Below are 57671 nucleotides of genomic sequence, written 5' to 3'. Positions count from 1 at the left end.
CGACCAGTCCGGTGCTCGCGTACCACCGGACGGCGCGGCGGTCCGGCAGCTGCCGGACCCGCCCGTTCGCGGCCGAGGTGCCGGACAGGGCGCGGCCGGCCCGCTCGACGAGTTCGTCGAGCGTCCAGAGCGGTTCCGTCCGCCACGGCTGCGGTTCCATACCTGAACCATGACACTGACATCGTGACAGTGTCAACCACCACAGCAACACCCTTGCCAGAAGAGCGTTAGCGATATATCTTCGAAGACACGTGATAGAGCTGAGAAGGTAAAGGAGAAGGATCATGGATTACGCCATGGACCCACGAATGGCACACCTGCGCGGCGCCCTCGGACGCGGGTTCGCCCGCTACGCCGAGTCCGGCCACCACCACGACGGCGGGCGCAGCCGCGATCGCGGCGGCCGCGGGCACGGCGGCGCCGAGCGACGCGCGTACCACCGGGGCTGGCGCGGCGGAGGGCCGGGCTTCGGCCCCGGCTTCGGCGGCTTCGGACCGGGCTTCCCGTTCGGACCCGGCGGCCACCGCGGCGGCCGGCGCGGCTCGCGGGCGGCCCGCGGCGACATCCGGCTCGCCGCGCTGGGGCTGCTCGCCGAGCAGCCGATGCACGGCTACCAGCTGATGCGCGAGATCGCCACTCGCAGCGAGGGCGCCTGGCGGGCCAGCCCCGGCGCGGTCTACCCGGCCCTGCAGCAACTGGAGGACGAGGGCCTGATCGAGCCGCAGCCCGGCGCGGGCAAGCGGGTGTTCACCGTGACCGACCAGGGCCGGGAGTACGTCGAGGAGCACCGCGACGAGATCGACGGGGTGTGGCGGTCGGCAGCCGAGGGCGTCGACGAGAGCTGGCTCGCCCTGGCCGACACCGGCCGGCAGGTGATGCAGGCGTTCGGCCAGGTGGTCAGCGCCGGCAACCGGCAGCAGGTCGCCGCGGCCACCAAGCTGATGGCCGACACCCGCCGCCAGCTGTACCGGATCCTCGCGGAGGACGAGTCGGACGAGCCGACCGACGGCGCACCGGCCGACGACGCGTAGCGGTCCGCGCCGCACGGCGGTGGCTGCCTGCCGGAGCCGCTGCGCGAGTACACCGGGGGCCGGGGGCGCGGGTGCAGCTCCGGAACGACTGACGGATCACTTCCGCGGTCAAAAACGGGACGCTGGCCACTGCGTCGGGCGATCATGGCAGCAGCCGGGCCCGGCCGGGCCCGGCTGCTGTGGTGAGGAGAGCGCAAGATGACACAGATCCCGGACGGCCCGGTCGTGGTGGGCGTCGACGGGTCGCAGGCCGGCGGGGCGGCGATCGACTGGGCGGCACGGTTCGCGGCCGAACGCAACCTTCCACTGCGGCTGATCTACGTCTTCCCGTTCCCGTCGCTGGCCGCCTCGGTCGCGCCGGAGAGCCTGCCGAGCGAGTCCGAGCTGCGTCCCGGGTTCGAGCGCATGATCGGCGAGGCGGCGGACCGGGCCCGCAAGGCGGCCGGCGCCGAACTCGCGGTCAGCGGCACCGTGATCGAGGGCGTACCGGCCGAGGCGCTGGTCGACGAGTCCCAGCGGGCCCGGCTGGTGGTGCTCGGCAGTCGCGGTTACGGCGGTTTCCGGGGCTGCTGGTCGGGTCGGTGAGCGTGCAGGTCGCGGCGCACGCGGCGAGCCCCGTCGTGGTGGTTCCGCCGCGCGGCGAGGGCGACGGCCACGGGCCGGTCGTGGTCGGCGTGGACGGCTCGGAGCTGTCCGAGTCGGCGGTGGCGTTCGCCTTCGAAGCCGCGTCGTTCCGCGACGCGGAGCTGGTGGCGGTCAGCGCCTGGCAGGTGCCGGCCGGGCTGGACCTGGTGCCGATGCAGGTCAACGTGGACCAGTTCGGCGACGACCAGGACCGGGCACTGGCCGAGAGCCTCGCCGGCTACCAGGAGCGGTATCCGGACGTGCGGGTGCGCCGCCAGGTGTCGATGGGCAGCGCGGCGCAGGTGCTGCTGGAGGCGGCGGCGGACGCCCAGCTGGTCGTGGTCGGTTCCCGCGGCCGCGGCGGTTTCAAGGGGCTGCTGCTCGGCTCGGTCAGCCAGTCGGTGCTGCACAACGCGAGTTGCCCGGTCGCGATCATCAAGGACCGCGCGACGCAGGAGTGAGCCCGGCCGCCGGGCGGTGGCGGGCGCGTCGCTCCGGCGCGCCGCGCGCCGCCGTCAGCGACCGGCGAGCAGCTGGACGTACTGGACCTGCCGGTGGATCGCGTGCGCCTGCGCGGCGCCGGTCACCGGCAGGTCCACCACGTGCTGCCGGCCGCCGTCGGTGCCGCAGACCTGCACCACCCCGGTGGTCTGGTCCTGCCGGACCAGGAGGAACAGCAGCGAGACGAACGGCACCACGAAGAAGCCGAGCACCGCGGCCACGATCGCCGCGGTCGGGATCACCCGGCGGGTCTGCCAGTAGTCGTAGCTGCGCCACACCGAACCGGACAGCGGGAAGCTGCCGCCCGGGGTACGCACCGTGTCGGCGGTGATGGCCAGCGGCCCGAACCGCACCAGCACCGCACCGGCGTCGCCGGTCCAGCGCGGCGGCCGCGGCGGGGCCGGCACCAGGTCGGCGGTGAGTGCCGCGAACTGGGACCGGCTGGACGCGGCGTAGGCCGCGGCGGCCCGCCGGTCGAACTCGGCCAGATCCAACCGGCCGGCGCCGACCGCCTCGCGCAGCCGTCCCACCAGCGCGTCCCGCTCGTCGTCGGTCGGCTCGATGCCCCGCGCGCCCCGCCCGACGCGGGGTCGGCGTCGGCGGGCCGCGGCGCCGCCGGAGTCTGCAGTGCCATGCCCACCATGCTTCCGGGCGAGACGGGCCGCGGGCATCGGGTGCGGTACCGAGCTGTCCCCCATCCAGCCCTCAGGGATGACCCCGAGCCGCGGGAGCGGACGCAGAACCGGTCGCCGCCGGCCCCGACGGCGCCTCAGACCCCCTCGGAGGTGGCGAGCCGGCCGGTGACCACCGCCGGTCCGGCCGCGGACCGTTCGTGTACGCCCAGCGCGGTGACCGCCGCGACCACCAGCGCCACGCCGAGCCACTGGGTCGGCGCGAACCTGTCGCCGAGCGCGAACACCCCGACCAGCGCGGCCGTCGCCGGGAACGCCAGTTCGGCCAGGGTGGCACGCGACGCCGGGGTCCGGCGCAGCCCACGGTAGTACAGCAGGAGCGCGAGCAGGCCCGGGATCAGCGCCAGCGCCACCACCGCGGGCCAGTCCCCCGGCGCCACCCGCCACGAGGTACCGGTCGCCAGCGCGATCAACACCGCGGTGGGCAGCCCGATCGCGAACCGCAGCACGGTGAGCGTGGTCGGATCGAGTTCGGCGGACACCAGCCGGCCCAGCACCGTACCGCCGGCCCACAGCGCGGCGGCACCGACCGCGAGCAGCGCCGCCTCGGCGCTTGCCAGGCCGACGTGCAGCGGGTCCGGGAAGGTCAACAGCCAGGCGCCGGCCAGCGCCGGCACCACGAACAGCAGGTACCGCCGGTGCAGCCGCTCGCCCAGCAGCAGCCCGGCCAGCCCGATGGCGAACAGCGGCTGCAGCTTCTGCAGTACCAGCGGGGTGATCGCGTCGCCCTTGGTGAACGCCAGGGTGAACAGCGTGGTGGCCAGCGCCGAGGCGCCGGCACCGACGCCGATCATGGCGAGCCGCTGCCGACCGGTCAGCCGCCGCCAGCCGCGCCAGGCCCGCGGCAGCAGCGGGGACAGGATCGCCACGCACACGGCGTGCTCCAGCACCACGATCAGCGGGGTGGGTAGCTGGGTGGTGAGCGGCTTGCGCAGCAGCGCGTCGGTGCCCCACAGCGCCGACGACAGTGCCACCAGCCAGGTCAGGTCGCGGGTACGGGCAGGTCCGGTCATGGCTCGATCATGTCCTGCCGACCGTGCCCGGCGCGAGCCGCACCCCGCATCGTTCGCTGACCGGCCGGGGCGAGCCCGACCGCCTCGCCCCGGGCCCCCGTCGCGCCCGGGGTCAGACTCCTGCGGCGTGTACCACGTGCGAGAGCAGCGTGGCGGTGGTGACCGGGCCGACCCCGCCCGGTACCGGGGTGACGGCGGCGGCGACGTCGACCACCTCGTCGGTGCGGACGTCGCCGGTCAGCCCACCGTCCGGGGTCGGGTTGGTCCCGACGTCGACGACCACCGCGCCGGGCGCGACGTGCTCGGCACCGAGCAGCCCGGCCCGGCCGACCGCCGCGACCAGCACGTCGGCCCGGCGGGTGTGTTCGGCGAGATCCCGGGTGCGAGAGTGACACACGGTGACGGTGGCCTGCTCGGCGAGCAGCAGCGTCGCCGCCGGCTTCCCGACCACGGTGGACCGGCCGACCACGACGGCGTTCCGGCCGGCCAGCTCGACCCCCTCGGCGCGCAGCAGGTGCAGCACCGCGGCGGCGGTGGCCGGCGGGTAGGCGCTGGCCCCGGCGGCGAGCAGCCCGGCCGAGCGCGGGTTGGCGCCGTCGACGTCCTTCGCCACGTCGATCGCGCTGCCCGCCTGCACCGGCGTGACGCCGGCTGGCAGTGGTGTCTGGCACAGCACGCCGTGCACGGTGTCGTCGGCGGACAGCTCGGCCAGCCGGTCGACCAGCTCGTCGGCGCCGACCGGCGGCCCGACCACCCGGCACTCGATGCCGAGCCGCTCGGCGGTGCGGGACAGCTGCCGCACGTACCAGGCGGCGCCCTCGTCCGCTGTCGGCACCACGATCGCGAGGCACGGCCGGACCGGCGCGGCGGCGACCCGGTCGGCGAGTTCGGCGCGCAGCGCCGCGGCGATCGCCCGGCCGTCGATGAGCCGGCCGGTCACGACGACAGCTCCGCGCGCAGCCGGCCGGCCAGCTCGCGGGCCGGGGCAAGGCGGTCGGTGGCCGCGGCGAGCCGCGCCGCGAGCGGCGCCCGGTCCGGCTCGGGCAGCGCGGCCAGGTTGATCTCGACGTTGATCGCGGCGGACTCGATCGCCGCGGCGGCCGTGCTGGCCGCGACCGCGACGTCGGAGAGCACCGTCCGGTTGGAGCGGCCGGGCAGTTCGGCGGCCAGGTCGGCGATCTCGGCGGCCACGGCCGCGATCGCCAGCGGCGGCTCGGCGGCGGCCACCGTCGCGGCGCGGATCGCCGCGGCCCGGCCCGGATCGGAGCGGTCCGTCCGGTAGGTCGCCATCAGCTCGCGAAACGCCGCCGCGTCCCGGCCGACGAGTGCGACCGCCTCGGTCCGCAGCTGCCCGGCGCGGGCCAGGATCCGGGTGGTCGCCGGCTCGTATGCCGCGTACTTGGTGCGGCCGGTGGTCAGGTTGGCCACCATCTCGACCAGTCCGGCGGCGATCGCGGCGGTCATCGCCGCGGCGGCGCCGCCGCCCGGCGCGGGCGCCGCGGACCCCAGTTCGGCGAGCCAGTCGTCGACACTCTGCATGCGGCGAGCCTACGTGCGCCGGATTGCCGGGTGCTCCGGTACCCGGCAACTGCCGGCCGGGCTCGCAAGGTGTCGCGGCACTGCGGGGCCGGCCCTCACGGCACCGGCTGGCCGGCACGGATGCCGGAGGGTCCGCCGGCGGCTCAGCGGCGGCGGGGGCGAAGCGGGTCGCCCCCACCGCGATCAGTCCGGTCAGCACCGCCACCACCACGAACGACACGGACAGTGAGGAGGCGCCGGCGATACCGCCGATCACCGCCGGCGCGGCGAACCCGGCGCCGTACGAGATGGTCGCGACGCCGGCGATCGCGTGCCCCGGATGGCTGGTGGCCGAGCCGGCCGCGGTGAAGGTCAGCGGTACCACCACCGACACCCCGACGCCGAGCAGCGCGAACCCGAGAATGCCCGGTGCCGCCTGGCGGGACACCGCGACGAGCACCGCGCCGGCGGCGGCGAGGATGCCGCCCATCCGTACCGTGCCGACCACCCCGATCCGGTTGACCACGCCGTCACCGACCAGCCGGCCGGCAGCCATCGCGAACGCGAACCCGGTGTACGCGCCGGCCGCGACGCCCTGCGGCGCGTGGGCGACGTCGGTCAGGTACTTGGCCGCCCAGTCCGAGCCGGCGCCCTCACCGAACACCGCGCAGAACCCGAGCAGCCCGAGCAGCAGCACCGGGCGGGGCGGCAGTGCGAACGCGGGCGGCTCGACCGCGTCCGGCCGGGGCCGTACCGGCGGCAGCAGCCGGGCCGCGAACTGGCCGAGCACCAGCAGCACGGCCGCCAGTACCGCGAAGTGCAGCCGGCCGTCCACGTTCAGGGCCGCGGCCAGCACGCCGACCCCGGAGGCGGCGAGCCCGCCGACGCTCCACAGCCCGTGCAGTCCGGACATGATCGACCGGCCGACTGCCTGCTCGACGGCGACCGCCTCGGCGTTCATCGCCACGTCGGCCATCCCGGAGGCCGCACCGTAGATCAGCAGCGCCGCGCACAGTGCCGGCAGGTTCGGGGCCAGTGCGGGCAGCAGCAGCGCGGCGCACCAGCAGCCCAGCAGGACCCGGGTGACCCGCCGGCCGTCGTAGCGGTGCAGCAGCCGGCCGGTGAACGACATCGCACCGATCGCACCGATCGCCGGGAACAGCAGTGCCAGGCCGAGCTGGCCGGTACCGACGCCGACGTGGTCGGCGAGCCACGGCACCCGGGTGGCGAACGTGCCGGTGACCGCGCCGTGCACCACGAACACGCCGGACGCGCCCAGCCGATCCCGCCGCATACCTGCCCCACATTCCGTCGCCGGACCGTACGGCGTCCACGGCCGAACCGGTGCCTGCCGATCATCTCCGCCGCCCGGCCGGCTGCCGCACCACGGCACGCCCGGATCGTGACGGGAGCCACACCATCGTGCACTCCGCGACGGCGCTCGGGCACGCGGCTGGCGTCCCGCGCCCGAGTCGGTGAGAACGGCCATCGCCAGCAGCCCCGGCCGAGATACCGGAGTCGACGCCGCAACGGAATCGGGGGACGGGGCAGGCGTGCGGATCGACGCGGCGACGACCGTACCGGAGGGCGTTGGGCGCCGCAGGCGGCCCGTCGGGGACCCTGGTGCTGGAGTACGCGGCGCCGGACGAGGTGGATCGAAGCGGCCGGCTCGCCGCGGTGCTCGCGGCCGGCGGCCGGCCGGCCGGCGCCGTCGACGGCATCCGCATCCGGCGCGCCGGGACCTGACCCGGCCGCCCGGGAGGTACCGGCCGGCACCTCCCGGGCACCTCGGTCAGCCGCGGCGCAGCCGCAGGGTGCGGATCTGGAACGGCCGGAACGTCAGCCGCACCGTGCCGTCGGCGTCGAGCAGGTCCGCGGCGCCGTCGTCCAGCGGGCGTTCCAGCAGATCCACCTCGGTGACCGCAGTCGCGGCGAAGCCAGGACGCAGCGAGACGTCGGCCCGGCCGCCCCGCGACTCGTACGCCCGGACGACCACGTCGCCGGAGCCGTCGTCGGCCAGCTTGACCGCCTCCACCGCCACCGCCGGGTTGTCCAGCCGTACCAACGGATCCGGCGTGGCGCCGGCCGCCGCGACCCGCAGCGGCAGGTTCAGCGCGTACCCCTCGGCCACCGCGTCGCCGATCTCGGCACCCGGCACCAGCGCGTAGCTGAAGGTGTGGGTGTCGATGTCGGTGTGCGGATCGGGGCTGTGCGGCGCGCGCAGCAGCGACAGCCGTACCGTGGTGGTCGTGCCGCCGGCGTCCCGGGTGGCGCGGTGCACGTCGTGGCCGTAGGTCGAGTCGGTCACCAGCGCGACGCCGTAGCCGGGCTCGCCGACGTGGATCCAGCGGTGCGCGTACACCTCGAACCGGGCCGCGTCCCACGACGTGTTGGTGTGCGTGGGCCGGTGCACGTGACCGAACTGGATCTCGGCCGACTCCCGCTCCGCGTGCACGTCGATCGGGAACGCCGCCTTGAGTACCTTCTCCGACTCGCGCCAGTCGATCTCGGTCCGCACGTCCAGCCGGCGGCTGCCCGCGGCGAGCACCAGCGTCTGCGTCGCGGTGGACTCGCCGAACCGGCGCACCACCCGGATCGCGGACAGCAGCGGGCCCCGCTCGACCACCTCGACCGACTCCGCCTCGGTCAGGTCGGTGTGCCGGCGCAGGTAGTGCTTGTCCAGGTCCCAGGCGTCCCACTTGTTCGGGTGGTCGGGGTGCAGCTGCAGCAGGTTGCCGTAGCTGCCGGGGGCCAGCACCTCGCGGCCGTGCGCGTGGTCGTACACCGAGGTGATCAGGCCGCGCTCGTCGACGGTGACCCGCAGCAGCCCGTTGTCCAGCACCAGCCCGTCCACAGTGGACGGGGTCACGGCGCCGCCGGCCGGCAGGTCCGGCGCCACGGTGCCGACGCCCAGCGCCGGTACGGTGGCGAACGCGGCGACGCTGCCGTCGGACAGCTTCTGCGCCGCGTCGGCGGCCAGCCCCGCCGTCGCGGCCAGATCGGCCGGTACGGCGGTGACCTCGGCGCGGTCGGTCGGAGCGGCGTTGAACACCCGCAGCCCGCCGTCGCCGTCGCCCAGCGCCCGCGTCGACGCGTCGATCAACCCGGTCAGCTGCTCCCGGAGCCGGCCGTAGGTCTCCCGCGCCTCGCGGTGCACCCAGGCGATCGAGGAACCCGGCAGGATGTCGTGGAACTGGTGCAGCAGCACCGTCTGCCACAGCTCGTCCAGCGCCTCGTACGGGTAGTCCGCCCCGGCGTGCACGGCCGCGGTCGCCGCCCACAGCTCCGCGGTGCGCAGCAGGTGCTCGGAGAACCGGTTGCCCTGCTTGGTCTTCGCCTGCGAGGTGAACGTGCCGCGGTGCAGCTCCAGGTACATCTCGCCGGACCACACCGGCGCGTCCGGGTACTCCGCGCGGGCGGCGGCGAAGAACTCGTCCGGGTGCTCGATGGTGACCTTCGGCGAGCCCTCCAGGTCGCGCAGCCGGCGGGCCCGCTCCAGCATCTCGCGGGTGGGGCCGCCGCCGCCGTCGCCGTGCCCGAACGGCAGCAGCGAGATCGTGCCGGCGCCCTTCTCCGCGTAGTTGCGCACCGCGCGGGCCAGCTCGTCGCCGGCGAACGTCCCGTTGTACGTGTCGGCCGGCGGGAAGTGGGTGAAGATCCGGGTGCCGTCGATGCCCTCCCACCAGAACGTGTGGTGCGGCATCCGGTTGACCTGGTTCCAGGAGATCTTCTGGGTCAGGAACCAGTCCAGCCCGGCCAGCCGGGCGATCTGCGGGAACGCGGCGGTGTAGCCGAACGAGTCGGGCAGCCAGATGCCGCGGGTGTCCACGCCCAGCTCCTGTGCGAAGAACCGCTTGCCCTGGGTGATCTGGCGGACCAGCGCCTCACCGCCGGGCAGGTTCGCATCCGACTCGACCCACATCGATCCGACCGGCGCCCAGTTGCCGGCCGCGACCGCCTGCTTGATCCGCTCCCAGACCGCCGGCTGCGCCTTCTTCACCCAGGCGTACTGCTGCGCCTGGGAGGCGGCGAACACCAGCTCCGGGTACTCCGCGGCGAGCGCGGTGACGTTCGCGAACGTCCGGGACGACTTGCGTACCGTCTCGCGCAGCGGCCACAGCCACGCCGAGTCGATGTGCGCGTGACCGGCCGCGGAGATCCGGTGCGCCGACGCGTTCGCCGGGCGGGACAGCACCTCGGCCAGCTCGGCGCGGCCGGCGGCCGCGGTACCCGGCACGTCGTGCAGGTCGATCGTGTCGAGCATCCGCTCCAGCGCGCGCAGGATCTCGTGCCGGCGCGGGTCCTCGACGCTGAGCTCGTGCATCAGCTCGGACAGCACGTCCACGTCCGCGACCAGCGCGAACACCGTCTCGTCCAGCACCGCCACGTCGGCGGCCCGCAGCTGGTAGAGCGGCGCGTCGCCCGCGGTGTACTTGTCGCCCAGCTGGGTGGGTTCGATCCCCATCGAGATCTGCGGGTTCGCCGCCGCCTCCAGCAGCAGGTCGACCCGCTCGCCGCCGGCGGCCGGCCGGGCCACCGGCAGGTACCGGTTCAGCGGGTGCAGCGCCTTGATCGGCACCCCCGCCTGGTCGTAGGCCATCGCCTCGGCGGAGAAGCCCGGGCCGCCGCTGAAGCCCAGGTCGAACACCGCCTCCACCCGCTCGCCCGCGAACGACGCCGGCACCTCGCCGCGCACCCGCAGCCAGCTGGTCGACCACGGCCGGCCCCAGGCGGTACCGATCGGCATCGGCTGGTAGTCCGCGGCGAGCGCCTCGGCCACCTGCACCGGGTCCGCGGCGATCGGCGCGCCGCCCGGACCGGGCTCGTCCGGTACGTGCCAGACCTCGACGGTGAGCGGCGCGGTCGCGGTGTAGATCGCCGGCCGGATCCACTGGTTCATCGCCCGGTCGAGGCGCGCCTCGACCAGGACACGATCGTCATGCACTGCTCAGATCCCCCACGCTCTCAGAGGTTCCCGGTCATCGTTGTCATCGGGCATTGCGCGCCACGCTATGTCACCCACCGCCGGTGGCGCCAGGGTCAGATCTTCTCGTCACGCCGGAACCGCAACCTGCGTCGTTCATGCCAGAATGTGCCCGTGCCCAGCCCTCCCCCGCCGGCGCGACCACGGTCCGTGACGCTCGTCGCGGTACTCGTCGTTCTCGTCGCGCTGGGTGGTCTGGTGGCCGGATCGCTGAGCGCCTTCCTGGGCCAGCGCCACCAACCGGTGCGGGTACCGGCCGAGCACACCCACGCCGCGGCCGCGCGCCCGGACGTACCGGCGCCGCCGGTCTCGACGATCGCGGTGCCCGCGGACCGATCGGTGCGACTCGCGGCGACCTCGCTGGCCGACGCGTACGCGGGTCGTGGGCTGGCCCGGCCGGCGGTCGGGTCGCACCCGTCGGCGGCGGCCGCGGTCGTCGCCCGGATCGACGCCGGGTCCGGGCTCACGGGCGAGCAGTTCCGGCTCCGCCGGGCCGGCACCAGGATCGGCGTCACCGCGGGAACCGCGGCCGGCGCGCGGGCCGGGCTGTACACCCTGGCCGACCGGGTCCGGTCGGCCAGCACGCTGGTACCCGCCGCCGAGCAGGGCGCCGTGCAGCGTCCGCGGCTCGGGCTGCGGTTGACCGACGCGGGCGCGGTCGGTCTGGACGACGACCCGGCCCGGTTCGCCCGCGGCGACGACTACTCCCTCGGTACCGGGCGGGCCGCGGCGGCGATGCTGCCGGCCGCGCCGTGGGTGGACCGGAAGGCCGTGGCACGCATCGCCCGCGAGTTCCGGGCGTTCGTGGACCGGTCGCTCGCCCAGGGGTACAACGCCGTGGTCGTCGACGGCTTCCTGGAGTACGTGACGTTCGGCGAGCTGGGTGTCTACCCCGCCGGCGACCCGCACCCGGCGCGGGCCCGGGCGATGCGGCGCAGCTTCGGGCCGGTCTGGAAGTACGCGCACGACATGGGCATGAAGGTCTACCTGTCCACCGACATGCTCGCCACCGACCCACCGCTGGTGCGCTACCTGGACCGGCACGCCGGCGGGCTGGACGTCGACTCGCCGGCGCTGTGGTCGGTCTACCGGGCCGGCGTCGCCGAGCTGTTCCACGAGCTGCCCTACCTTGCCGGGATGATGATCCGGGTCGGCGAGGGCGGCGCCGACTACGACGTGCCCGGCTCGGACTACTCGTCGGCGCTGGCGGTCACCACGGCCGCCGCGGTGCGCCGGATGCTGCGCGCGGTCCTCGCGCCCGCCGCCGCGGCCGGCAAGGACGTCATCTTCCGGTCCTGGACGGTCGGCGTCGGGCCGGTCGGCGACCTGCACACCAACCCCGACTCGTACCGGCGGGTACTCGGGTCCATCCACGACCGGCACCTGATCGTGTCGACGAAGTACAGCGCCGGCGACTTCTACAGTCACCTGGCACTGAACCCGACGCTCGCGGTCGGCGACCAGCGGCGCATCGTGGAGATCCAGTCCCGGCGCGAGTTCGAGGGACTCGGCGCGCTGCCCGACGATCTCGGCGCCCTCGACCAGACCGCGCTGCGTCGGCTGCTCGCCGACAACCCGCACATCGAGGGGGTCTGGGACTGGGCGCAGGAGGGCGGCCCGCTCTACGCCGGCCCGCGGGCGATGTACCTGCGGCACGGGTTCTGGCAGCTGTGGGACCTCAACGTCTACCTCGCCGCCCGGCTGGCGTGGCACCCCGACCTCGACCTCGCCCGGGCCCGGGCGGACTGGGTGCGGCAGACGCTCGCCACCGACCCGGCCGCGGTACGGGCGATCTCCGCGGCGTTCGCGCTGTCGCGCACCGCGATCACCGACGGCCTGTACATCGGCCCGTACGCCGACCGTTCCGTCACCGCGCTCGGCCTGCACCCGCCGCCGATGATGTGGATCTTCGAGTGGGACATCGTGTCCGGCGACTCCGCGACCTTCGACACGATCTACCAGATCTGCCGCGGCCACCTCGACGAGGCGATCGAACAGGGCCGCACCGCGGTACGAGTGGTGCGGCGGATGCGTGCGCTGATCGCCGGTACCGATCCCGGCGACTGGACCGAACCCGCGCTGCGCGGGCGCTTCCTCGCCGCGCTGGACTACCAGCAGAGCCTGTTTCGCACCCTGGCCGCCTACCGCACCCTGGTGCTGCGGCACGCCGAGTGGCTGGACACCGGTTCGCACCGCGCGTACGACGCCTGGCACGCGGCGCAGCGTGAGTTCGTGGCCCGGCGCGCCCAGCACCGGGCCCGGTACGGTGACTCGCTCGCGCTGCCGGCCTACAACTTCACCGCCGCCGAGCTCGGCCTGGCCCGCGCCGACCGGGACGTCGCGATGGCGTGGCTGTCCCGGGCGCTGCTGGCGATCACGCTGCTCGCGCTCGCCGCCGGCGCCTGGGCGCACCGCGGACGCCCCGGTGCGGTGCGCTCGGCTCCCGGTGCTACCGCGGTGCGGGGGCTGTGGCTCGGGGCGACCCGGCCGTGGCGGCTCGCCGAGCTGGACCCGCCGCGGTCGCGGACCGATCGGCTCCTGGTCTGGGCGCTGCCGGCCGGCGTGCTGGTCCTCAGCCGCGCCGCGTACGGCTGGTTCGCCTCGCCGGTGCACCTGGTCGGCACCCTCGGCGCCTGGCTGCTGTACGCCGTCGTCTTGCGGGCACTGCTCGGCCGTCGCGCCGGCTTCCGGCTGTGGGCGGCGCTGGGCGGGGTGGCGCTGCTGCGCTCGGCCCTGCTGCTGGCGGTGCTGTCGGTGCGCGGCCCCGGCCGGTACTGGTTCGACTTCTGGAACCTGCCGGGCCGGCGCGCCGGCTACGTCGTCCTGGCGGTCGCCGCCTTCGGTTGGCTGTTCGTGGCGAGCTTCGGGGCGCTACGGGCCGGCTACCGGCTCCGCCGCCGGCGGGCGGCCGGTGCGGTGCTGGTCGCCGCCGGCACGCCTCTGGCGGTGCTCGGCGCGCTGGTCGCCGCCATCGGCCTGGAGACGGTGCTGACCTGGTGGAACGACCAGCTGAACCTGCTGCCGTGGGGACTGTCCAGGATCCTCGGCCTCACCGTCTACCTGGGCATCCCCACCGCGCTGCCGAGCGCGGTGGGCGCCGCCGGCGTGGCGCTGGGGCTCGCCGGCGGCCTGCTACTGGTGCGCCGCCGGCACCGCCCAGCCGCCTGACCCCGTGGCGCCCGACCCCGTGGCGCCCGACCCTGTAGCGCCCGACGCCGGGGCGCCGGTCACTGAGTGGGGCAGCCGGACGGACGGCCGTTGTACTCCTTGGTGTACACCCGCACCAGCATCCGGGTGTTCGCGTACTCGGTGAGCGTCCACAGGTGGGCGTTGCCGGCCGAGTCGTGCCAGTACGCCATCGACTCGGTGTCGTCGACGAACGTGCCCGGCGTCGGGCACACGCCGTCGCTGTCCTGCTCGTACCACAGCTCGCTGCCGTGGCTGCCGGGCAGCGTCCGGGCGATGAAGTACTCCTGGTGGCCGGTGCTGGTGTTGGGCCGCGACACGACCCCCTGGATGCCCTCGAAGTTCGTGGTGGCCAGCGACGCCGCGGTCACCGGGGTCGAGCTGCCGTGCTGGACCCGGTCGACCAGGTCGCTCATCCGCCAGTTGACGATGCGCACCGGGACGCCGGAGGCGGTCATGTCGGCGGTGCCCCGGTACTCGGTGCTGACCAGCTGGTTGCCCGACCACTGCAGCGCGATCGACGAGAAGCACAGGCCGGCGTCGAGGTCGTCGGGCGTGGTGCTGCAGCCCGACGGGCTGGTGCGGAAGGTGCCGATCTGGAACATCACGTACCGGTAGCCGGCGGCACACAGCTGCGCGCCGCCCGACGAATCGGTGACCTGCCCGACGTCGTTCGGCGTGGGCCTGGCGCCGTCCGGGCCGCAGGTCGTGTCGTTCGGGATCAGGTAGGTGCGCCGGGTGTCGAACACCATCACGCCCGCGCCGTGCCGGGCCACGAACAGGTACGGGCCGAACCAGGTCGCGCCGCCGCCGTGCACGTCGCAGACCGGGCTGAAGGTCAACCCGGCGGCGTTGGGTGCACCCGGCACCACCAGCAGCACGTGCCGGAACGCGGTGTGCGTCCCGTTGGTGTACGGCCGCTGGGCGAAGCTGGCCCGCAGCCCGGCCGAGCGCCCGGTGTCGTTCGGCAGCCCGGGGCAGCGGGCCCGGTCGTCGGACAGCGCCTCCTGCCGCCACACCGCGACCACCTCGTCGCCGCCGGCGTCGTACCCGCTGGAGCGTTCGGCGTCCTGCGAGGTGGTCACCGCCTGCGGCAGCCACCGGTTCGAGGTCTCCTCCGACCCGTCGAAGCACCAGGCGGCCAGCGTGTACTCGGCGTCCGCGGCGTCGATCGCCGAGCGGGCGCCGGCGCACTTGGCGTTGCTCTTGTAGTACAGCTGGTGGTTGGTGTGCGCGTACACCTGGGCGAGGCCCGGCGCGCCGTCGGCGGACAGCTGCCCGGCCGTGTAGGCGGGGTCGATGCCGCTGGTGTCGGTCGGGGTGAAGACGAGTTTCTGCAGGCCGGCGGTGGACTGACCGCCGTCGACGTACGGCTTGACGCCGTCCCAGCCGACCGCCTGCGCCGCCGTCGGGAGCCCGACGGCGGCCAGCAACGCGATGATTCCGACAATGCTCCCGATGCCTCGCCGAACGCCCACCGGTTGCCCCCTTCGGTGCAACGGACACGATCCAGGCGATCATGGCAGATTACCGGCGTCCGCGACAGCCCCGGCGCCGCGACCAGCCGGGGCGGGCGCCAGCCGCCGGCCGCGGGCGCCCTCGCGGACCGCACGATCGCCGGCCGCGGACCGAACGCTCGCCGGCCCCGGCCCGCCGCGGGGTCAGCCGCGGTCGCGTTCGTCGGCGAAGAACAGCCGACGCCGGTAGCTGGCCCGGCGCGGATCCCGGGCGAACAGCCGGATCTCCTCCCGGGCCAGGTCCGCGGCACCGATCAGGCCCGCCTCGTTGCCCAGGGTGGCCCGGACGATCCGCGCCTCCGGGCGGAAACCGCGCCCGGACAGGGTCCGCCGGTACGCCTCCCGGGCGGGGTTGAGCAGCAGGTCGCCGGCGTCCGAGACGCCACCGCCGATCACGAAGCAGCCCGGGTCCAGCGCGCAGGCGAGGCCCGCCATGCCCACACCGAGCCAGTGCCCGATCTCGTCGAACAGCTCGATCGCGGTCGGGTCGCCGGCCATCGCCGCCTCGGTGACGAGCGGGCCGGTGATCGCCGCGACGTCCCGGCCGGCCCGGTCCAGCAGCGCCTGCGCCACCGGCGACTCCGCGGTGGCCAGCTCGCGCGCCTCCCGGACCAGCGCGTTGCCCGACGCGTACTGCTCCCAGCAGCCCCGGTTGCCGCACTCGCAGCGGTGCCCACCGGGCACCACCTGCATGTGCCCGAACTCGCCGGCCACCCCGTACCGACCGCGCTGCACCAGCCCGTCGACCACGATGCCGCCGCCGATGCCGGTACCCAGGGTGATGCAGATCAGGTGGTCCTCGCCCTGGCCGGCGCCGAACCGCCACTCCGCCCAGGCGGCGGCGTTCGCGTCGTTCTCCACCACGACCGGCAGCCGCAGCCGGGACGACAGCGCCTCCCGCAGCGGCTCGTGCCGCCAGGACAGGTGCGGCGCGAACAGCACGGACGACCCGGTCGCGTCGACGAAACCGGCCGCGCCGATACCGACCGCGGCGACGTCGTGCCGGCCGGTCAGCTCGTCCACCACGTCGGCGATGGTCTCCTCGACCTCGCGCGGGCTCTTGGACAACCCCGGGGTGTCCCGGCGGGTACGGTCCAGCACCCGGCCGGCGGAGTCGACCACGCCGCCGGCCACCTTGGTACCGCCGATGTCGATGCCGACGGTGAGCCGGCGCAGGAACCTCGACGGCGGCCGGTTGCGGTACCGGCGGGCCGTCGGCTGACGCGATGCCATTCCTGCATTGAATCCCATGATCGGCCGCGCCCGGCCGCTGGGCCACGGATCGGCCCGCCCGGCCATGTCCGTCATGTCCCTCATCGAGTACCACCAGATGAAACAGATGACGAAGGAATCTTGCTTCTGTCCGTAGTCGGTTGAAAGATGAATCCGTCCTGCCCCGTGTCGCTGGGCCGCGCCCCGGTCGTGTCCCGGACCCGGTCGTGCCCTGGAGGAGTCGCCGTGCGCACACCGCCACTTCGCCGCCTGCTGTCCGTGCTCGCCGTCGCGCCGACGCTCGCCGCGCTCGCCCTCGCCGGACCGTCCGCCGCCGCCCCGGCACCGGTCGACCGCACACCACGGGCCGCCACCGCCGGCTCGCACGCGACCGCGACGGTCGGGTACGTCGACGTCGCCGCGGCCACGCTCTGGGTCGACCCGAACAAGGACCGCAAGGTCGACGCGGACGCCACCGGCAACCCGGTCGACCTGCGCGCCTGGACCGACGGGCTCACCATCGACCAGCGGCTGTGGCTCGTCGGCGAGCTGGAGACGCAGGCGCTGTACGGCACCAAGGTGACCATCCTCGACCACAAGAACGGCTGGTCGTACGTGGCGGTCGACGGCCAGCCGACGCCACGCAACCCGCTCGGGTACCCGGGCTGGGTCCCGGACGTGCAGATCAGCACCGACCCGGCGTTCGGGCAGTACACCGGGCAGCCGTTCGCCCTGGTCACCGCGACCACCACCGGGCTGTACGACGACGCCGCCCGGACCCACCGCAGCATGGACGTCGCGCTCGACACCCGGCTGCCCGTCCTGGGCCACGACGGCTCCTCGATCGAGGTCGCCACCCCCGACCGGGGCCCGGCGTACCTCGACGAGTCCGCCGCCGCGGTGTACGACACGGCGGCCGACATCCCGGCACCCACCGGCGCCGACCTGGTCGCCACCGCCAAGCGGTACGTCGGCCTGCCGTACGTGTGGGCCGGCACCTCGTCCTGGGGCTTCGACTGCTCCGGCTTCACCCACACCGTGTACGACGTGCACGGCGTCACGATCCCCCGGGACGCCGACGCCCAGTACGCGGCCGGTACCCCCGTCGCCGACTCCGACCTGCAGCCCGGCGACCTGCTGTTCTACGCGCACGACAACGGGTACGTGCACCACGTCGGGATGTACCTCGGCGACGGGTACGAGATCGACGCACCCAACAACACCAGTACCGAGATCAGCACCGTCGAGATCGTCAAGGTGGCCGAGCACCGGTACGCCGACGAGTACGTGGGAGCCCGCCGGTTCCTGTGACCTCCGCACCGCCGGACCGGATCCGACCGCGGCGCCGGGTCCGGCCGGCCCCGTCCAGCTGGCGTGGGCCGGGTGAGCCGACGTGCAGGCCTCGCTCCCCCGCGGCGAACCCGTGCGGGTCCTGCCGCGGTGCCGGCACACTGGGCGGATGAGCGATCCGCTGCTCCGGCTGCGCCAGGCGTGCCTGGACCTGCCGGAAGTCACCGAACGGGTCAGCCACGGTGAGCCGTGCTGGTTCGTTCGCGACCGCCGGCTGTTCGTCATGTACGCCGACCACCATCACGACGACCGGCTCGGGTTCTGGTGCGCGGCACCGCAGGGCGAGCAGCAGGCGCTGATCGGCGCCGAACCGGACCGGTTCTACCGGCCGCCCTACGTCGGCCACCGCGGCTGGCTCGGCGTGTACCTCGACGTCGACACCGACTGGGAGCAGGTTCGCGAACTCGTCACCGAGGCGTACCGGACGGTCGCACCGAAGACCCTCGCGGCACTCCTCGACCGCTGAGAACCGGGCAGCGCCATCGTCGGCCCCCGCCGCGGCCCCGAGGTCGCGGTGCCGCCGTGCGGCGGCCCGGCGGGTGCTCAGGGCGTGGCGACGGATCGGCGTCGCGCAGGAGCTCGCGGGCCGCCGCGCCGGCGGCGAAGGCGGTGACGGCGTCGACCGCGCCGTCCGCCGCACCGCCGATCACCCGGTACGGCACGGCCAGCCCGGCGAGCATCGGCCGCAGCGCATCGGCCGGTACCTGCCCGGCGGCGAGCACCACGGTGTCGGCGCCGACCAGCTCCGGCCCGTCGCCGCCGGCCAGTACGACGCCCTCCGGCGTGATCCGCTCGTAGCGCACACCGGTGCGCAGCAGCACGCCGCGGCGACGCAGCGCGGCCAGCAGCGTCCAGCGGGTCGTTCGCCCGATCCCGGCACCGATCCGGGGGCCGCGGCGAAGCAGCGTCACCTGGCGGCCGCCGGTCACCGGGACCGGCCGCTCGGCCAGGCCGTGCTCGGCGCGGAACCGATCCCGCTCGTCGCCGTCGGTCGCCCCGTGGCTGAGCAGGTGCGCCAGGTCGACCGCGATGCCGCCGCCGCCGACCACGACGACCCGGTCGCCGAGCCGGTCGGCGGCGGCGAACGCCTCCGGATAGGTCAGGACGTTCGGGCCGTCGGCGCCGGGCAGCTCGACCGGCCGGGGCACGACACCGGTCGCCAGCACGATGCCGGCGCAGCCGGCCAGCTCGGCTCGGTCGCCCGGGCCGACCGGGTGGCCGAGTCGCAGCTCGACGCCGAGCGCGGCGAGTTCGGCGGCGTAGTACTCGATCGTGGCGCCGTAGTCCGCCTTGCCGGGCACCAGCCTGGCCAGCCGGAACTGCCCGCCCGGCGCCGCCCCCGCCTCGTACAGCACGACGCGCGCACCGGCGCTCGCCAGGGCGCGTGCCGCGGCGAGCCCTGCCGGCCCGGCGCCGATCACCGCGTACCGGCGGCGGCCCGTGGCGCCGGGCCCTCCGGAGCCGGCAGCGCCGGAGGGCCCGGGGGCGCCAGGGGCGGAGCCGGGGGCGGCAGGGGCGGGGCCGCCGGCACTCGCGCCGGCGCTGCCGGGGGCGCCCGAGCCGGCGACGAACAGGTCTTGTTCGTGGCCGGCGGACGGGTTGACCATGCAGGAGACCGCCTCGTCGGTGAGCGAACGGTCGATGCAGGCCTGGTTGCAGCCGATGCAGACGTTGACCGGCCGGCCGGCGCGCGAGCGCGCGATCAGTTCCGGGTCGGCGAGGAACGGCCGGGCCAGGCTGACCAGGTCCGCGGCGCCGTCGGCGAGCAGCTGTTCGGCCTGGGCGAGCCGGTTGATCCGGTTCGAGGCGATCACCGGCACCACGCCGTCGACCGCGGCCCGGATCCGCGCCGCGTACGGCGCCCAGGTGCCGGGCGGCACGAGCGCCTGCACGGTCGGTACCCGGGACTCGTGCCAGCCGATGCCGACGTTGAGCGCCGCGGCGCCGGCCCCGGCGAGCGCCGTCGCCAGCGCCAGCACCTCGTCCTCGTCCGGTGCGCCGTCCATCAGGTCGGCGCCGGAGAGCCGGTAGATCACCGGAAAGTCGGTACCGGCGGCGGCCCGGACGGCGGCCAGTACGGCCAGCGGGAAGGCGCGGCGCCGCGCCGGGTCGCCGCCCCACTCGTCGTCGCGGTGGTTGGTCACCGGCGAGGTGAACTCGTTGAGCAGGTAGCCTTCCGAACCCATCAACTCCACCGCGTCGAATCCGAGCCGCCGCGCGGTCGCCGCCGCACGGCCGAAGTCGTCGATCGTCGCCGCCACCTCGGCGCCGGTCAGCGCCCGCGGCTCATCGGGCGAGAACCGGCTCGGTACCGCCGACGGCGCCACCGGCTGCAGCCCGAACGAGGCGGCGAAGGCGTAGCGGCCGGCGTGGAACAGCTGCAGCGCGATCAACCCACCGGCCGTGTGTACCGCCGCCGCGACCCGGGCCAGCCGGGGCGCGTCGGCGGGCTCGTTGACGAAGCTGTAGTGCACCCCGCCGGCGCCGACCCGGCTGACCGCCGACCCGCCGGTGACGATCAGCCCGGCACCGCCGGCCGCCCGCGCGGCGTAGAACGCGGCGAGCGCGGCACCACCGTCGTCGCGGTCCTCGATGCCCAGGTGCATCGAGCCCATCACCACCCGGTGCGGCAGCGCCAGGCCGCCGAGCGCCACCGGGCTGAGCACCCGGCGCAGCCCGGCCGGTCGGTCAACCATCGTGCTGCCGGCGGGACGGCGCGGCCGGCGGCACCTCCGGCAGCCGCAGCGGCGGCGTGGTGTCGGCGTGAAACGGCGGCGCGATGGTGGACAGCCCGCCGTCCACCACGATCGACTGGCCGGTGATGTAGCCGGACGCCTCCGACAGCAGGAACAGCACCACGTCGGAGACCTCCCGGACCGAACCCATCCGCCGCTTGGGCACCAGCCGCAGCACGTCGTCGAGCGGCGGCATCCCGGGTACGTCGTAGAAGTACGCCGAGGAGTCGGACTCGATGATGCCGCCGTTGACCGCGTTGACGTTGATCCCGTACGGCGCGAACTCGACCGCCATGTAGCGCACCCACGCCTCGATGGCGGCCTTCGCCGAACCGAGGTTGGCGTAGCTGGGGTAGGCCCGGATCGAGCCGTAGCTGGAGAGGGTGACGATCCGACCGCCGCCGGTCATCAGCGGCACCGCCCGCTGCGCGCCGAGCACCAGTGCCCGGACGTTCATCGCGTACGACCGGTCCAGGTGGTGCGCCTTCAGCTCCATGATCGGCTTGAACGAGCTGGCCGCCGCGTTCGACACGAAGTGGTGGATCGTGCCGTAGGTGCTCTGCACCACGTCGAACAGCCGGTCGATGTCGTCCGGCTCCTCCACGTCGGCGGCGACGGTGATCCCGCGGCCGCCCAACCCCTCCACCTCGGCGAGCGTCTTCTCCGCCGCCTCGGTGTTGCGCTTGTAGTTGATCACCACGGTACCGCCGGCCGCGGCCAGCGACAGCGCGAGCGACCGGCCGATGCCCCGCGAGGCTCCGGTGATGACGGTGACGGTGTCGGCGAACTCGCTGGGCCGCGAGTACGCCCCCGGACGCTGGTTCATCGGCGCTCCTCTCGCACCACGAGGCCGGCGAGACACCACCCGTGGCCTTCCCGGTTCACTCGCGCAGACGCGCTCATTCCGCGCTCCCCTCCGCGAACTCGCGCAGCACCTCGCGCGCGATGACGGTCTTCTGGATCTCGTTGGTGCCCTCCTCGAACCGCTGCGCCCGGGCATCCCGGTACACGCGTTCGATCGGGCTGGTCGACCAGTAACCGATGCCGCCGTGGATCTGCAACGCCCGGTCGGTGACCCGGGTGAGCATGTCGACCGCGGTCAGCTTCGACGCCGAGGACAGTACGGCCGACTGCGGGCTGCCGGCCTCCCACTCCCGCGCGGCGTGCAGGGTCAGCGCGCGGGCCGCCTCGATGTCGGCGGCGTTCTCGGCGATCGCGAAGCTGATCGCCTGCCGTTGCGCGAGCTTCTTGCCGAAGGTCTCCCGCCGCAGCGCGTGCGCCATGGCCAGCTCGTGCGCCCGCCGGGCCAGCCCCACGCAGCTCATCGCCACCGAGATCCGGCTCGGCTGCAGGAACCCGCCGAGCGCGACCTCCAGCCCGCGACCCTCCTCGCCGAGCCGGTTGCCCACCGGCACCGGGGTACGGTCGAACGTCAGGTGCGCGTGGTCGGTGCCCCGCACCCCCATCGTCTCGGCCATCTCCTCGACCGTGACACCCGCGGCGTCGCGGTCGACCATCAGCGCGACCGTGCCGTCCTTGCCGGTGGTCCCGGCCAGTCGGGCGAACAGCAGCCACCAGTCGCAGTTCACCCCGAACGTGATCAGGTGCTTCTCCCCGGACAGGAAGTACGTGTCGCCCTCCCGCGTCACGCTGCACCGCAGGTCGGCGCCGGTACCGGCGGTCGGCTCGGTCAGCGTGAACGCGGCCCGCTTCTCCCCGGCGATCACCGGCAACACGAACCGCTTGCGCTGCTCGTCGGTGGCGAACTGGTCGATCGCCCGCCAGATGCCGTTCACCACGTGCACGATCATCCGGATCGAGGCGTGCGACATGGAGAACAGCTCCATCAGCTCCAGGTACCGGGAGAACGGCACCCCGCGCCCGCCGTACTCGACCGGCGCCGCAAGCGACAGGTAGCCGCGGTCCCGCAGTTCGGCGAACACCGCGTCCGGCACCTCGGCGTCGCGTTCGATGCGCTGCGCCCACCGCTCGGCCGGCCCGGCCACGTAGTCGGCCACCTCGGCCTTGAGCGCGGCGAACTCGGTCTCGTCCACGACACCGGTGGTGGTCGGGAGTTCGTTCTGGGTCACGGTCGTACTCCTCGTCGCAGGGGGCTGGCTGGTGGGCGGCGTCACCGGGCACCGTCCCGGTCCGGGCGCAGCGCGCGGGCCCGCTCGCGCAGCAGGAACTTCTGGATCTTGCCGGTCGGGTTGCGGGGCAGCTCGTCGACCAGCTCCAGCCGCTCCGGCCAGTACGTCTTCGCCACCTGGTGGGTGTTGAGGTACTTCTGCATCGCGCCGAAGTCGAGGTCGGCGTGCGGCGCCAGGACGACGAACGCGCAGGCCCGCTCGCCCAGCCGGGGGTCGGGCATCGCGACGATGGCGGCCTCCGCCACGGACGGATGCTGGTAGAGCAACTGCTCGATCTCCGACACCGGCACCTTCTCCCCGCCCCGGTTGATCACGTCCTTGACCCGGCCGGTGATGCGGATGTACCCGGACTCGTCGATGATGCCCAGATCCCCGGTGCGGAAGAAACCGTCGCCGGTGAACGCGTCCGCGGTCCACTCCGGATGGTCCAGGTATCCCTCGAAGAACGTCGGGCTCTTCAGCTCGAAGTTGCCCTCGACACCGGCCGGCAGCTGCCGCCCCTCGTCGTCGACGATGCGGATGGTGATGCCGTCGAGCGCCCGACCGTCGGTACCCCAGGTCTTCGCCGGCTCGTCGCCTGGCGCGGCGAGCGTACCCAGGCACGTCTCGGTGGTGCCCCAGGCGCCGCACACCGTGGTACCGAGGATCCGGGTGGCGCGCTCGGCCAGGCCGCGCGGTACCGCGGCGCCGGTGGCCACGAAGACGCGCAGCGACTCCGGTGCCCGGTCGCCGTCCTCGACGCCCTTCACCAGATCGGCGAGGAACGGTGTGGCCGCCTGGACGAAGCTGACCCGGTGGTCACGCATCGCCCGCAGCGCCCGGGACGAGGACCACTGGCCCTGGATCACCTGCGGGGCGCCGAGCACGAACGCCAGCCACATCCCGTACAGGAAGCCGGTCTGGTGCGCGAGCGGCGACGGGATGTAGACGCAGTCGTCCGGGCCCAGCCCCAGGTGCCGCACCTCCATCAGCGCGGCGGTGGTCAGCGAACGGCCCCGCATCAGCGCCGCCTTCGGCTCCCCGGAGGTACCGGAGGTGAACAGCAGCTGCGCCGTCGCGTCCGCGCCGGGCCGCTGTGCACCGAGCCGGGTCACGTCGATCGTCACGTCCCGCAACAGCTCGGGGTAGCTGTGCCAGGCGGCGCTGCCGCCCTCGGGCAGCCGCAGCCGGTCCGCATTCGCGTCGCTGGCCGGTACCACGATCACGTCGGTCAGCGCGTCGAGACCGGTACCGGCGCCCGGCGCGGCGTCGTCCACGCTGCCGGACATCCCGGCGCCGAGCAGCGCCGCCACCTCCTGGCGGTGGTCCCGGCCGCGGAAGGTGTCCGGCACGAACAGCACCTTGGCCCGCGACCGGCGCAGCGCGAAGGCCATCTCACGTTCCCGGAAGATCGGCATCAGCGGGCAGCAGACCGCACCGATGCGCAGCGTCGCGAGCGCGATCACCACGAACTCGAACCAGTTCGGCAGTTGGAAGGCGACCCGGTCACCGCGCTCGACGCCGAGATCGAGCAGCAGCGTGGCAACGCGGTCGGCCTGCTCCATCAGCTCCTGCCAGCTGTGCGTGTGCATCGCACCGGGCCGCACGTCGACCACCGCCGTGGCGTGCGGCCGTTCGGTGGCCCACCGCTGCACCCATTCGCTGATCGGTACCTCCGCGGAGGCGGGCGCCTTGCGGCTGCGGGAGCGGCGGGGCCGGCCGGTACCGCTGCCGTCGGCGACCGACATCTCGATCCCGATGCCGTTCATCGCGGTGAGGAACTGCGGGTAGGAGATCCGGTACGCGTTGGGGTAGGTGAGGCTGGACCGGCCCGCCGCGCGGGAGGCGGCGACCGCGAGCGACATCAGTACCCGATGGTCGTTGAACGACGACATGCTCGCGCCGGTCAGCCCCGGTACCCCGTGCACCCGCAGGGTCGCCTCGGCCAGTTCCAGCCGGCCGCCCATCCGGTTGAGCTGCAGCATCGCCGACGCCCGGTCGGACTCCTTGAGCCGCGCGTGCCCGACGTTGCGCAGCACGGTGGTCCCGCGGGCGAAGGTGGCCATCGTGGACAGCACCGGCAGCATGTCGGGCAGGTCCCGGCAGTCGACCTCGGTGGCGTTCAGCGGTGCGCCGTCGTGCCGGACCCGGACCGCACCGGCGGCGGCGTCGTAGTCCAGCGTCAGGCCCATCCGGTCCACGATGGACAGCAGGTCGGCCTCGGGGTGGTCGGTGTCCGCCGCGGCGGTGCTGGTCATCCCGTGGAACAGCACGTCGGAGGGGTGGATCGCGGCGGCGGCCAGGCCGAACGCGGCCGAGCCGATGTCCGGCGGCAACGTCACGGTGGCCGGTACCGCCTGCTGGTTCGGCTCGATCGTGAAGGTGCGCCAGTCGTCGGCGACGTCGACGGCCAGCCCGAACCGGCGCATCATGTCGACGGTGAGCCTCAGGTAGGTGCGTTCGTTGAGTTCGCCCTCCACCTCGATGACGGTCCGGCCGGTGGCGAACGGCGCGAGCAGCACCAGCCCGGAGATCCACTGGGACAGCGTGCCGGGGATCCGCACCCGGCCACCGGTCGGCCGCTTCGGCTGTACCTGGATCGGCGGGCAGCCGTCGGCGGACGACAGGCTCACTCCCATCTGGGTCAGCGCCCGCAGCAGCGGCGCGACGGGGCGGCGCTGGAAGTACTTCTGGCCGGTGACGGTGACCGGCGCGTCGGCGAGCGAGGCGAGCCCGATCATGAAGTACAGCGTGGTACCGGAGCTGCCGGCGGTCACCGTCTCGCGCACCGGGTGGTATCCGCCGCCGTGCACCACGAAGGTGTCCCCGCCGATCTCGACGCGGACCCCGAGCGCGCGCAGCAGCTCCACGGTGTAGTGCACGTGGTGCGCGTCGGACAGACCGCGCACGGTGCTGGTACCGGGTGCGAGCGAGGCCAGGATCAGCGCCCGGTGCGCGTGGTACTTGGAGTTCGGAACGACGACCTCACCGGTCAGTGGCTCGCTCGTCCCGGCGACTGACAGATGCACGTGACCTCCCAACGAACCGCCTGCAAGCGGAAGTCGCAGGTTGGCGCGGTGTCTGCGGTCGTATCGACTTGTGCCGCACTCGAACACAGCCGAGCGGTCGGGAACCCTCGCGCCACCCGAATCGGTGCTGCGGACATCCCCTACGGGCCCGTAACCTACGGCCCCGTAGATCCGGTTCGGAACTTACACCCGCCCGGGTCGGTTACCAGGCAGTACGGGCATGTGTCTGCTCAGTAACAAGAGTCACACCAATTGTAGTGATAATCCACGCTCGGCCGAATCGTTGAACTTCGTCCTTTTCCCCGTACGGCGGGCCGTCTACTCCGCGTGCCGGTCCAGGAAGGTGTACACGTCGGTCTCGTCGACGCCGGGGAACGTGCCGGGCGGCAGCGCGGCGAGGATGTGCGAGTGCGCCCGGGCCGACGGCCAGGCGAGCTGGTCCCAGCGCCGGGACAGCTCCGCCGGTGGCCGCCGGCAGCACTCCCCGTCCGGGCAGGCCGACCTCGCCGTGTTCGTCGTCTCCCGCCCGCGGAACCAGCGCGAGTCGGCGTACCGGACGCCGAGCGTGATGGCGAAGTTGCGGTCCCGGCTCGGATCGACGTACGCCGCGCACCAGTGCGTGCCGTTCGGTTTGTCGGTGTACTGGTAGTGGATCGAGAACCGGTCCGGCGCCGCGAACACCTGCCGGCCCGACCAGTACCGGCACATCCGCTGGCCCTCGATCGCGCCGGTGGCGTCGGTCGGGAACACCAGCCCGTCGTTGGCGTACGCCTTGTAGATGATCCCGGACTCGTCGTTCTTGGTGAAGTGGCAGCGCAGGTCCAGGTGCCGGGTGGCGAGGTTGGTGAAGCGGTGCGCGGCCATCTCGTACGAGGTGGCGAACACGTCCCGCAGGTCCTCCACCGACAGGTCGCGCGCCTTCTTCGCCTGCCGCAGGTAGGGCACCGCGGCCGACTCCGGGACCAGCACCGCGGCGGCGAAGTAGTTCGCCTCCACCCGCTGTCGCAGGAAGTCGGCGAAGTCGCGCGGCTGGTCGTGACCGAGCAGGAAGTGACCGAGGGTCTGCAGCAGCACGGTGCGCGGGGTGTGCATCCCGAAGCTCGCCCTGGCCAGGTAGATGCGCCGATGCCGCAGATCGGTCACCGACCGCACCGAGTGCGGCAGGTCCGCGACGTAACGCAGGGTGAAACCGGCGTGCGACACCAGCGCCAGCAGCAGGCCCTCGGAGACCGCGCCGCCGCCGTACCCGGCAGCCTCCAGGGACTGGGCGGCGAGCCGCTCGATGCCGGCGAAGTAGTTGTCCCGCTCGCGCATCTCGGTGCGCAGCGCGGCGTTCGCGATCCGCGCCTCCTCCGGGGTACCGGTCGGGCGGGCGTCCCGCCGCTTCAACTCCCCGTACAGCCCGACGAGGTGCTCCAGGACATCGGTGGGCACCCGGCGGGAGACCTGCAGCCGGGGCAGCCCGAGCGCCGCGTACAGCGGGTCGCGCTGGGCGGCGTCGAGGGCGAGTTCGAGTTGGGCGCGCCGGGTGGGCGGCTCGCTGGACAGCAGGTCGTCCAGGGCGCAGCCGAGTTCCCCGGCGAGCGCGGTGAGCAGTGACAGCTTCGGCTCGACCCGACCGTTCTCCAGCATCGACAGCGCGGACGGGGACCGGCCGACCCGCTGGCCGAGCTCGGCGAGGGTCAGCCCGGCCCGGCCGCGCAGGTGCCTCAAGCGCTGCCCGAAGGTCGCCAGATCGAGCTCCGCGGTGAAACTCTGATCTTCTTTCGACTGCAACTTCGGCATCACTTCACTCTAGCTGAAATTCTGCAGATCTTCAGCTCACATTCGGCTGGGGTCGCCACCCCCGCGGCCACAGACTCGTCGGTATCGCGAGGCACCGTCCTCGGTTCGCCCGCGACCGGCAGCCACGCGGCGGGCCCAGCGATGTGCAACAACGCGTCGGCGATCACCAGCGCACCTGTGGCAGGAGGCAGCGACATGTCGACCACGAACACGCACACCCCGGAGTCCGGACAGACCCGTACCGCCGCGACGGCGCAGAGCAAGGCGGCCCAACTGGAGCGGCTCTGGCGGACCGACCCGCGGTGGTACGGGGTGACCCGTGACTACACCGCCACCGACGTGGTGCGGCTGTGCGGATCGGTGCAGGAGGAGCACACCCTGGCCCGCCTCGGCGCCCGCCGGCTGTGGCGGCTGCTGCGCTCGGAACGGTTCGTGCCCGCCCTGGGCGCGCTGACCGGCGGCCAGGCGGTGCAGATGGTCCGAGCCGGGCTGCAGGCGATCTACCTGTCCGGCTGGCAGGTCGCCGCGGACGCCAACCAGGCCGGCCAGACCTACCCGGACCAGAGCCTGTACCCGGTCAACTCGGTGCCGACCGCGGTGCGCCGGATCAACAACGCGCTGCTGCGCGCCGACCAGATCGCCTGGGCCGAGCAGCAGACCGAGGGCACCGAGGACGCCGACACGCAGGTGCACTGGCTCGCGCCGATCGTCGCCGACGCCGAGGCCGGCTTCGGCGGGCCGCTCAACGCCTACGAGCTGATGAAGGCGATGATCGCGGCCGGTGCCGCCGGGGTGCACTTCGAGGACCAGTTGGCCAGCGAGAAGAAGTGCGGGCACCTGGGCGGCAAGGTGCTGGTGCCGACCGGGCAGCACATCCGTACCCTCAACGCGGCGCGGCTGGCCGCCGACGTGGCCGGGGTGCCGAGCGTGGTGATCGCCCGGACCGACGCGCAGGCGGCGACGCTGCTCACCTCCGACGTGGACGAGCGCGACCAGCGCTTCGTCACCGGCGAACGGACCGCGGAGGGGTTCTTCAAGGTCGACAACGGACTGGACGCCTGCGTGGCTCGGGGTCTCGCGTACGCGCCGTACGCGGACCTGCTGTGGATGGAGACCGGGACGCCGGATCTCGGCGTGGCGCGCAAGTTCGCCGAGGCGATCAAGCGGCAGTACCCGGACCAGATGCTCGCCTACAACTGCTCGCCGTCGTTCAACTGGAAGCGGCACCTCGACGACGAGACGATCGCGAAGTTTCAGCGTGAACTCGCCGCGATGGGGTACTCGTTCCAGTTCATCACGCTGGCCGGGTTCCACGCACTCAACCACTCGATGTTCGACCTGGCCCGCGGGTACGCGCAGACCGGGATGAGCGCGTACGTGACGCTGCAGGAGGCGGAGTTCGCGGCCGAGGCGGAGGGCTACACCGCCACCCGGCACCAGCGCGAGGTCGGCACCGGCTACTTCGACCTGGTGTCGACGGCGATCACGCCGAACTCGTCCACCACCGCGCTGTCCGGATCGACCGAGGCCGAGCAGTTCGGTAGCACCGAGAAGGCGCCGGCCGCCTGAACCACCGAGCCCGTCTGAACCGAACCTGCCCGGCCCGCCGGATCCGTTGGGGCCGCGGATCCGCTGGGGCCACGGACCCGCTGGGCCGCCGGCGCCACGCCGGCGGCCCGACGGCGCGGACACCCGGCGCCCGCCCGGCCACGGGACGACCCCGTTGCCGCCGGACACGCCGACGCGAGCGCCGCCGGGATGCTGTACTGGGCGCACCGACCCCGGGAGGCGAGCGTGCACGTACTGGGCATCGACATCGGCGGCAGTGGCATCAAGGGGGCGCCGGTCGACGTCGGCAGCGGCGAACTGGTCGGTGAGCGGTTCCGGATCGAGACACCGCACCCGCCGACCCCGGACAACGTCGCCGACGTGGTCGCGCAGTTGGTCCGGCACTTCGACTGGAACGGTCGGGTGGGCGTCACGTTCCCCGGCGTGGTCAGCCACGGCGTCATCGGTACCGCGGCCAACCTCGCGCCCTCCTTCGTCGGGGTCGACGCGCACGCGCTGTTCACCAAGGCGACGGGCCGGCCGGCGACGGTACTCAACGACGCGGACGCGGCGGGCGTGGCCGAGATGCGGTTCGGCGCCGGGCGCGGCCGGCCCGGCACGGTGCTGCTGCTCACCTTCGGTACCGGTATCGGCAGCGCCCTGTTCGTCGACGGCCTGCTCGTGCCCAACACCGAGTTCGGCCACCTGGAGATCGACGGCCACGACGCGGAGAAGCACGCGTCGGCGGCCGCCCGGGAACGCGCCGACCAGAGCTGGTCGCACTGGGCGCACCACCACGTCCGCCGGTACCTGACTCATGTCGTGGCGCTGCTGTCGCCGGAGCTGGTGATCATCGGCGGCGGGGTGAGCAAGAAGGCCGACAAGTTCCTCCCCGAGCTGGCCGAGGTACCCACCGAGTTGCGGCCGGCCGAACTGCTCAACGAGGCCGGCATCGTCGGCGCGGCGGTCGACGCCACCACCCGCTGACCCGTCCGGGGTACCCGGGACGCGTCGGACATACGACACCCGAACGGGTCGTTCATGACACTTCGTATCCGACGATCACCCCGCCGCCAGCGTGGTGTGGCGCGGCGCCGGATCCACCACGACGCTGAGTGATCGAGACGACGGTCAAGGTGTCCTGCGCAGGACACCGGAGCGCGGCACGAGCAAGCACGATTGCGCCAGGCGGCACGGTTGCCGCCGACGACATCCCAGCGGGTCACCGGGGACCTGCGGAAGGAGCGCACGCGCCATGCCGACCGTCGAGACCGCAGCCGTTGCGGCTGCCACGTACGTGGCGCTGTTCGCCGGCCACCATCTCGGTGACCACCCCTTGCAGAGCCCCGCCGCCGCGGCCGGCAAGGGCGCGCCGAGCCTGCCCGAGCTGGCCCGCGGCGCGCCGCCGTGGCGGGGTTGGAGCTGGTGCCTGCGGCACGTGCTGGTCTACACCGCGGTCCAGGCCGCCTGCCTCGCGTTGGTCGCGATGGTCGCGCCGGTCGGCCTGCTCGGGGTGCTGGCCGCGCTGGCCGTCTCGGCGAGCAGCCACGCGGTGATCGATCGGCGCTGGGTGGTGCAGTGGTTCCTCGCCGCGAAACGCGCCGACGACTGGTCGGAGGGGCCCTACCTGGTCGACCAGTCGCTGCACCTGGGCCTGCTGCTGGTCGCGGCGGTGGCCGCGGCGGGTGTGCGGACCCTGGCGGGTCTGGTCGCGGTGGCCGGCGCCGGCGCCGTCCTGGTGGCCGCCGGGCTGGTGGTCGAGCGGCGCCGGGCCGCCCACGCCATCGCGCCCGCCGCGGTGTCGGCACCGCGATGACACGTCCGGCGCCGGCCCCGCGACGAGCCGCGGGTCGGCGCCGGACGCTCCGTACTCAGTGCCGGGTGACCGCGCCGGTCCTCGGGTCGAGGATCAGCGGCCGGGTGTCCGGCCGGCGCCGGAAGTCCAGCATCCCGGCCAGGCTGCCGGCCCGGCTGTCGAACGAGTGGTCACCGATCCGCCCGGTGTGCCAGTTGTCCTCGATGAACCGCAGTACCGAGGTCTGGTCGGTGCGGGTGTGGTCGACGTGGTTGCGCTTCGCGTACGGCGAGAGCACCAGCAGCGGCAGCCGCGGCCCGTACCCGCACCGGTCGGCGTACCCGCCGGCCGACGACCTCGCCGTGCAGGCCGCCTGGTCCTGCGCCGAGTCGCTCGACCCGTTGATCACGGTCGGCGCGACGTGGTCGTACCAGCCGTCCGAGTCGTCGTAGGCCAGCACCACCGCGGTGGACTTCCAGTCCTTGGAACGCTGCAGTTCGTTCAGCGTCTTCACCACGAACTGCTGCTCGTCCAGCGGGTCGGAGTAGCCGGCGTGCCCGTCCTGGTAGGCCGGCGCCTTCAGGAAGCTGACCGCGGGAACGTTGTTCGCGGCCACGGCGGCGTCGAAGTCGCTCATGTCGTACTGGTGGTTGGCCTGGTCGGTGTGGCCGATGGCCCGCACCGACGACGGCGGCAGGTGCTTCGGGTTCGAGGTCGACTCGTAGTACTGGAACGGCTCGTGGTGTGGGCTGTAGTCCACCACCTGGTTGCCGCCCACGTTGGCGTGCGTGGCGCCGCAGACCGCGTACCCGTTGGCGGTGCCGGTCGGCCGGAAGCCGCCCTGGAACCAGCCCCAGGTGACTCCCTTGGCGTTCAGCTTGTCGCCGATGTTGTCCCCGGTCATCACCGCGAGGTTCTCGTCGGCGGTGTGGTTCTTGTCCGAGCAGTCGTCGAACGCCGGGTCCGGGTCGTTGATGACCGTCCCGACTCCGTCGGCGTCCGGCGAGGCCACCACGTACGAGTCGGAGGTCTTCTCGTGCGTCACCGGGTCGACCGCGTAGCCGCCGTGCGTCTGGCCGGAGACCAGGTTCAGCGCGCCCGGCGTGGACGGCCCGTACGTGGTGTTGAACGAGTTGTCGCTCATCGAGTACCGCTGGGCGTAGTTCCACATCGCGGTGACCGTGTTGCCGTCGTAGTAGTCCATCACCAGGCCCGGCTCACCGAACAGGATCGGCTGCCCGGTGCAGGTGTCGGTCTCGGTGTACTCGACGAACTTGTCGGCCTTGCCACCGTCGTAGGCCTTCTGCTCGGCCCCGTAACCGTGGTTCTGGTCGCAGGTCATCGCCTGCGACGGGGTGAGCCGCTTCGGGTCGTACTGGTTGGGGTTGTCGGTCAGCAGGTCGTGCGACAGGCCGTCGACCGACGGGGTGTGCCGGGCGGCGTGGAACGGGGTGCCGTCGGTGTTCGCCGCGTGCGGGTAGGTGCCGAAGTAGTGATCGAACGAGATGTTCTCACCGAAGATGACCACCACGTGCTTGATCGGCGTCGCGGTGTGCACCGGCTTGTGGCCGTGGCCGTGGCCGTGCCCGGCCCAGCTGACCGAGGTACCGGCGACCACGGTCACCGCGGCGATGGCCGCCGCGGTGACGACCGCCAGCTTGGCGGTACGGGTTCGGATGCGGGCTTTCACGCCCACTCGCCTCCTTGCGCGGAGCGGAAGGCCGGCCGGGTCGGCCGGCGGAACCCGGTGGTCCGGGCACCGCCCGCACTCTGACGGGCGCCGATGGCCGCCGCACCAACGCCGGTTGGCCGGCGGGTGAAGACGCGGTCAGTCCACAGTGGACGTCACGCGAGCAGCGCGCTGCCGTAGCGGTCGCGCCGGTCGCGCACGCCGGGCAGCACGAAGAAGTACCCGCCGCCGAACGGCGTGATGTAGTCGACCAGCGGTTCGTCGATCAGCCGGGTCTGCACGGCTTCGAACTGCGCCGCGAGGTCACGCTGGTAGCAGAGGAACAGCTGACCCATGTCCAGGTCGCCGACCGCGTCGACGCCACGATCGTAGTTGTACGGCCGGCGCAGCAGCACCGATCCCGCGGTCTTCGCGGTCCGCGGGTTCGCCCGGCGGATGTGCGAGGTCAGCGGGATCGCCGCACCGATCGGATCCTTCGCGTACTGCGGGACGTCGCGTTCGTGGGTGCCGTCCAGCGGGGCGCCGTTGTCCCGGCGGCGGCCGAACAGCAGCTCCTGCTCGGAGGTGGAGACCCGGTCCCAGAACTCCAGCCGCATCCGGATCAACCGCACCACCTGGTAGCTGCCACCCCGCGTCCAGCCCGGTTCGCCGGACTCCCGACCCAGCCAGACGACCCGGTTCATCCGGTGCGCGTCGGAGGTGTCCGGGTTCGCGGTACCGTCCTTGAAGCCCATCAGGTTGCGCGGCGCACCGGACGGGCGGGGCGGCGGGATGAAGCCGTCCATCTTCCACCGGATCTGCATCCCGCCGCGGGTGGCGCGGGTGACGTCGCGCAGCGCGTGGATCACGGTGTCCCGGTTGGGCGCACAGAACTGCACGCTCAGGTCACCGTGGCACCAGGCCGGATCCAGATCGTCGTTCGGGAACGTGCGCATCGGCCGCAGCTGGCTGGGGCGCCGGTCAGCCAGCCCGTACCGGTGGTCGAACAGCGAGGCGCCGACCCCGACGGTGACGGTGAGCCGGTCCGGCGGTACCTGCGGGCCGAGGATGCCGGAGTCGTCCGGCGGTGCCGTGATGCCCGGGTTGGCCGGGGTACCGCCGGCGGTCAGGAACCTCGCCCGTTCGGTCATCGTGGCGAGCAGCTCAGCCAGCTGCGCGCGGTCGGCCGCCAGCACGTCGAACGAGACGAACGTGCTGTGCGCGGGGGCGGCGTCCACGACGCCGGCCTGGTGCGCCCCGTGGAAGGCGATGTGGTCGGGTGCCGCCGGTTCGTCGGCGTGCGCGTACTGCTGGGTGCCGAGAGTGGCGCCGACCCCGGCCACCGCCCCGGCACCGACGCCGATCGCGCCGGTCAGCAGCTGCCGGCGGGGCCACCGCGGCTCGCTCATCGATGTTCCTCCTTCAGCACGACGCCGGCCGGACGCCCGCTCATCCGGCCCGCCGTACCTGGGCCAGCGCGGCGATCGGGGCGAGCCGCTCCAGCGCCGCACCGGTGGCGCCGTCGATCGCCCGGCGCTGCGCGGCGGACAGCTCGTCGACCGGCGTCCAGTCGCCGTGCCGCTGCTGCGCGTCCAAGAGCGTCCGCAGCCGGCGCAGCGCGGCGTCCGCGCCGGAAAGACCGCGGTAGCGCGACTTCAGCACCGGACGCAGCGCGTCGAGCACCGCGTCGGTCCCGTCGACGTTGGCCCGGGCGGTGGCCAGTGTGGTGCCCGAACCCTGGTCGGCTTCGCCGGTCAGCTCGAACTGCAAGGTCATCTCCAGGATCTCGTGCGCGCGCAGCGGCAGGTCGTTCGGATCGACCCGTTCGGTACCGAACTTCTCGACCAGCTTCGCCACGTCCGAGTCCAGCGCGCCGGCCGGCGCACGCAGGGTGCGCAGCGACTCGCCGTGCCACAGGCCGTACTCGACGCGGTGGAAGCCGGTGAAGCCCGGATCGTGCACGCCCTTCGGCAGGCCCGCGGGCAGCCGGTCGATCGCGTCGGCCAGGTCACCGAACGTCCCGTACGCCGCGCCGAGCCGCTCGTAGTCCAGGTGGGCCGGCAGCCACGCCCGCCGCGCCGCGGCCCGGTCGCCGGAGCGGACCGCGCTGTCCAGCCGGGCCACGTCGCGGCGCAGCGCCGGGAACGCGTGCTGCACGTACGACCGGTAGGTGGTCACCGAACCGCGCAGCACCTGCTCGTCGACCGGGACCACGGCCGGCGCCCCGCGCTTCGGGCCGTCGGTGACCGTGACGGTCGGGCCGGTGATCGCGTCAGTGTCCTCCGGCAGGCAGCGGAACGCGTACCGGCCGCGACCGAGGGTGACCTGCATCGGGCGGGTCGAGCCGGGGCCGAGGTTCTCCAGTTCGGCGTAGACGGCGCCGTTGGCCGGATCGACCAGCTCCACCTCGGTGGTGTTGATGCCGACGTTGTGCACCTGGAACGTGCGTTCACCGCCGTGCGGATCGTGCCATTCGGTGCCGCAGCCGGACCGGGACACCGTCAGCGCCACCTCGCCGCTGTCGTGCCGGGTGCACCCCGCCATGGCGAGCAGCGCCATCGCGGCGACCACCGCCGTCCGTCGCCCGCGCCGCACCGCCACCGTCCTTCGTCCCCGTTCGCCGTCGGTGCCACAGCCTAGGGTCCAGGGTCGTGCCGCGGCACCCCCACGACCGTGATGTTCACGGCCCGGCCATCCGCCGATCACCCGGCCACGGTGAAGCCGTCGAACACGCCCAGCCCGACCGTCGCCGCCTGCGCGGTCACGACCCCCGCCGCATCACGCACATCGGCGTCGGAACCGGATCGGTCAGGCTGGCGGGCCCAGCTCGGGCGAGTCGACGTCGGTGGGATCGGGTTCGGGTTCGTCGACCGACTCGTCGGTGTGGCAGCGGCGGACGATCTCGGCCAGCTGTTCCTGCCCGCTCGGTGGCGCCAACCCGAGGTGGTACAGGTGCAGCTCGGTGGCGCCGGCCCCGAGCAGGGCGCCAGCGTGGTCGACGATCCGGTCCGCGTCGGCCGGTGGCAGCACCGTCAGGTACGCGCCGAGGTTCACCTCGTCCGGCAGCACCGACCGGGTGTGTGCCAGCGTCTCGACACTGGCCGGGGTGGTCGGCCAGCAGGAGGTGAGCACCGCATCGACCGCCGGCACCACCCGTCCGCCGTCGTCGGGTTGGCCGGCGCCGGGCGGATCCACGGGGCGCACGGTGTCGGCGTCGACCGCGACGTCCGGGCTGGTCGCCCAGGGCTCGGCCCGGCCGTGCAGGGTGATCCGGGCGGACGGCGCATGCCCGTGCACCGCGGCCAGCACGTCGGCGCGCAGCGCCGCGGCGAAATCGCGCCGGGTGGCGAGCACGATCTCCGCGATCCGGTCGCCGACCAGCTCCGACATCGGCGCATCGGCACCGTGGCTGCCGGCGAGTACGCCGCCGATCCCGGCGGACAGCCGCTCCGCGACCTGGTCCGGATCCTGGCCGCGCCGGATCCAGTCGGCGGTGCAGTATCCGCAGCAGCACACCGACAGCGCGCGCCGGGCGGCCGGCGGGAACACCCCGGTGGTCTTCTCGTGCCGGCCGTTGTGGTCGATGCCGAGCTGGCCGCAGGCCTCCAGCGAGACGCCGTCGACCGGCACACCACGCACCGCCTCGGCGGCGAGCGTCGCCGCGTACTGGCGTACCTCCGGGTTGGCCGGGCACAGCGCGTACGGGTAGGAGTCGCCGCGGCAGTTGCGGACCGCGACGTCGGGATGCGCGGTGCCGAGGTGGGTGGCGTGCGCGAGCACGACCCAGGCGGTGACCGAGATGCCGGCGGCCCGCAGCCGGACGGTCGCGGCGCCGAACGGGTCGTCGCCCGGCACCCAGTCGGCGGCGAGCGGCACGAGTCGGCGGCCGGACCAGGCGTGCTGCCGCACCGGCCGGTACAGCGCGGCCTCGCGCGCCTCGACGACCAGGTGGTCGGGGTGCAGCGGGGTGGCGGCGCGGGTGGCGTGGTAGCTCGCGGCGAGCGCGACCTCGGTGACGCCGAGAGCGCGGACCCGGGAGACGAAGGCGGGATCGCCGAGCACGTCCCACGGGTACGCGTACCCCACCACCCGCGCGGTCACCATGCGGCGACCCGTTTGCGAAACTCCGGTTGCACGGTGCGCAGGTAGCCGGCGTCGTCGCGGCTGGTGATGCCGCAGTCGAGGTACTGCCGGTGCAGCCGGTCCAGCGCCGTCTCGTCGAGGGTGACCCCCAACCCCGGCGCGTCCGGCACCGAGACCGAACCGTCCACTATGGACAGTGGCGCGGTCACCACGTCGTCTGTCGCCCACGGCGCGTGCGTGTCGCACGGGTACGACAGCGCCGGGGCGGCGGCCGCCAGATGCACCATGGCGGCCAGACTAATGCCCAGATGCGAATTGGAGTGCATGGACAGGCCGATGCCGAACACGTCACACATCGCCGCCAGCCGCATCGAGGCGCGCAACCCGCCCCAGTAGTGGTGGTCGGCCAGCACCACCTGGACCGAACCCAGCCGTACCGCCTCGGGCAGATGCTCGAAGGCGACCACGCACATGTTCGTCGCGAGCGGCATCGGCGCGCGCGCCGCGACGGCGGCCATCCCGTACCGGCCGGGGGTCGGGTCCTCCAGGTACTGCAGGTCACCGGCGAGCTCGCGGGCCACCCGGTGCGAGGTGGCGAGCGTCCACGCCGCGTTCGGGTCCAGCCGTACCGGCAGCTCCGGCAGCGCCGCCCGCAGCGCCCGCACCGCGGCGATCTCGGCGTCCGGCTCGAACACGCCGCCCTTGAGCTTGAGCGAGCGGAAGCCGTACCGGTCGACCATCGCGCGGGCCTGCGCCACGATGCCGTCCGCGTCCAGCGCCGCGCCCCAGCCGTCCGGCTCCCCGCCGGGGTGCCGGTCCCACTTGTAGAACAGGTACGCGGCGAACGGGATCGCGTCCCGCACCCGGCCGCCGAGCAGGGCGTGGACCGGCCGGTCGGTGCGCTGGCCGGCGAGATCGAGCATCGCCACCTCGAACGGCGACACCACCCGGGCGAGCGACTTGCTCGGGCTGGACGCGCCGGTCAGGCCGTGCGCGTCCGGCGCCTCGGCGCCGTGCAACTCGGCGGCGACGCGGCCGGCCATCCCGTTGGTGTCGAAGATGTCCAGTCCGCGCAGCGCCGGCGCGGCCCGGCGCAGCAGCTCCAGGTGCGCCGCATCACCGTAGGTCTCCCCCAGCCCGGTCAGCCCGGACACCGTGCGCACCTGCACGATCGAGCGCAGCGCGTACGGCTGGTGCACGCCGGCGGCGTTGAGCAGCGGCGGGTCGGCGAACGCGACCGGCGTGACGACCACCTCGTCGATCGGATCGCCGCGGCCGAAGCGACCGGCTCCGACGGCGGCTCCACGGTCAGCCACGACGCACCTCCGCGAGCGCGGCGCGGCCGGCCTCGACGATCGCGGCGAGCTGCCGCTCGTGCTCCGGCGGCGGGTCGGTCAGCGGCGGCCGGACCCCGCCGACGTCCTGGCCGGACAGCCGGGCGCCCGCCTTGACCAGCGCCACCGCGTACCCCGGCGCCTGCGCGCGCAGCGCCGCGAACGGCAGGTAGAAGGCGGCGAGCAGGGCACCGGCGGTCGCCTCGTCGCCAGCGGTGACCGCGGCATGGAACGCGGTCGCGATGTCCGGCACGAACGTCAACACCGCCGAGGAGTAGGCGGCGACCCCGATCGCGGCGTACGCGGCGGCGGACAGTTCGGCGGTCGGCAGCCCGTTGAGGAACTGGAAGCCGCCGGCCCGGCGGTGGCCGCTGTGCCGAATCGCGGTGACGATGCGCAGCATCGCGTCGACGTCGCCGCGGCCGTCCTTGATGCCGGCCACCTCGTCGATGTCCAGCAGCGCGACCGCTGCCGCCGGGTCCAGCACCGCGTTGGCCCGCTGGTAGACCACCACCGGCAACCCGCCGCCACCGGCGACCCAGCGCACGTGCTCGACCAGCCCGGCCGGTGTCGACTCCACCAGGTACGGCGGGAGCAGCAGCGCGCCGTCGGCGCCGGCCCGGCGGGCGGCGGCGAGGTTCTCCCGGGCCACCTGCGGCCCACCGCCCACCCCGGCGAACACCGGCACCCGGCCGGCCGTCACCGCGACCGCGGTGGCCACCACCCGCTCGTACTCGGCGGCCGACAGCGCCGTCAGCTCGCCGGTACCGCAGGCGACGAACAGCGCGGTCGGACCGGCGGCCAGCTGTCGTTCCAGGTGGTCCGACAGGACCGGCCAGGCCACGTCGGCACGGTCGGCGGTGAACGGGGTCAGCGGGAACGAGAGCAGCCCGTCGAGTCGCATCGAACCTCCTGCGTCCACATATGTGGACGGCATCCAGTATTCAGATCATCGTTCGTGATGACGTTAGGGCCGGCAAAGGAGCAGGGTCAAGGCGACAGCGGCCGGCGTGACGAACCTCCGCACCGCACCGCACACCCGCCGCGGGCCGCCTGCCCGGGCTCGTACCGGGGCGGCCTACTCGTCGTTCGCCCACTCGGCCCGGCGGGCCGGCAGCAGCAGGGTGAACACCGGTGGCGCGGGCCGAGTCAGCCGTAGCCGGCCGCCCTCCGCCTCGGCCAGGCTGCGCGCCAGCGGCAGCCCGATCCCGTGCCCGGCCGCCGCACCGCTGCGCCGGGCGAACAGCGCCTGCTCGGACGCGGCCGTACCCGCGCCCTCGTCGGCGACGTCGATCGCGAGCGCGCCGCCGGCGTTGCGGGCCGTCACGGTGATCTGCCCGGCACCGTGCACGGTGGCGTTGTCCAGCAGTACGGACAGGATCTGGCGCACCGCGCTGACCGAGGCGGCGCAGCGCGGGATGTCACCCTCCACCGCCACCAGCAGCGACCGCCGCGCCGCGGTCAGCGTGGGCAGCCGGTCCGCACGCAGGTCGGCGAGCAGGCCGGCGACGTCCAGCGGCTCGTTCGGTGGCGGGACGTCCCGGGCCAGGTCGAGCAGGTCGTCGACGATGCGCTCCAGCCGATCGGCGTGCTCGATCGCGGCGAGCACGTCCGGGCGCAGGTCCCCGTTCGGCTTCTCCAGCGCCATCTCCAGCCCGAGCCGCAGCCCGGTCAGCGGGGTGCGCAGCTGGTGCGAGGCGTGCGCGGAGAACGCCCGCTCCCGGGCGACCAGCCCGCCCAGCCGGTCCGCGGTGGAGTTGAGCGAGTTCGCCACCGAGTCGATCTCGGTGATGCCGATGGTGCGGGCCCGGACGCTGAAGTCGCCGTCGCCGAGGCGGCGGGCCGCCCCGGCCAACCGCTGCAACGGCTCGGCCAGCCGGCCGGCCTGCCACCGGGCGAACACGGTGGCCGCCACGATGCCGACCAGGGCCAGACCGGCCATGGTCAACCAGGTCGGCACGGTCCGCCAGTACACCTGGCTGCGCGAGGTGGACGCGCGCACCGCACCGGCCACCCGCTCGCCCTTCTCCACCGGCACCGCCACGACCAGCTCACCGGTGTCCTCGCCGGTGGTGACCTGGCCCCCGGACATCGCCGCGCGCACCGCCGAGTCGGCCCGGGCCGGCCCGGCGCCGTCGGTGAGCCGGCCGTTCCCGTCGTACAGGCCGAGCACGATGCCGTGCGACGTGTGCGGGATCGACTCCGGGGCGCGGCGAGTCGCGTAGTCCGCGGTGATGTCCACCGCCGTCCGGTCGGCGACCCGTTCCATCTCCGCCCGCGCGTCGGCGACCTGCAACTGGCCGAGCACCACCGCGAACGGGATGCCGAACAGGCCCGCGGCGAGGATCGCGGCGAGCAGGCCGACCGACAGGATGCGCTGGCGCACGCCGCTACCTCCCGGATCCGGCCGGCCGCCCGGCGGCCGGCCGCCCGCCGATCAGTCCGCCTCCATCCGGTAGCCGCGGCCGCGCAGGGTGGTGATCCGCGGTGCCACCACACCGTTGCCGAGTTGGCTCTCCGCGTCGGCGAGGCGCCGCCGTACCGCGGCCATGTGCACGTCGAGCGTCTTCGTCGAGCCGAACCAGTTCTCGTCCCAGACGTCGGACATCAGCCGCTCCCGGCTGATCGCGACGCCGGGCTCGGCCGCCAGCCGGGCCAGCAGGTCGAACTCCTTGGCCCGCAGCGACACCTCCACCCCGCCGAGGGTGCAGCGCCGAGCCGAGCCGTCGACCACCAGCTCGCCGATGCGCAGCGACTGCTGGTGCGGCGGCGCCGGCGCGCCCCGGCGCAGGTGCGCCCGGATCCGGGCGAGCAGCTCGGCGAACCGGAACGGCTTCGTCAGGTAGTCGTCGGCGCCGGCCTCCAGGCCGACCACCACGTCCATCTCCTCGCGCCGCGCGGTGAGGATCACCAGCACGCAGCCGGGTTGCGCGGCGCGCAGCCGACGGCACACCTCGACCCCGTCCAGGTCGGGCAGCCCGAGATCGAGCAGCACCAGGTCGAACTCGGTGCTCGCCGCGGCGCCCAGCGCGTCCCGGCCGGAGCGCACCCAGCGCACGTCGTGGCCGTGCGCCCGCAGCCCCGGCTCCAACAACCCGCCGATCGTGGCGTCGTCCTCCACCACGAGCAACCGCGCCATGCTGGACACCCTACCGGCCGGCCCCGCCTCGCTGGTCGCGGTCGTACCAGACGGCGACCCCTCGCCGCCCCCCACCGGTCCGGTCACCGGCCCAGCACCCCCTGGCGTCGTTCGCGTGTGCCTTCAAAGCTAGGTGCCCGAAGGCAAGGGAATGGTTAGCCGGCCGCAAGAGGCGCGCCGGATCCGAATCCGGTCATCCGTCCCGCAAACGCCGCCATCGATCCTGCTGGCACGCAATCCACTCGCGGTCCGGGCCACCACGGCCGTACCGTCCGGCGGGTGAGCACCCTGACCCGGCTGCCCAAGGCCGAACTGCACGTCCATCTGGAGAGCACCATCCGCCGCGACACGCTGCGGGAACTCGCCGCGCGCAACGGGCGGCCGCTGCCCGACGACACCAGCGGCCGGCGGTTCGACGGGTTTCGCGCCTTCGGCGACCACGGCGCCGCGGTACGGGCCTGCCTGGTCACCGCGACCGACTTCCGCCGCGTCGCGGTGGAGTTCTGCGCCGACGCCGTCGGGCAGGGCCTGCGGTACGCCGAGATCACGTTCACCGCCGCCGCACACGAGGAGCGACTGGACGCACCGGGCATGCCGCTCGCCGCGGTACTCGACGGGCTCGCCGAGGGCCACGACCGGTACGGCCTGGTCACCCGGGTGATCCTGGACCACTCGCGGCGGCGCGGGGTGGAACGGCTGCGCCGTACCGTCGCGCTGGCCCGCAGCCACGCGCCCGCGGTCGTCGCGATCGGGCTGGCCGGCGACGAGGCGTACCCGCTGGCTCCGTTCGCCACGGTGCTCGACGAGGCGGCCGACGCCGGCGTGGCCCTGGTGCATCACGCCGGCGAGACCGCCGGGGTGGCGAGCGTCGCCGAGGCGGTCCGGCGCGGCCACGCCGCCCGGCTCGGCCACGGCATCCGGATCCTGGACGACGATCCCGAGCACGCGGACCTGCTCGCCGAGGTACGCGAGCGGGGCGTCGCGCTGGAGGTCTGCCCGTCGTCGAACGTCGCGCTCGGAGTGGTCGAGTCGTTCGCCGCCCACCCGCTCCCGGCGTTGTGCGCGGCCGGGCTCGCGGTGACCGTCAACACCGACATCCCGGCGGTGGTCGGTACCACGCTGAGCACCGAGTACCGGCGGATCGCCGACGCGTTCGACTTCGGACCGGCGCGGCTCGCCGAGCTGGCCCGCGCCGGTGTCGAGGCCTCCTTCGCGCCGGAGCCGGTCCGCGCGGCGCTGTGCCGCGACATCGACGCCTGGGCGGCCGCCCAGCCCGGCACCGCCTGAACCAGCCCGGCACCGCCTGAAGCGGTCGACCCGGTCAGCCGGAAAGGAACGGGGATCTCGGCGGTCGCGGGCTGGCGGTGGTGGTGGCGTCGGTGACCGGCCGGGCGCCGGCCACGAAGCGGTCGAGCTGCTCGCCGGCCATCACCCGGGCGGGGAACGCCGCGCCGGCGCCGCGGCGGGTCAGCTCGGCGACCGGCAACGGCCGGTCCGCCGCCGCCAGCACCAGGTTGCCGAACCGGCGACCGCGCAGCACCGCGGCGTCCGAGACCAGCAGCGTCTCGGCGAACACGGCGCGCTGCGTCGCGACCTGGCTGCGGGTGAACGCGCAGCCGGCACCGTCGGCCACGTTCTGCAGGTAGCAGCCGCCGGGTCGCAGCAGCCGGGCGACCGCGGTCAGGAACTCCACGCTGGTCAGCTCGACCGGGATGGCGGCACCGGCGAACACGTCGCCGATCACCACGTCCACGCTGGCCGGACGCATCGCCTGCACCACCTCGCGGGCGTCCCCGACGCGGATCCGCGGCCGGCACTCCCGAGGCAGCGGCAGCTCCCGGCGCACCATCTCCACCAGCGCGCCGTCGCGCTCCACCACCCGCTGCGGCGAGCCGGGCCGGGTCGCGGCGACGTAGCGCGGCAGCGTCAGCCCGCCACCACCCAGATGCAGCACGCCGATCGGCGCCGCCGGCGCGGCGATCAGGTCGAGCAGGTCGCCGAGCCACCGCACGTACTCGAACTCCAGCCGGGTCGGGTCGGCCAGGTCCACGTGCGACTGCAGCGCGGCGTCCAGCAACAACGTGTACGCGTCGGGCCTGTCCGGGTCCGCCACCAGCTCCGCGGTACCGGTGTCCACCTCGGCGCGCACCACCGCACCGCCCCGTCGTCTGCCCGCCACCCGGCCAGTATCGTCACCGCTCGCCGCCGGGCACCGGCGGGGCGGCCCGGCCGGAGCCGGTAGGTTGCAGGACGCGATCCAGACTCGTACGGCGAAGGAGCGGTATGGCCCACCGCGCGGTCACCAGCCGCGACGCCCGCTTCCAGCAGTGGCAGGCACTGCTCGGCAACCGCACCAAACGCACCCGGTCCGGGCTGTTCGTGGTGCAGGGGGTCCGGCCGATCACGCTCGCGGTCCGGCACGGCTGGCGGTTCGCCGCGCTGCTGCGGCCGTACGGTCGGCGGCTGTCCGGGTGGGCGGCCGATCTGGTCGCCCGCTGCCCCGCCACCGAGCTGGTGGAGGTCGCCCCCGAGCTGCTGGCCGAACTGGGCGGCAAGGACGAACCACCGGAACTGGTCGCGATCGCCCACCAGCAACCCGACCGGCTGGACCGGCTGCCCGCAGGACCGGACCTGCTCGCGGTGGTGTTCGACCGGGCCGCGAGCCCCGGCAACATCGGCACCCTGACCCGCTCGGCCGACGGGTTCGGCGCCACCGGCGTGATCGTCACCGGTCACGCCGCCGACCCGTACGAGCCGCGCGCGGTGCGGGCGTCGACCGGTTCGCTGTTCGCGCTGCCGGTGGTCCGGGCGGAGCGCCGGGACGTACTCGCCTGGGTGGCGCGGCTGCGTGCCGGCGGCCTGCCGGTGCGGTTGGTCGGCACCGACGAGACCGGCGCCGTCGAACTTCCCGCCGCCGACCTGACCGGGCCGACCGTCCTGGTGGTGGGCAACGAGACGTCCGGCCTGTCCAGCGCCTGGCGGGAGGCGTGCGACGCGATGGTGCGGATCCCGATGGGCGGCTCGGCCAGCTCGCTGAACGCGGCGGTCGCCGGCAGCCTGGTGCTGTATCACGCCGCCGGGCAACGCGCCCCGCGCTGAGCGGCGGTCGCGCCGGCCCGGTGGTGTCGTCCGACCGTGATCATCACGGCGGGCACGGTACAACCGAGGCGCATTATGATCGATCAGGCAGTTGGGACAACACGCGGCGCCGCCGACCCGGTGGACGCCGGCAGCCGGGGGGCAGAGGCGTGACAGGGCCGGGCGCAGCACCGGGCCGGCAGGCGGTCGGGTGCGTCGTGAGCGCACCAGTCGAGCCGTTCGGGCGGATCGGACCCGCACGTTGAGCGGGCACGCCGGCCGCCGCACCGCGGCCGGAACTCGGGACGGCACCCGCGGTCGGGTCGACCGCGCCGCCGCGCACTGGGCGGCCGCGATCTGGCAGACCAGCGTGGTGCCGGTGGCCCGGGGCGCGCTCGCGGGCCGGCTGCGGCCGCTGGTCGAGGAGCTGTTCGCGGCCGGCACCGACCCGGACGGCGGGTACGACACCGCCGTCGCGGTCGGTGGCCGGCTGGTCGCCGAGCACTTCACCGACACCGAGGCGCTGGCCCGCACGCTGATCGCGCTGGACCCGGCGCTGCCCACCGAGCAGCACGGCACGCTGACCGCCGGCCTCGCCGCCGGTTACACCGCGGCGCTGCGTGGCCGGACCCTGGCCGAGCAGGAGATGATCCGGCTGGCCGCGATGCAGGCACAGGCCCGCGCGGAGCGCGCGCTGACCGCGGCGGAGGCGCGGTTCCACGCGGTGTACGCGGACTCCGCCATGGGGATCGCGCTGACCGACCTGGGCGGCCGGGTGGTGGCGGCCAACGACGCGCTGAACACCATGCTGCGCAGCGCACCCGGCGGGCTCACCGACCGCGACCTGTTCGGCCTGGTCCATCCGGACGACCGGGACAGCCTGCGCGACATGGTCTCGGACCGGTTGGCCACCGGTACCGTCGGCCGGATCCGCACCGAGCGCCGGCTGGTCGCCGACGACGGCGAGCTGCTGTGGGCGCTGCTCGCGGTGTCGGTGGTGCGCGACTCGGCCGGCCGGCCCTCGTACCTGGTGGTGATGGGCGAGGACAACACCCGCCGGCACCACCTGGCCGACACGCTGTCCTGGCAGGCCACCCACGACACCCTGACCGGCCTGGCGAACCGCACCCTGTTCACCGAACGGCTGCACCGGCTGTTCGGCCGGGGGGCCGGTCGGATCGGGCTGTGCTTCCTCGACCTGGACGGCTTCAAGATCATCAACGACAGCCTCGGCCACCACGTCGGGGACGAGCTGCTGCGACACGTCGCCGACCGGATCGCCGCGGCGGCCGGGTCGGACAGCCTGGTCGCGCGGCTCGGCGGGGACGAGTTCATGGTGCTGCGGGCCGACTCGGCCGGCGAGGCGGAGCTGGTGGCCCTGGCCGACCGGATCCTCGCCGCGCTCGACGAACCGATCACCGTGGGCGGCCACGAGCTGTCGGTCTCGGCGAGCATCGGGGTGATCGAACGCGCCACCCTCGGTACCGACGCCGCCGAACTGATGCGCGCCGCCGACATCACGCTGTACTGGGCGAAGGCTGCCGGCAAGGGCTGCTGGGCCACGTTCGATCCGGAACGCGACGCGCAGCAGGCCGCCCGGCAGCTGCTCGCCGAGGCGCTGCCCGGAGCGCTGCGCACCGAGCAGTTCACCCTGGCGTACCAGCCGGTGGTCGATCTCGCCGACCGGCGGGTGACCGAGCTGGAGGCGCTGGTGCGCTGGCGGCACCCACGGCTCGGCGAGCTCGGTCCGGAGGCGTTCCTGGGCATCGCCGAGGAGACCGGGGTGGTCGTGCCGCTGGGCCGCTGGGTGCTGCGGGCGGCCTGCGCGCAGGCCCGCCGCTGGCTCGACCGGTACGGCTGGGCGCCGGTGGTCTCGGTGAACCTCACCGTGCGCCAGGTGTGCGCCGCCGACCTGGTCGACGACGTCCGGCAGGCGCTGGCCGCCGCCGACCTGCCGGCCGAGGCGCTGCAGCTGGAGGTGACCGAACGCGCGCTGATCGGTGCCGAGCCGGTCGCCGCGCTGAACACCCTGTACGACGCGGGAGTTCGGATCGTGATCGACGACTTCGGCACCGGATACTCCAACCTGGTGCACCTGCGGCAGGCGCCGGTGCACGGCATCAAGCTCGCCCGCTCGTTCACCGAGAGCTTCAACGCACCCAGCCACCCGGACCGGGCCGACGTGGCGATCGTGCGGGCCCTGGTGTCCCTCGCGCACACCCTGCGGCTGACGGTGACCGCCGGCGGGGTCGAGACCGCCCGGCAGGAGTCCCGGCTGCGCGAGCTGGGTTGCGAGTGGGGTCAGGGCTTCCGGTACGGGCGGCCCGCCGCGGCGGCGCACCTCGACGAGCTGCTCGCCGCCGGCCGCACCGTGGTGCCGCCCGACCAGGGGGCGTCCTCGAAGCGCCGCCCGTAGGCGACCTTCTAGGATCGGCAGGCATGGCTGAGCACGTACTGGTCCCGTGGCAGCTCACCGACGGCGGCGATGGCTGGCCGGCCACGCTGCGCGTCGACGTGTGGGACGGGCAGGGCGCGCCGCCGGACGTCTCCGACGTCTCGTTCTACGTCCTGCCGTACGGGGTGTCGAGCGCTCGGGGCCTGGTCACCGCGATGCCCCGGCTGCGGGTGCTGCAGGCGCTGACCGCCGGGTACGAACAGCTCCTCCCGCTGCTCCGTCCGGGCCTGACGCTGTGCAACGGGCGGGGGCTGCACGATGCCAGTACCGCCGAGCACGCCCTGGGGCTGGTCCTCGCCGCCCAGCGCGACCTGCCGACCTGGGTGGACGACCAGCGCGAGCGCCGCTGGGAGCCGCACTACACCCGGTCGTTGGCGGACAGCCGGGTGCTGATCGTCGGGTACGGCTCGATCGGTACCGCGCTGGAGCGCCGGCTGCTGGCCTGCGAGGCGAGCGTGGTCCGGGTGGCGCGGTCGGCCCGGCCCGAGACGCGGGTGCACGGGGTGGCCGAGCTGCCCGCGCTGCTGCCGAAAGCCGACATCGTGGTACTGATCCTGCCCGACAACGAGTCGACCGAGCGGCTGTTCGACGCCACCGCGATGGCGGCGCTGCCGGACGGCGCGCTGGTGGTCAACGTCGGTCGCGGCCGCACCCTGGACACCGAGGCGCTCGCGGCGGAGACCGGGCGGGGCCGGCTGCGGGCCGCGCTGGACGTGACGGATCCGGAGCCGCTGCCGGCCGGCCACCCGCTGTGGTCGCATCCGGGCGTGCTGATCACGCCGCACGTGGCGGGCGGCTCGGCGACCTTCTATCCCCGGGCACGCCGGCTCATCGGCGACCAGCTGCACCGGTTCGTCACCGGTGCGCCGTTGCGCAACGTGGTCCGGGAGGGCTGAGTTCGGCCTGCGCGCTACGGTGGACCGACGGGCGCCCGCGCCGGGAATGCGCGGGGGCCGGCCACCGTTGTTACCCCCGAGGGGTATCGATCCGGAAGGGGACACCGTGCCGACCGTCGAGTTGACCAAGGACAACTTCAACAGCACGCTGGAGAGCAACGACACCGTGCTGATCGACTTCTGGGCCAGCTGGTGCGGCCCGTGCAAGATGTTCGCACCGGTGTACGAGAAGGCCGCGGAGACCAATCCGGACCTGGTGTTCGGCAAGGTCGACACCGAGGCGCAGCAGGAGCTGGCGGCCGCGTTCGACATCCGGTCGATCCCGACCCTGATGATCGTCCGGGACAAGATCGTGGTGTTCTCGCAGCCCGGCGCGCTGCCCGAGTCGGCGCTGACCGACGTCATCGACCAGGCCCGCAAGCTCGACATGGACGAGGTCCGGGCCAGCGTCGCCGACCAGCAGGCCGGCGGCACCGAGGCCTGACACCCGACCGGGCCCACACCGGCCCGACCACCGCGGTCGTCTCGACGGCGCGGGCCCGACCACGGTCGGACCCGCGCCGTCGTCGTCTGCCCACGCGTTCGGTCCGGCGGCACGAACGAACACCCCGAGACCGACCCGAACCGGCCACTCGGCACCATCACGGCGCGCCCGACATGTTCTGCACCGTCCTTGTTCGCTGACGGTGAAACTTCCTGGGGAATGAGTCGGGTCGGCTCAAGGTTGTCCGGGGCGAGTACGAGGAATGGAGCCCCAACACATGGCTGACCAGATGGCTGACCACAAGGCCGATTACGAGCTGCCCGTACTGCCGCTGTCCGACACCGTGGTCCTGCCCGGCATGGTCGTCCCGGTCACCCTGGACTCGGAACGGCAGGCCGCGGTGGACGCCGCCCGGACCGCGACCACGTCGCGCGACACCCCCGGACTGCTGCTCGTCCCGCGCATCGACGGGCACTACGCCGCGATCGGCGTCGTGGCCGAGATCGTCAAGGTGGGCCGGCTGCCCGGCGGCGAGCCCGCCGTGGTCGTGCGCGCGACGAACCGGGCCCGCATCGGTACCGGCGTGAACGGCCCCGGAGCCGCGCTCTGGGTGCAGGCCGACAAGATCACCGATCCGGCGCCGAGCGCCCGGACCGCCGAACTCGCCACCGAGTACAAGTCGGTCCTGACCTCGATCCTGCAGCAGCGTGACGCGTGGGAGGTGATCGACCGGATCGGCGCGATCAGCGACGCCGGCGAGCTCGCCGACACCGCCGGCTACACCAGTTGGCTGGACACCGAACAGAAGCTCGACCTGCTGTCCACCGAGGACCCGGCCGACCGGCTGGAGAAGCTGCTCGCCTGGGCGAAGACCCACCTGGCCGAGTCCGAGGTGGCGGAGAAGATCCGCGACGACGTGCAGCAGAACATGGACAAGTCGCAGCGGGAGTTCCTGCTGCGCCAGCAGCTCGCCGCGATCCGCAAGGAGCTGGGCGAGAACGAGCCGGACGGCGCCGACGACTACCGGTCCCGGGTCGAGGCGGCGGAGCTGCCGGAGAAGGTGAAGACCGCCGCGCTGCGCGAGGTGGGCAAGCTGGAGCGCGCCTCCGACCAGTCCCCCGAGGCCGGCTGGATCCGTACCTGGCTGGACACGGTGCTGGAGTTGCCGTGGACCACCCGCACCACCGACTCGACCGACGTACCGGCGGCACGGGAGGTGCTGGACACCGACCATGCCGGGCTGGACGACGTCAAGGACCGCATCGTGGAGTACCTCGCGGTCCGGTCCCGGCGGGCCGAGCGCGGCCTGTCGGTGGTCGGCGGCCGCGGCTCCGGTGCGGTACTGGCACTGGTCGGGCCGCCCGGCGTGGGCAAGACGTCGCTGGGTGAGTCGGTGGCACGTGCGCTCGGGCGCAAGTTCGTCCGGGTGGCGCTCGGCGGCGTGCGGGACGAGGCGGAGATCCGCGGCCACCGGCGTACCTACGTCGGCGCGCTGCCGGGCCGCATCGTCCGGGCGATCTCCGAGGCCGGTTCGATGAACCCGGTGGTGCTGCTGGACGAGGTGGACAAGGTCGGCGCGGACTACCGCGGCGACCCGGCCGCGGCGCTGCTGGAGGTGCTGGACCCGGCGCAGAACCACACGTTCACCGACCACTACCTGGAGGTCGAGCTGGACCTGTCGGACGTGCTGTTCCTCGCCACCGCCAACGTCGCCGACACGATCCCGCCGGCGTTGCTGGACCGGATGGAGCTGATCCGGCTGGACGGCTACACCGAGGACGAGAAGGTCACGATCGCGCGCGACCACCTGCTGCCCCGGCAGCTGGAGCGGGCCGCACTGGACACCGACGAGGTCACGCTGACCGACGACGCGCTGCGCCGCATCGCCGGCGAGTACACCCGGGAGCCCGGGGTGCGCCAGCTCGACCAGCTGCTCGCCCGCGCGCTGCGCAAGGTGGCGACCAGGCTCGCCACCGGCGCCGCCGAGCCGCCGCTGACCATCGACGTCGACGACCTGCGCGAGTTCCTCGGCCGGCCGCGGTTCACCCCGGAGGTCGCCGACCGGACCGCCACGCCCGGCGTGGCCACCGGACTCGCCGTCACCGGCGCCGGCGGCGAGGTGCTGTTCGTCGAGGCGGCGCTGCTGGCCGGCGAGCCGGGCCTGACCCTGACCGGTCAGCTCGGCGACGTGATGAAGGAGTCGACCCAGATCGCGCTGTCGTACCTGCGGGCCAACGCCGACGCCCTGCGGGTGCCGACCGAGCCGCTGGCCGACCACCGGGTCCACGTGCACGTACCAGCCGGTGCGGTGCCGAAGGACGGGCCGTCCGCCGGCGTCACGATGACCACCGCGCTGGCATCGCTGCTGTCCGGACGGCCGGTACGGGCCGAGGTCGGGATGACCGGCGAGGTGTCGCTGACCGGACGGGTGCTGCCGATCGGCGGGGCCAAGCAGAAGCTGCTGGCGGCGCACCGGGCGGGGCTGACCGAGGTGATCCTGCCCCGGCGCAACGAGCCCGACCTGGACGAGGTACCGGCGGCGGTGCGTGACGCGCTGCAGATTCACCTGGTCGACACGGTCGACGAGGTGCTGCGGCTCGCCCTGTCCGAGCCGGCCGCGGCACGGGCGGCGGCCTGAGCCTCGGCGCACGTCCTGCCCGGCGGGCGCCGACCCTGGTCGGGTCGGTGCCCGCCGGCACGTCCAGGGCGGCGACCATCGCGCGCCACGGCACCGTGGTACGGCGCGGCGTCAGCGGTTGCGGCGGCGCTCGGCGACGGCTTCGATCAGGAACCCGAGCGCCATGCCGAGCAGCCAGAAGTCCTTCGCCAGCGGCACGCCCTGCTCGGTGGGCAGCGGGCTGCCCGGCTTGTGCACCCCGGGCGTGCGCAGGTACATCCCGACCAGGCCGGTGGAGAACCCGGCGAGCCCGAGCCCGGCCACCGCGGTCGGCACCACCGGGTTGAGCAGCGCGACGCCCAGGGCGATCTCCGCCTTCGACAGCAGCCCGACGAACCGCTGCGGATCGACCCGCTTCAGGAACGGGTAGGCGCCGGCCGCCATGCCGTGCAGCGACGCGGCGGCCTGCTCGTCGGCGCCGCGCTTGCTCAGCCCGGAGTTGAGCAGGAAGCCACCGGCGGCCATCCGAGCCGGCAGGTGCGCGAGCTTGACCGGAAGTCCCATCCACCTTTCGTATCACCGAGACGCGGCCGGAGGCGGCCGAACGCCAGATCACCCCATCGCGCCATCGGGTGCGGTGTCGTCGATCAAGGACCGGTCGCCGGACGGCGGGCAAGGGTGTGCAGCAGGGCGACCGCGGCGAGCGCGAGAGCGACGATCACCACCGCCATCGGTACCGGGGTGCCGGTGCCGGCGAGGCCCACCAGCGGCGCCACCGCCCCACCGACCACGAACTGCAGCACGCCGAGCACGGCCGAGGCGCTGCCGGCGATGTGCCCGTGCTCGGCCAGCGCCAGCGAGGTGGCGTTCGGGCTGACCAGCCCGACGCTCGCCACCACCGCGAACAGCGCGGGCAACACGAGCGGCAGCCCGGCACCGCTGCTCACCGCGACCACGAGGAGCAGACCGCCGCCGGCACAGAGGTACGCACCGGTGCGCAGCAGCGCCGCGGGGCCGAGCCGGCCCACCAGCCGCGCCGACAGCTGGCCGGCAGCCACGATGCCCACCGCGTTGGCGCCGAACACCAGGGCGAACAGCTGCGCCGACATCCCGTACACGTCCTGCAGGACGAACGAGGATCCGGAGATGTAGGCGAACATGGCCCCGGACACGCAGCCGGCGGCGAGCGCGAGGCCGAGGAACCCGCGGTCGGCGAGCAGCACCCGAAACGCCCGCCCGGTGGCGGCGAGGCCACCGGCTCGGCGCCGGTCGGCGGGGTGCGTCTCGGGCAGGCCGGCGAGCACCGCGCACAGCAGCCCGGCGCCGATGACGGTCAGCACCGCGAACACGCCGCGCCACGAGGTGAAGCGGAGCAGCTGGCCGCCGATGGTGGGTGCCAGTACCGGTGCGATGCCGTTCACCAGCATCAGGGTGGCGAACAGCTTCGCCGCGCCGGTACCGGAGCGCAGGTCGCGCACCACGGCACGGGACAGCACCACGCCGGCGGCGCCGGACAGCCCCTGCACCAGCCGCAGCGCCACCAGCGCCCAGACGTTCGGGGCGAACGCGCACAGCACCGAGGCGACGGTGTAACAGACCAGACCGACCAGCAACGGCCGGCGCCGGCCCAGCACGTCCGACAGCGGCCCGGCGAGCAGCTGCCCGGCGGCGAGCCCGACCAGGCAGGCCGTCAGGCTCAGCTGGGCGGCGGCGGCGCTGGTGGACAGCTGGCTGGTCAGCCGGGGCAGCGCCGGCAGGTACATGTCGATCGACAGCGGGGCGAACGCCGACAGCCCGCCGAGGATGAGGATCATCCGGATCGGTATCCGCGGCTCGCCGCGCAACGCGTGCTGGGTGTCGTGCGCGGTCGCGGGGGTGCTCATGGTCTGCTGCTCCGGGTTCTGCGGGGGTGCCCGCTCCACCCTGCCAACGATTGCGGCCGGTCGCGCTGTGATCCTGCCCGCAGCGCCCGGCACGGCGCCGTACCAGGGCCGTGCCGGGTCGGCCGACGCCCGCGGCCACGAGGTCCCGGGCGGCCGGCGGCCCGGAGCCGCTCGGCCTGGTCCGGGACCCCGGCGATCGGGCCGTCGACACGGCCCTGGCGCGACGCCGGCACTGCCGGAGGATCAGATCGCGCGCAGCCGCACCTCGAAGGTGACCGGCTCGGCGCGCAGCTCGTAGCGTGGCAGCACCGCCGGGCCGCAGGAGCCGGAGCCCAGCCCGTGCTGGGCGTGGTCCAGGTTGAGCTGGATCGCGTCGCCGGCGACCAGGTCGGTGGTGTGCCGGGCGGCGGCGAGCTGCTCGCTGGTCCAGCGGCGTGCGGTCAGCTCGATGCTCGGCGCACCCTCGACCCGGAGCCCGTGCCCGGACCCGTCCAGCAGCGTCGCCCAGCGCACCGCGGTGCGGTTGCCGTTCTCCTGCGGGAACACGTACGGGGTCTGCAACTCGTCCACCGTCGCGCTGAACCGGTCGATCCGCGCCGCCTGCCGACTGTCGGCGTACGCCTCGCCGGGGCCGCCGCCGAACCAGGTGACGTGCTCCAGCGCGGCCGGCAGCGCGAGCCGCAGACCCAACCGGGGCAACGGAACCAGCCACTCGCCCTGCGGTACCACCGACACCACCAGCCGGAGCAGGTCGCCGTGCGCACTCCAGCGGTACTCCACCGCCAGGCCGGCGTCGCGGCTCGCCGCGGCCACCCGGGTACGCACCAGCAGGCCGGCCGCGGTCGGCCGCACCTCGTCGGTACGGTGGTGCATCCGGTGCAGCCCGGCGGCGCGCCAGCCGGCCCGGTACGGCTTGTCGTTGTCGATCGGCGCCCGCCACACGTCCAGCCGCGGGCCGGTCAGGGTGAGCTCGCCGAGCCCGCGCAGCACGCCGTCGGCCGGGTCGAACCGGCCCGCGCCGAGCTCGATCAGCTCACCGGTGCGGGGCGGCAGCGGCGCCGGCAGGGCGGCCCGGCATGCCGCGGCGAGCCGCACCTGGCCGTCCCCGAGCAGGTGCCCGGCCGCCGCCCACGCGGTGTCCACCGTGGACTCGACGGTGACGGTCAGCCAGCACTCACCCTCACCGGTGGGCGCCGGCAGGTCCTTGAGGTCCAGGTCGACGGTGCCGCCGGCCGGGATCGGCGGCACCGTGGTCTCGCCGGCGCCGAGCTGTTCGCCGTCCACCGCGACCCGCCAGCGCAGCATCGCGTCGGCGATCGCGGCGTGGTCGTACGTGCTGCGCAGCCGCACGGTGCGCCGGCCCGGCGACGGCGCCGCGGCCGAACCGGGTGCCGGACCGGCGAACTCGACCCGTACCGGCTCGATGAGCTTGGCGAACTCGACGAGGCCGGGCGACGGGGTGCGGTCCGGGAACACCAGACCGTCGACGATGAAGTTGCCGTCGTGCAACTCCTCGCCGAAGTCGCCGCCGTAGCGGAAGTACTCCCGGCCGTCGGCGGTGTGGCTGCGGATGCCGTGGTCCAGCCACTCCCAGATGAACCCGCCCTGGCAGCGCGGGTACTTCTCGAACAGCTCCCGGTACTCCAGCAGGCCGCCGGGCCCGTTGCCCATCGCGTGCCCGTACTCGCAGAGGATGAACGGCATGCCGCGGCGCTTCGCGTCGAGGGCGTCGTCGGCGTCCGGGTGCCGGTCCTCGGCGTGCCGGCCGATCGCGTCCACCTCGGCGTGCGAGGAGTACATCCGGGAGTACACGTCGACGTAGCGGCAGGCGTAGTCGCCCTCGTAGTGGATCGGCCGGGAGCCGTCACGGCGGCGGGTCCAGTCGGCCATCGCGCCGTGGTTGACCCCGATGCCCGACTCGTTGCCCAGCGACCACAGGATGATGCACGGGTGGTTCTTGTCCCGCTCGACCATCCGGCGCATCCGGTCCAGGTACGCGTCCGTCCACTGTGGATCGTCACTGGGGTTCCGGCGCCAGCCGTTGTAGCCGAACCCGTGGGTTTCCAGGTCGCACTCGTCGACCACCCAGAAGCCGAGTTCGTCGGCGAGGGCGAGCATCCGCGGGTCCGGCGGGTAGTGGCTGGTGCGGATCGCGTTGATGTGGTGCCGCTTCATCAGCAGCAGCTCGGCACGCAGGGTCTCCTCCGGTATCACCCGCCCCAGGTCGGGGTGGAACTCGTGCCGGTTGACCCCGCGCAGCAGCACGCGCCGGCCGTTGACCAGCAGCACGCCGTCCACGATGGACACCGTGCGGAAGCCGATCCGGATCGCGACCTGCTCACCCTCGGTGGCGAGCGTCCCGTCGTACAGCCGCGGCTGCTCGGCGCTCCAGCCGGTGACGCAGCCGATGTCGACCGGCTGGTCGGCCGGGTGGTCGGTGATGCCGAGCTCCGGCACCGACAGCCGGGCCGGTACGTCGGTGTCCACCCGCAGCAGGCCGGTGCCGACGGTGTGATCGGACTCGCTCGGCTCGAAGTCGGCGTGCACGAAGAAGTCGGTCAGGCCGCCGGCCGGGCGGTGGATGAGCGTGACGTCCCGGAAGATGCCCGGCAACCACCACATGTCCTGGTCTTCCAGGTAGCTCGCCGCCGACCACTGGTGCACCCGCACCGCGAGCGTGTTGCACCCGGCGGCGAGCAGGTGCCCGACCTCGTACTCGACCGGCAGCCGGCTGCCGGTGGACCAACCCAGTTCGGTGCCGTTGAGCCAGACCCGGGCGAACGAGTCCACCCCGTCGAACCGCAGCACCGTGCGGCCGCCGGCCAGTCGGCCGGCAGCTCGAAGCGCAGCCGGTGGTCGCCCGTCGGGTTCTCGTTCGGCACGTGCGGCGGGTCGACCGGGAAGGGGTAGTTGACGTTGGTGTAGCTGGGTTTGCCGTGGCCGTGCATCGGCCAGCTGGACGGCACCGGCAGGCTCGCCCAGGCGGAGTCGTCCAGGTCGGGTGCGCCGGGCTCGGGCGCGTCGATCCGCGGTGAGAGCCGGAACCTCCAGTCGCCGTTGAGCGACAGCGACCGGGCGGTCGAGGCGAAGGCTGCTCGCGGCGGCAGGCTGCCCACCCGGGGCGCCAGATCCTCGACGTACGACATCGCGCATCCTCCGACACGATCGATCATGTTCCGACGTGGGCCACCGTATCCGATGACCCCCGGCCGGCACAGTGCGACGACCCGCACGTCCCGCGCACCGGTACCGGCGCGGCATGGTCTGCCAGACCGGCGCGATGATCGTGCGCTTCCCACCCCCGCTGCGGCCCGGCCACTACCAGCTGACCGGGCCCTGGCCGGCCCGGAGCCGGCCGTACGGGCGTCGGCGGTGACCAGCGGCCCGCGACGCCGGGCGGCGTCAGTCGCCGGTGAGTCTGGCCGGTGGGGTCGGCAGGTCGGTCCCGGTCGTCCCTCGCAGGGCGGTGCGCATGGTCTGCGCCACCGCCCGGTCGACGGCGGCCGACACACCGGAGCCGACGTAGTCGGACGGGTCGGACGGGTTCGCGGCGATGCCGGCGGCGGCGATCTGCGGGGTGAACCCGACGAACGTCTCGGTGGCGTTGTTCTCCGACGAGCCGGTCTTGCCGCCGACCGACCGGCCGGACAGGATGCTGCCCACCTCGGTGGCGGTACCGCCGTCGCAGTGCCCGCCGGCCGACTGCTGGCCCACCGGGCAGCGCGCCGCGTCGGCGGCGGCCGCCGCGACCCCCTTGCCGATCGCCTGGTGGCAGTCCGGCCCGCCGGCCGAGACCCGGGCACCGTGCGCGTCGGTGATCGAGGTGATCGGCGTCGGGGCACAGTACTTCCCCTGTGCCGCGACCGTCGCGTACGCGTTGGCCAGGTCCAGCGGGGTGGTGTCCGCGACGCCGAGGGTGAACGAGCCCCAGCTGCCGGCGTCGTGCGCGGCCCGCCGCGCGTCGGAGTCGGCGCGGAACCTGATGCCGAGCCTCTTCGCCATCGCGACGGCCTTCTGCGGCCCGATCTGCTCCTCCAGCCAGACGAAGTAGGTGTTGACCGAGCGGCCGAAGCCGGTCCACATCGTCCGGTAGCCGTCCATCCAGGACGGGTTGTCGTTGCCTGGGCAGTAGTAGCCGCCGCAGCTCGCGGCGCCCGCGTCGGGCCACCTGGTCTGCAACCGGCCGGGCGCGTCGAACCCGGTGGACAGCGGCTTGCCCTCGCTCAGGGCGGCCAGCATGGTGAACATCTTGAACGTCGACCCGGCCTGGTACCCGTCGACGCCGTTGCCGCCGGCGATCAGCTGCGCGGTGGTGTTCGGGTACCCCTGCTGACCGGCCGGGTTCCTCGCCAGGCTGAAGTGGCGGTTGACCGCGAGCGCGGTCACCTTGCCGGTGCCGGGCTGCACCACCGCCATCGGCAGCGCGCGGGCGCTGTCGTAGCCGTACACCGACAGCGACTGGGCCAGCGCCTGGCGCTGGGTGTCCGGGTCCAGCGAGGTGACGATCCTGTACCCGCCCTGGCGCAGCGCCTGCTCACGCTGCGCGACGGTCTTGCCGAACGCCGGCTGGGCGTCCCACCACTGCTTGACGTAGTCGCAGAAGAAGCCCCAGTCGTTGTGGTTCGCCGGTACCGAGACGCAGTCGTTCGGGGTGGTGCTGGGGTTCAGGGCTAGCGGTGTCGCCTTGGCGCGGGCCGCCTGGCCGCGGCTGATGTCGCCGGCCTTGGCCATCGCGTCCAGCACGTAGCTGCGCCGGGCCAGCGCCGCCTTGCGGTCCCCGGTGACGGGGTTGTCGGCGTCGGGCGACTGGACCAGCCCGGCGAGCAGCGCCGCCTGCGGCAGCGTCAGCCGGTCCGGCGGTACCGAGAAGTAGGTCCGGCTGGCCGCGTAGATGCCGTACGCGCCGTGGCCGAAGTAGGCGATGTTGAGGTAGCGGCGCAGGATCTCGTTCTTGGACAGCTTCTGTTCCAGCGCCGTCGCGTACCGCATCTCCTGGATCTTGCGGCCGACGGTGTCCTTGGTCGCGTCGGCGCGCTGCTGCGGGGTGAGGCTCGGGTCGGTCTTGAGCACGTTGCGCACGTACTGCATGGTCAGCGTCGAGGCGCCCTGGCTGACGCCGCCGGCCGAGCCGTTCGCCACCAGGGCCCGGATCACGCCCCGCGGGTCGACGCCGCCGTGCTGGTAGAACCGGGTGTCCTCGGCGGCCACGATCGCCTTGCGCATCACCGGCGCGATCGCCGAGAACGAGACGGCCTTGCGGTTCTCGTCGTAGAAGGTGGTGATCAGCGTCTTGCCGTCGTTGGCGTAGAGGTAGGAGGCCTCCTGGGTGGGCGGCGACTTGAGCGCCGCGGGCAGGGCGTCGGCGGAGCCGCCGACAGCGCGCA

At 73.9% G+C, this 57671-nt stretch carries 40 protein-coding genes and 3 pseudogenes (2 of these 43 cut by a window edge); 15 read left to right on the top strand and 28 right to left on the bottom strand.

Annotation, left to right across the window (positions count from 1 at the left end; translation table 11 throughout):
* Positions 1-160: the 5' end (the start) of a hypothetical protein gene (locus tag Athai_RS13480; RefSeq protein WP_203961807.1), read on the bottom strand. The gene continues 791 nt to the left of window position 1, outside the view; the window shows 160 of its 951 coding nt (coding positions 1-160); the start codon lies at positions 158-160; its stop codon lies off the left edge, out of view.
* A gap of 124 nt (positions 161-284) precedes the next feature.
* Here Athai_RS13480 and Athai_RS13475 point away from each other — a divergent pair, with 124 nt between their 5' ends.
* Both Athai_RS13475 and Athai_RS13470 read left to right on the top strand, forming a co-directional pair.
* A complete protein-coding gene (locus tag Athai_RS13475; RefSeq protein WP_203961806.1) occupies positions 285-1031 on the top strand; it encodes a PadR family transcriptional regulator in 747 nt (248 codons plus the stop codon).
* 198 nt (positions 1032-1229) lie between these two features.
* Positions 1230-2116: pseudogene (locus Athai_RS13470) on the top strand (universal stress protein).
* A 54-nt stretch (positions 2117-2170) separates the two neighbouring features.
* Here Athai_RS13470 and Athai_RS13465 read toward each other — a convergent pair.
* The 5 genes and pseudogenes from Athai_RS13465 to Athai_RS13445 all read right to left on the bottom strand — a co-directional run.
* Positions 2171-2854: a DUF1707 SHOCT-like domain-containing protein gene (locus tag Athai_RS13465; protein WP_203961805.1), complete on the bottom strand. Its 684-nt coding sequence runs from the start codon at positions 2852-2854 to the stop codon at positions 2171-2173.
* Between the two features lie 71 nt (positions 2855-2925).
* Positions 2926-3861: a DMT family transporter gene (locus Athai_RS13460; RefSeq protein WP_203961804.1), complete on the bottom strand. Its 936-nt coding sequence runs from the start codon at positions 3859-3861 to the stop codon at positions 2926-2928.
* A gap of 112 nt (positions 3862-3973) precedes the next feature.
* Positions 3974-4801: a bifunctional 5,10-methylenetetrahydrofolate dehydrogenase/5,10-methenyltetrahydrofolate cyclohydrolase gene (locus Athai_RS13455; protein WP_239157395.1), complete on the bottom strand. Its 828-nt coding sequence runs from the start codon at positions 4799-4801 to the stop codon at positions 3974-3976.
* On the bottom strand, positions 4798-5400 hold the full coding sequence (locus Athai_RS13450; RefSeq protein WP_203965643.1) for a cyclodeaminase/cyclohydrolase family protein: 603 nt from the start codon (positions 5398-5400) through the stop codon (positions 4798-4800). The genes Athai_RS13455 and Athai_RS13450 overlap by 4 nt, the downstream gene beginning before the upstream one ends.
* Positions 5401-5719: 319 nt before the next feature.
* Positions 5720-6673 (bottom strand): annotated as a pseudogene (locus Athai_RS13445) (MFS transporter); the annotation flags it as partial.
* 296 nt (positions 6674-6969) lie between these two features.
* Here Athai_RS13445 and Athai_RS13440 point away from each other — a divergent pair.
* A complete protein-coding gene (locus Athai_RS13440; protein WP_203961803.1) occupies positions 6970-7125 on the top strand; it encodes a hypothetical protein in 156 nt (51 codons plus the stop codon).
* 46 nt (positions 7126-7171) lie between these two features.
* Here Athai_RS13440 and Athai_RS13435 read toward each other — a convergent pair whose 3' ends face one another.
* Positions 7172-10324: an alpha-mannosidase gene (locus Athai_RS13435; RefSeq protein ID WP_203961802.1), complete on the bottom strand. Its 3153-nt coding sequence runs from the start codon at positions 10322-10324 to the stop codon at positions 7172-7174.
* A 153-nt stretch (positions 10325-10477) separates the two neighbouring features.
* On the opposite strand from Athai_RS13435, the gene Athai_RS13430 reads away from it, so the two are divergent.
* A complete protein-coding gene (locus Athai_RS13430; RefSeq protein WP_239156914.1) occupies positions 10478-13531 on the top strand; it encodes a hypothetical protein in 3054 nt (1017 codons plus the stop codon).
* A 59-nt stretch (positions 13532-13590) separates the two neighbouring features.
* On the opposite strand, the gene Athai_RS13425 is transcribed toward Athai_RS13430, so the two are convergent.
* Positions 13591-15027, bottom strand: a complete 1437-nt coding sequence (locus tag Athai_RS13425) for a hypothetical protein (protein WP_203961800.1) — start codon at positions 15025-15027, stop codon at positions 13591-13593.
* Between the two features lie 183 nt (positions 15028-15210).
* Positions 15211-16299, bottom strand: a complete 1089-nt coding sequence (locus Athai_RS13420; RefSeq protein WP_239156913.1) for an ROK family glucokinase — start codon at positions 16297-16299, stop codon at positions 15211-15213.
* Positions 16300-16524: 225 nt separating this feature from the next.
* Between Athai_RS13420 and Athai_RS13415 the strand changes: the two genes are divergently transcribed.
* The gene (locus Athai_RS13415; RefSeq protein ID WP_203961799.1) at positions 16525-17589 is read left to right on the top strand and encodes a C40 family peptidase; all 1065 of its coding nucleotides are present in this window, start codon (positions 16525-16527) and stop codon (positions 17587-17589) included.
* Between the two features lie 148 nt (positions 17590-17737).
* Complete coding sequence (locus Athai_RS13410) at positions 17738-18094, top strand: MmcQ/YjbR family DNA-binding protein (protein ID WP_203961798.1); 357 nt, start codon at positions 17738-17740, stop codon at positions 18092-18094.
* On the opposite strand, the gene Athai_RS13405 is transcribed toward Athai_RS13410, so the two are convergent.
* From Athai_RS13405 to Athai_RS13385, 5 genes are all read right to left on the bottom strand, one after another.
* A complete protein-coding gene (locus tag Athai_RS13405) occupies positions 18036-20324 on the bottom strand; it encodes an oxidoreductase (protein ID WP_203961797.1) in 2289 nt (762 codons plus the stop codon). The two genes, Athai_RS13410 and Athai_RS13405, sit on opposite strands and share 59 nt — an antisense overlap.
* A complete protein-coding gene (locus Athai_RS13400) occupies positions 20317-21189 on the bottom strand; it encodes an SDR family oxidoreductase (RefSeq protein ID WP_203961796.1) in 873 nt (290 codons plus the stop codon). Before Athai_RS13400 ends, Athai_RS13405 begins: the two co-directional genes overlap by 8 nt.
* Positions 21190-21262: 73 nt before the next feature.
* Positions 21263-22453 carry an acyl-CoA dehydrogenase family protein gene (locus tag Athai_RS13395; protein WP_203961795.1) on the bottom strand — a complete coding sequence of 397 codons (1191 nt, stop codon included), beginning with the start codon at positions 22451-22453 and terminating at the stop codon, positions 21263-21265.
* A gap of 41 nt (positions 22454-22494) precedes the next feature.
* The gene (gene aroA / locus Athai_RS13390; RefSeq protein WP_203961794.1) at positions 22495-25521 is read right to left on the bottom strand and encodes a 3-phosphoshikimate 1-carboxyvinyltransferase; all 3027 of its coding nucleotides are present in this window, start codon (positions 25519-25521) and stop codon (positions 22495-22497) included.
* 318 nt (positions 25522-25839) lie between these two features.
* Positions 25840-27306 (bottom strand): XRE family transcriptional regulator, encoded by a 1467-nt coding sequence (locus Athai_RS13385; RefSeq protein WP_203961793.1) that lies wholly within the window; start codon positions 27304-27306, stop codon positions 25840-25842.
* A 195-nt stretch (positions 27307-27501) separates the two neighbouring features.
* Between Athai_RS13385 and aceA the strand changes: the two genes are divergently transcribed.
* The 3 genes from aceA to Athai_RS13370 all read left to right on the top strand — a co-directional run bounded on the left by aceA (position 27502) and on the right by Athai_RS13370 (position 30670).
* Positions 27502-28875: an isocitrate lyase gene (aceA, locus tag Athai_RS13380; protein WP_203961792.1), complete on the top strand. Its 1374-nt coding sequence runs from the start codon at positions 27502-27504 to the stop codon at positions 28873-28875.
* 189 nt (positions 28876-29064) lie between these two features.
* The gene (gene ppgK / locus Athai_RS13375) at positions 29065-29841 is read left to right on the top strand and encodes a polyphosphate--glucose phosphotransferase (RefSeq protein ID WP_203961791.1); all 777 of its coding nucleotides are present in this window, start codon (positions 29065-29067) and stop codon (positions 29839-29841) included.
* A 268-nt stretch (positions 29842-30109) separates the two neighbouring features.
* Positions 30110-30670, top strand: coding sequence for a DUF3307 domain-containing protein (locus Athai_RS13370; RefSeq protein ID WP_203961790.1), 561 nt, complete (start codon positions 30110-30112; stop codon positions 30668-30670).
* A 55-nt stretch (positions 30671-30725) separates the two neighbouring features.
* Here Athai_RS13370 and Athai_RS13365 read toward each other — a convergent pair whose 3' ends face one another.
* The 8 genes from Athai_RS13365 to Athai_RS13330 form a co-directional block, all read right to left on the bottom strand.
* Positions 30726-32339, bottom strand: a complete 1614-nt coding sequence (locus Athai_RS13365; RefSeq protein ID WP_239156912.1) for a phospholipase C — start codon at positions 32337-32339, stop codon at positions 30726-30728.
* A gap of 155 nt (positions 32340-32494) precedes the next feature.
* Entirely contained in the window at positions 32495-33727 is a 1233-nt protein-coding gene (gene efeB / locus Athai_RS13360) for an iron uptake transporter deferrochelatase/peroxidase subunit (RefSeq protein ID WP_203961789.1), read from the bottom strand.
* A 40-nt stretch (positions 33728-33767) separates the two neighbouring features.
* Positions 33768-34913, bottom strand: a complete 1146-nt coding sequence (locus tag Athai_RS13355; protein ID WP_203961788.1) for an EfeM/EfeO family lipoprotein — start codon at positions 34911-34913, stop codon at positions 33768-33770.
* A 213-nt stretch (positions 34914-35126) separates the two neighbouring features.
* Positions 35127-36422 (bottom strand): alpha-amylase family protein, encoded by a 1296-nt coding sequence (locus Athai_RS13350; RefSeq protein WP_203961787.1) that lies wholly within the window; start codon positions 36420-36422, stop codon positions 35127-35129.
* The gene (locus tag Athai_RS13345; RefSeq protein WP_239156911.1) at positions 36416-37717 is read right to left on the bottom strand and encodes an enolase C-terminal domain-like protein; all 1302 of its coding nucleotides are present in this window, start codon (positions 37715-37717) and stop codon (positions 36416-36418) included. The genes Athai_RS13350 and Athai_RS13345 overlap by 7 nt, the downstream gene beginning before the upstream one ends.
* Positions 37710-38639 (bottom strand): 5-dehydro-4-deoxyglucarate dehydratase, encoded by a 930-nt coding sequence (locus Athai_RS13340; RefSeq protein WP_203961786.1) that lies wholly within the window; start codon positions 38637-38639, stop codon positions 37710-37712. Before Athai_RS13340 ends, Athai_RS13345 begins: the two co-directional genes overlap by 8 nt.
* A gap of 174 nt (positions 38640-38813) precedes the next feature.
* Positions 38814-40121, bottom strand: a complete 1308-nt coding sequence (locus Athai_RS13335) for a sensor histidine kinase (protein WP_203961785.1) — start codon at positions 40119-40121, stop codon at positions 38814-38816.
* Positions 40122-40172: 51 nt separating this feature from the next.
* Entirely contained in the window at positions 40173-40874 is a 702-nt protein-coding gene (locus tag Athai_RS13330) for a response regulator transcription factor (protein WP_203961784.1), read from the bottom strand.
* Positions 40875-41153: 279 nt separating this feature from the next.
* Between Athai_RS13330 and add the strand changes: the two genes are divergently transcribed.
* A complete protein-coding gene (gene add, locus Athai_RS13325; protein ID WP_203961783.1) occupies positions 41154-42161 on the top strand; it encodes an adenosine deaminase in 1008 nt (335 codons plus the stop codon).
* Between the two features lie 34 nt (positions 42162-42195).
* Here the strand turns inward: add and Athai_RS13320 are convergent, their stop codons facing one another.
* Positions 42196-43053 (bottom strand): spermidine synthase, encoded by an 858-nt coding sequence (locus Athai_RS13320; RefSeq protein ID WP_239156910.1) that lies wholly within the window; start codon positions 43051-43053, stop codon positions 42196-42198.
* Positions 43054-43157: 104 nt separating this feature from the next.
* Here Athai_RS13320 and Athai_RS13315 point away from each other — a divergent pair, with 104 nt between their 5' ends.
* The 5 genes from Athai_RS13315 (at position 43158) to lon (ending at position 50425) form a co-directional block, all read left to right on the top strand.
* Positions 43158-43973 (top strand): TrmH family RNA methyltransferase, encoded by an 816-nt coding sequence (locus Athai_RS13315; RefSeq protein WP_203961782.1) that lies wholly within the window; start codon positions 43158-43160, stop codon positions 43971-43973.
* Between the two features lie 241 nt (positions 43974-44214).
* Positions 44215-46368 carry a putative bifunctional diguanylate cyclase/phosphodiesterase gene (locus Athai_RS13310; protein WP_203961781.1) on the top strand — a complete coding sequence of 718 codons (2154 nt, stop codon included), beginning with the start codon at positions 44215-44217 and terminating at the stop codon, positions 46366-46368.
* A gap of 23 nt (positions 46369-46391) precedes the next feature.
* On the top strand, positions 46392-47303 hold the full coding sequence (locus Athai_RS13305) for a 2-hydroxyacid dehydrogenase (protein ID WP_203961780.1): 912 nt from the start codon (positions 46392-46394) through the stop codon (positions 47301-47303).
* A 106-nt stretch (positions 47304-47409) separates the two neighbouring features.
* On the top strand, positions 47410-47787 hold the full coding sequence (gene trxA / locus Athai_RS13300; RefSeq protein ID WP_203961779.1) for a thioredoxin: 378 nt from the start codon (positions 47410-47412) through the stop codon (positions 47785-47787).
* 289 nt (positions 47788-48076) lie between these two features.
* Complete coding sequence (gene lon, locus Athai_RS13295; RefSeq protein WP_203961778.1) at positions 48077-50425, top strand: endopeptidase La; 2349 nt, start codon at positions 48077-48079, stop codon at positions 50423-50425.
* Between the two features lie 111 nt (positions 50426-50536).
* Here lon and Athai_RS13290 read toward each other — a convergent pair whose 3' ends face one another.
* The 5 genes and pseudogenes from Athai_RS13290 to Athai_RS13275 form a co-directional block, all read right to left on the bottom strand.
* Positions 50537-50968, bottom strand: coding sequence for a hypothetical protein (locus tag Athai_RS13290; protein ID WP_203961777.1), 432 nt, complete (start codon positions 50966-50968; stop codon positions 50537-50539).
* An 83-nt stretch (positions 50969-51051) separates the two neighbouring features.
* The gene (locus tag Athai_RS13285; RefSeq protein ID WP_239156909.1) at positions 51052-52287 is read right to left on the bottom strand and encodes a multidrug effflux MFS transporter; all 1236 of its coding nucleotides are present in this window, start codon (positions 52285-52287) and stop codon (positions 51052-51054) included.
* 243 nt (positions 52288-52530) lie between these two features.
* On the bottom strand, positions 52531-54909 hold the full coding sequence (locus Athai_RS34790) for a glycoside hydrolase family 2 TIM barrel-domain containing protein (RefSeq protein ID WP_275422644.1): 2379 nt from the start codon (positions 54907-54909) through the stop codon (positions 52531-52533).
* A 9-nt stretch (positions 54910-54918) separates the two neighbouring features.
* A pseudogene (locus tag Athai_RS34785) lies at positions 54919-55433 on the bottom strand (sugar-binding domain-containing protein); the annotation flags it as partial.
* A gap of 256 nt (positions 55434-55689) precedes the next feature.
* Positions 55690-57671, bottom strand: partial view of a transglycosylase domain-containing protein gene (locus tag Athai_RS13275; RefSeq protein ID WP_203961775.1) — the 3' portion only. Its footprint extends 124 nt past the window's final position; 1982 of the gene's 2106 nt are visible here — the last part of the coding sequence; its start codon lies beyond the right edge, outside the window; the stop codon is at positions 55690-55692.

The organism is Actinocatenispora thailandica (genome assembly GCF_016865425.1).
GTDB classification, from domain to species: Bacteria; Actinomycetota; Actinomycetes; order Mycobacteriales; family Micromonosporaceae; genus Actinocatenispora; species Actinocatenispora thailandica.
This window is presented reverse-complemented; position numbering and strand designations above follow the sequence as displayed.

Bases quoted from the DNA above. Each gene is read 5' to 3' on its own strand.
- Athai_RS13475 (WP_203961806.1), top strand. From the start codon at position 285: ATGGATTACGCCATGGACCCACGAATGGCACACCTGCGCGGCGCCCTC.
- Athai_RS13465 (WP_203961805.1), bottom strand. From the start codon at position 2,854: ATGGGGGACAGCTCGGTACCGCACCCGATGCCCGCGGCCCGTCTCGCC.
- Athai_RS13460 (WP_203961804.1), bottom strand. From the start codon at position 3,861: ATGACCGGACCTGCCCGTACCCGCGACCTGACCTGGCTGGTGGCACTG.
- Athai_RS13450 (WP_203965643.1), bottom strand. From the start codon at position 5,400: ATGCAGAGTGTCGACGACTGGCTCGCCGAACTGGGGTCCGCGGCGCCC.
- Athai_RS13420 (WP_239156913.1), bottom strand. From the start codon at position 16,299: ATGGCATCGCGTCAGCCGACGGCCCGCCGGTACCGCAACCGGCCGCCG.
- Athai_RS13410 (WP_203961798.1), top strand. From the start codon at position 17,738: ATGAGCGATCCGCTGCTCCGGCTGCGCCAGGCGTGCCTGGACCTGCCG.
- Athai_RS13405 (WP_203961797.1), bottom strand. From the start codon at position 20,324: ATGGTTGACCGACCGGCCGGGCTGCGCCGGGTGCTCAGCCCGGTGGCG.
- Athai_RS13400 (WP_203961796.1), bottom strand. From the start codon at position 21,189: ATGAACCAGCGTCCGGGGGCGTACTCGCGGCCCAGCGAGTTCGCCGAC.
- Athai_RS13385 (WP_203961793.1), bottom strand. From the start codon at position 27,306: ATGCCGAAGTTGCAGTCGAAAGAAGATCAGAGTTTCACCGCGGAGCTC.
- aceA (WP_203961792.1), top strand. From the start codon at position 27,502: ATGTCGACCACGAACACGCACACCCCGGAGTCCGGACAGACCCGTACC.
- ppgK (WP_203961791.1), top strand. From the start codon at position 29,065: ATGCTGTACTGGGCGCACCGACCCCGGGAGGCGAGCGTGCACGTACTG.
- Athai_RS13370 (WP_203961790.1), top strand. From the start codon at position 30,110: ATGCCGACCGTCGAGACCGCAGCCGTTGCGGCTGCCACGTACGTGGCG.
- efeB (WP_203961789.1), bottom strand. From the start codon at position 33,727: ATGAGCGAGCCGCGGTGGCCCCGCCGGCAGCTGCTGACCGGCGCGATC.
- Athai_RS13350 (WP_203961787.1), bottom strand. From the start codon at position 36,422: ATGGTGACCGCGCGGGTGGTGGGGTACGCGTACCCGTGGGACGTGCTC.
- Athai_RS13340 (WP_203961786.1), bottom strand. From the start codon at position 38,639: ATGCGACTCGACGGGCTGCTCTCGTTCCCGCTGACCCCGTTCACCGCC.
- Athai_RS13330 (WP_203961784.1), bottom strand. From the start codon at position 40,874: ATGGCGCGGTTGCTCGTGGTGGAGGACGACGCCACGATCGGCGGGTTG.
- Athai_RS13315 (WP_203961782.1), top strand. From the start codon at position 43,158: ATGGCCCACCGCGCGGTCACCAGCCGCGACGCCCGCTTCCAGCAGTGG.
- Athai_RS13305 (WP_203961780.1), top strand. From the start codon at position 46,392: ATGGCTGAGCACGTACTGGTCCCGTGGCAGCTCACCGACGGCGGCGAT.
- lon (WP_203961778.1), top strand. From the start codon at position 48,077: ATGGCTGACCACAAGGCCGATTACGAGCTGCCCGTACTGCCGCTGTCC.
- Athai_RS13290 (WP_203961777.1), bottom strand. From the start codon at position 50,968: ATGGGACTTCCGGTCAAGCTCGCGCACCTGCCGGCTCGGATGGCCGCC.
- Athai_RS13285 (WP_239156909.1), bottom strand. From the start codon at position 52,287: ATGAGCACCCCCGCGACCGCGCACGACACCCAGCACGCGTTGCGCGGC.
- Athai_RS34790 (WP_275422644.1), bottom strand. From the start codon at position 54,909: ATGTGGTGGTTGCCGGGCATCTTCCGGGACGTCACGCTCATCCACCGC.